This is a genomic window from Nitrincola nitratireducens, assembly GCF_000585235.1.
Lineage (GTDB): Bacteria > Pseudomonadota > Gammaproteobacteria > Pseudomonadales > Balneatricaceae > Nitrincola > Nitrincola alkalisediminis.
Genome location: NZ_AONB01000019.1, coordinates 1 through 57,671, shown reverse-complemented (window position 1 = coordinate 57,671; position 57,671 = coordinate 1). Strand labels below are relative to the sequence as shown.

Here is a 57,671-nt window from a genome sequence, read left to right as displayed (position 1 = left end):
ACCCCTCTATATTCAACCCTGCAGCCTTCATGACTGCCGATAAGAGTATTTCATCTTCAAGTGTTTTAACGTCCCACATCTTATTGCTTAGCAAGACTGATTCGTTAACTTTCAACAGGTTTCGCTTTATCGTTTTCACATCATCCCGCAGCATCAACACATAAAGCCTAGCCATCCCTCTTACCGTGACCTGCTGTGATTCTGATAAACGACTCAATAACACTAAATCCACATGACTGCCTTGATCCACCAAGGCTGGATACGCATCCACCTTAAGTCCATGCCCTTGCTCAATGAGTATTGATTCAGGCAAATCACCAAAGTCCCATGAAGTCAGCTCTTTCTTACCCCAGGCTTGCGCAGGGCGAGCTTCTTGTAAGGCAGCATCCGCTAAATGACTTAACTGTGAATGCAGTTTTTGCCAGCTGCGCCCGACTCCCAATATCTGCGCAGCTTCACCCAAAACACGCAAACGCATCTGATGATGCGCATCTAACTCAACCTCTTTAAACACCTTGGGATCAAGACGAACGCCTGTCATACGCAGCAAACGGTGTGCTAATTGCTCATGCAAATCACCCACACCAAATTCGCAAGCATCGCAAAAGGCTTGAACATAGTCCGGAACCGGAACAAAATTTTTACGCAGTGCCTTAGGTAAACCTTTGAGTAACGCCGTTACTTTCTCGGCTAACATCCCTGGCACTAGCCACTCTAAACGCTCTAAAGGTAAGGTTTTGAGCAATCCAAGAGGTACATCTAACGTCACACCATCATCATCTGAAGAGGGGTCAAAGTGATACGTCAAGGCCAAAGGCATTGCGTTAACAAACAGCTTATCCGGGTATTCTGCATACGTGATATGATCGGCTGAGCGCTGCAATATGTCGTCTTCAGTCATAAAGAGCGCTTTCGGATCTACTTTTTCAACCTGACGACGCCAATACTCAAAGCCCTTACCACTGACGACATGTTCACCTTTAAGCCGTGCGAAACGCGCTTTGTAGAACTCAGTTAATCGCTCCTCATCCACCAACAAATCTCGACGCCGCGACTTGGCTTCAAGTGTTTCGACACTGGCCAATAACGCACGATTGTGATGAAAAAGGGTGCCTGTGTCCGATACTCGCCCTCAACCAATGCTTGGCGGATGAAAATGTCGTGACTAACGCTAGGATCAATGGAGCCATAGTGCACACGCCGCTTTGGAACAATAATCAGTCCGTAAAGTGTCACTTGTTCAATTGCAACGACTTGAGCGCGCTTCTGCTCCCAGTGGGGCTCCATCCAAGAACGCTTTACAAGGTGCGCTGCAGGCTCCTCAATCCACTCAGGTTCAATTTTAGCGACGTAATGCGCAAAGAGTTTACTGGTTTCCAGTAATTCGGCACACATAATCCATTTAGGGCTCTTTTTAAAAATACCCGATCCAGGAAAGATGTAGAAACGGCGATTACGGGCACCTAAATACTCACCCTTCTCTTGCTTAAACCCTATGTGACTGAGAAGCCCGGTCAACAAAGCTTTATGAATCGATGCATAGTCGGCATCGTCCTTATTCTCAACAAAGCCCAACTCTTTAGCACTCAGATGTAGCTGGCGATGCAAGTCTCGCCACTCCCGCATCCGCACCCACGAAATAAAATGCGTTTGGCACCATTTTTTTAATTGCTGACTGCTCAACTCAATGCGCTGCAACTCATAAGCTTTCCAAAGATTAAGCAGTGTAATAAAGTCTGAATCGTCATCTAGATAAGCTTGATGCTTTTCATCTGCGGCTTGGCGCTTATCATGTGGACGCTCGCGTGGGTCTTGCACACTCAGCGCACTGGCAATCACCAAAACTTCCGTAAGCGATCCTAAGTGATTCGCCGCTACTAACATACGCGCAATTCTTGGATCGACCGGTAAACGCGCTAAATCACGCCCTAAAGCGGTTAACTGCCGCTTTGAGGTAACGGCCCCTAACTCTTCTAATAACTTAAAGCCATCATTAATAAACCGACTGTCTGGCGGATCGACAAAGGGAAAGCGAGCAATATCGCCCAACCCCAATTGAAGCATATTAAGAATAACCGCGGCTAAATTCGTACGCTGTATTTCAGCATCGGTAAACGCCGGGCGCTGTAAAAAGTCATCTTCCGAATAGAGGCGAATACAGGTTCCTGGTGCTACACGCCCACAGCGCCCTGCTCGTTGATTTGCACTCGCTTGGGACACGGCCTCAATGGGCAAGCGCTGCACTTTAGAGCGATAACTGTACCGAGAGATACGTGCTAATCCTGGATCAATAACGTAGCGTATTCCAGGGACCGTCAAAGAGGTTTCGGCAACGTTCGTCGCCAAGACGATTCTGCGCCCTGCTTTTCTATCCTCGCCAAATACCCGATTTTGCTCAGCTAAAGATAAGCGTGCATAAAGCGGGATGACCTCTGTATCTCGCAGTTGTGCTTTACGCAAGGTTTCAGCTGTCTCCCGAATATCACGCTCACCCGGCAAAAAGACCAGTATGTCTCCAGGACCGGCTTCTCTCGTTTGACGATCGATGAGTGTTAACTCATCCACCGCTTGCAAAATACCGACCTGTAGATCTTGCGCCTTATCATCTTCCACCTCCAGCTCATGCAAAGGACGATAAAGAAGTGTGACAGGATAGGTACGCCCCGACACCTCAATAATGGGGGCTTTTGAAAAATGATCAGAAAAGCGCTGAAGATCAATCGTTGCTGACGTTATTATCAGCTTAAGGTCAGGTCTTTTGGGCAGAAGCTGCTTGAGATACCCCAGCAAGAAGTCAATGTTTAAGCTGCGCTCATGCGCCTCGTCAATGATCAGAACTGAATAACGGCGCAACAACCTATCACGTTGTGTTTCTGCCAACAGAATACCGTCTGTCATTAACTTAATATGAGACTGCTCTGATACCTGATCGTGAAAACGGACTTGATAACCGACGGCTTGCCCTAATTCAGTTTTGAGCTCTTGCGCGATTCTCGCAGCCACGGTGCGAGCGGCCAAACGACGCGGCTGTGTATGCCCGATCATACCCTTATCAGACAAGCCCAACTCTAAACAAATCTTTGGCAGCTGCGTGGTTTTGCCCGACCCCGTTTCGCCCGCCACAATAATGACTTGATGGCGCTGAAGGGCCTCAGCAATTTCTTGCCTACGCGCACTAACTGGCAATTCCGGATAGTCAATGGAGGTATTCCAAGGTTGTCGATGGGTCACTGTGTTATTCAAGCCGCTCTGCCTTTCAAACATTCAAATCGGGCATTATACGAAATTTATGGCTAGAATGACGATACAATCGGATTAACAGGAGAATCAATGTGAGTTCTTGGAGCGCAAACGAAAGCCTAAGTCTTTATAACGTCAAACGCTGGGGAGCCGGTTATTTCGGTATTGCAGATCAGGGTGATGTTACCGTGCGAGACCCCTCGACAGGTGCTGAAGTTAGCTTTGCCCATATCCGCGAGCTCACTCGTGAAAAAGGGTTAGAACTGCCCATTTTGATACGTTTTCCACATATATTGAAAGATCGCGTTGCACAACTGGTGAAAAGTTTTGCAAGAGCAATTGAATATGAAGACTACCAAGGCCAATTTACCTGCGTTTACCCCATTAAAGTGAATCAACAACGAGAAGTGGTCGAAGGCATCATAGCAGGGCAACGACAAGCCCTTAACGGCTACACTGGGCTTGAAGCAGGCAGCAAACCTGAGCTACTTGCCGTTCTCGCACTTGCTGAACCCGGATACTCAACGATTGTGTGCAACGGCTATAAAGACGAAGACTATATTCGCCTTGCATTAATGGGTGAAAAGCTTGGACATAAAGTCTATATCGTCCTCGAAAAAGCAAGCGAACTAAACGATGTGCTCGCCATCGCTAAAGAGCTGGATGTGTCACCAAGAATAGGGGTGCGTGCACGCTTAGCGACAGTCGGGAAAGGTAATTGGCAAGACAGCGGTGGTTTAAAATCAAAATTCGGCCTATCCGCCAGCGAAATTTTAAAAACAATTGATATCTTAAAAGACAATCAGCAAACCCAAGCCTTTCAATTATTGCATTTTCATTTAGGTAGCCAGATCGCCAATATTCAAGATATCCAAGTCGGGCTAAGAGAAGCGGCTTGCTTCTATGCTCAATTGCGCTTGATGGGCCTTCCCGTTGAAGTAGCTGACGTGGGTGGTGGCCTAGGCATCGATTATGAGGGAACGGCTTCACGCAGTATTTGCTCGATGAACTACACGCTGGACGAATATGCCAAACGCGTCGTTCAAGCCTTTAAAGAAGTCTCAATAGAGCATGACTTGCCACAACCGGATATTTTTAGCGAATCGGGCCGGGCCGTGACGGCACATCATGCGGTATTAGTAACCAATGTCATCGGCATCGAATGCCAAGAAGTGGGCTCAATTGAAACACCCAGCGCGGCTTGCCACCCTTTGCTGACACGCATCAACCAAAACTATCTTGATGCGATTGATCGCGAACGGAGTTTAAGTGAAATCTATCACGACCTGATTTCCTATAACCAAGATTTAAACCAAGCTTTTACGCATGGAGATCTAAGCCTGCAAGACCGGGCTAAGGGTGAGCAGATCTTGAAGGCCACTGCTCTTTACCTGATGAAAACTCTTAACCCTTCACGTCGCCCTCATCGCGAGATTCTGGATGAGCTCAATGAGCAAATGGCGGATAAACTGTTTGCCAACTTTTCTCTCTTTCAGTCGCTTCCTGATGTATGGGGCATTGGCCAGGTTTTCCCGATATTACCGCTTAGAGATTTAGATAAAGCGCCATCTCGACGCGGCGTCATCCGAGATATCACCTGTGATTCCGATGGTCGTATTGATCATTATGTCGATGGAGAGGGGCTGGAAACAACCCTGCCATATCCACCCATGGAAGTGGCCAACGCACTACTTGGTTTTTTCCTTGTTGGCGCCTATCAGGAAATTCTGGGAGACCTTCACAATCTCTTTGGGGATACGGATGCAGCAAACATCATTTTTGATGAAGACGGCAATGCCCGCGTCAGCGTGAGTCAACGGGGGGACACGCTTGCTAAAGTTCTGCAATACGTAAACTTTGACCCACAACGTCTATTGTCAGCCTTAAGCCAACAAGTGACAGAAGCACAGCTTGGACAAGACACCAAAACTGAGTTTCTTCAATGGCTACAGCGCAGCCTCGAAGATACAACTTATTTAGATCAGCCTAAAATTTAGACCCTGTATGTCACGAACAAACAAAGCGGTTACGATACGCCCTGTCTGTTCGTGACAACTCGATTACACTTTAAATCGTTTCAGACGCTCATCAATCTCCGACGCAGACTCCGCGACCTCAGATCCTAAACTTTGAACTTTGCTAGCGGTATCCGTTAAGTGAGCAGCCGCATCACCTATCTGGGTAATGTTTTTAGTGATTTCTTCATTTACCATGCTCTGTTCTTCTGCAGCCGTGGCCACCTGAGTCGAGTTGTCAGAGATTGCGTGAATACGCTCAGCCGCTGCCTCAAGCGCCTGCAGACTGCGTTGACTCTCAGCAACGGTGGTTTGGATTGATCCTAAACACCCTTTCATTTGGTCAACACTTAAGTTGACATCGTACTTTAAGGAGCCTATCAGCGTTTCGATTTCCTCAGTGGCCGTTTGCGTTCTACCTGCAAGACTACGCACTTCATCCGCCACTACAGCGAAGCCCCGCCCCTGTTCCCCCGCACGAGCAGCCTCAATTGCCGCATTCAATGCCAACAAATTTGTTTGCTCAGCAATACCACGAATCGTGGAGACGATGGTTGTGATTTCGTCACTTCGCTTTTCGACTGCCGTCACAGCTCCCGCCGCCTGCTCAATTGAATGAGATACACGCTCAATATCTGCAACCGTTTTAGATAAGTTTTCACGAGAGTTATTCACATCCTGATTGGCAGAGTTTGAATCCTGTGCTGTTGCCGCGGCTAAATGTGCAACCTGTGTGGCGGTTGCGGCCATTTCATTGGCGGCAGCAGCCACGGAGTCCAACTGACGATTTTGATCACTTGTCGCCTGGCGTGTAGCCGTGGCTGTATCCGCTAAAGAACCTGCACTCCCTTTTAGATCCGCCGATAACCGAATCAACTCTTGTATCAAGACGCGGATTTTGGCCGTAAATTGATTAAAACCGTCCGCCACATTGGCCAATTCGGCATGAGATGCCGCTTCCAAGCGCCGTGTTAAGTCCCCTTCGGCTCCCGCCAACTCTCGCATGCGCAAACCTAACTCAGTCAGCGGACGTGTGATACTTTTCACAAAAAACATGACAATCATCAACGTGACCAACAGTACGATCAGCGCCGTCACAATCAAGTTAGCACGCACACTGGCCTCATTGCTTTCGAGTTGGTCTCTTAACTTAGAGACTTGCTCAAAAGCAACGGCTTCAGGAATATCAATAACAAGTGACCAATTGGCATTTGCAATTTGAATCTGAGTTTTAGTCAGAATACTCCCCTGATTCATCCCTCTGCCTTCTATACGATCCAGCAACTCAGAATGAACACGACTCAGAGGTAATCCTAAGGATTCAGGGAACTGGCTTGAGGCGATGATTCGCTGGTCATTACTCAATAAAATAACGGAAGCGGCTCCCTTATAAAGAGATTGAGCTAATTGTTGGATTTTTTCTTGGAGTACAGGTAGGTTTATATCCACACCTGTAACGCCTACCGCTTTACCTGATTTCAAAACGGGGTAAGTTAACGATGTCATTAGAATCGAGCGCCCCGCTTCTATTTCATACAGATATGGCTCTGTAATACAGGCTCGGGCTGTTTCGAGCGGGCATAAATACCACTCGGCAGCGCGATTACCATACTCATCTAACGTAGTATCGTATTTAATGTCATAATCAACAGGATAGGATACCAAAGCTCCCTCTTCTCTGACCCAGTAAATATCTAAGGTTCCTGTCGAGTTTGCAGAAGATGCATACAGGCTGTCTAACCCATCGTAGCCATTTTGCTCAAACTGAGCATAAGCCGAACTCACCGCTTTATTTGCTTGTAAAGCTGCCTGAACCACTACCGAAGCTTGCTCACGGGTGAGGCGTATCTCGTCTGCTGTTGCTGTATTAAAAACAGATGCGAGTGCTTCAGGTGTGCTCATTCCTTGATTTAATAGCTGACTGATATCATCACTTAATAACTGCGAGGCAAGTCTAACTTCCTCATGCACACTTCGTGTTACGATATTCTCAGTCAAGCTTAAGGTTTGTACAGCGGACTGATTCAGTTGATACAGTGCAAGTCCGATCACGAAGACAAGTGAGATCAGGATCAAAAGACCCGCACCCACTAACAATTTGACCTTTAAGGATAACATTCTCATTAATTAAATAACCTTTATCGGTATAGATATCGTAAATGTGCTACCTTGCTGCCGTTGACTTATGACGTCAATTTTACCCGCCAGTATTCCTACGACGGAGTTGTGTACGATGCTTAAACCTAAGCCTGTCCCGCCCCCTCCCATATTCGTTGTAAAGAAAGGATCGAAGATCCGTTTGAGGTGATTATCACTGATTCCTTTTCCATTGTCATTCACTAATATATCCACCATCCTTGGATACTTTTTCGATTTTTCAACGCGAATTTTGATAACTCCAGGCGTTTCATCAAAGGCATGCACCAACGCATTCTGCACAAGGTTAATCAGAACCTGTCCCAAAGGGCCAGGATAAGAAGTCATTACAACTTTATCGATGACATCTATCTCGACACGATGAAGAGAACGCTTAAGCGTCGGATTCAACATCAGCATAACTTCATCCAACACCTCTGTAATACAAAACGTTCGCTTATTCAACGAAGTTTGATCAACCGCAACTTGCTTAAAGCCCGTGATTAAAGACGAAGCTTTTTCTAAATTTCGTAGAATAATTAAACTGGCTTCGTCAGCATTGCCAATAAACTGAGTTAAACTAGAACGCTTTAGACCTTGCTCCATCTCTTGATTAAATGTTTTTACGTCCGACTTCAAGGTTGAGGCTGCCATCACAGCATTACCAATCGGTGTGTTTAATTCGTGGGCAACACCAGCCACGAGCCCTCCTAAAGATGCCAATTTTTCAGACTGAATTAACTCTTCTTGCGTTCTTTTCAAGGCAATGAGCGTTTCATTGAGTTGCTGTGTGATATTTTCTCGACTTCGCACGAACGAAACGCCAATTAACAGCGACACCACCATAATGACTACAGCAGCTATCGCTAATTTAATCTGTGTATTCAGATGGTTAACATGTATTCGATCAGTGAGCTCAACCACACTCCCATACACTTTCTCGGATGGCACTTTGATCACGAGTGTCCAATGCACGTTTGCAAACAATAAAGGCATTCTTAGGAGGATAAACCCATTAGCACTCTGTTCTTCTAAATCCAATACAAGCCCTTCCTCACCCAAATCAATAAATTCACCTAATTGTCCATCGAAATGGTTAGATGCAATTATCCGATCATTTTGAGTCAAAAGTGTTACTTGAGCATCACCATCAAAAATAGTACGAGACAGCTGAAGCACTTTTTGCTGAAGCGTTGATACATTAATATCCGCACCCGCAATACCAATAAATTGCTCATCTTTAATCACTGGAAAGGTTAATGAAACCATTAAAACGGGAGCACCCGGAAATGTTTCCCAATAATAAGGATCAGTAATACAGAATTGCTTCGTTTCGAGAGGACACAGGTACCATTCGGCTTTTCGTATACCAAACCTATCTAGGGTTGAGTCATATTTGATACTAGGATCGGGGGTTGGAACAAACACAATAGAATGATTGTCTCTTACCCAATAGAGTTCAAATGTTCCCTCTCGAGAGCTTGTCTGAGGATCAAGTCGATGAAAACTATCCAATCCATCAAACGCATTAGGTTCAAAATGCGCATAGATAGATTCAACGTTTGGATGCGCGGCAAGAACGGATTTTAACATATCACGCGCATCACGACGCTGCATGGGAAACTCCCAACCACTCGCAGACGCGAGTATCGAGGAAACAACGAATGGCGGCTCAAAACCATATTGCAGGAGTGATTTTATTTCCTCACTCAAGGCTTGAGCTGTGGCTTGCAGCTGCTCATTCACATGCCCGCCAATAGAATATTCTGCCATTTTAATGACTTTGTTCGCATTTTTTTGTGACTGATCCAACGCAAAAAAAATCAGCAGTCCAAGCGATGATATAATAAACACGGCAACCCAAACCAAGACTCTGAATTTAATCATTTGTCCAGTTGAGGAATGCATCATGTTTTCTCCAACCAGGTAAGCAAATCATCAATGGTTAAAGGCTTTGAAAACCAATACCCTTGACCCTGATGACACCCTTGCGCCTTAAGAGCATTCAGCTGCGCCTCGGTTTCGATCCCTTCAGCAATAACTGTGAGGTGAAATTTACGTCCAAGTGACACGATCATATCGGCAATATTGGATCCTGTGTTGCTAGGATTCATACAGCTAACAAAGGATTTATCAATTTTAAGTTGATCCGCACTTAACTTGTCTAGATATGATAAAGACGAAAATCCCGTACCAAAGTCATCAATCGAAATCATTACACCGAGTTTTTTCAGACGGGACAGCTTTTCTTCGACCTCGACTGACCCCAACACACCAACTGACTCAGTAATTTCAATATCTAGACAGTTACCCGACACGCCTGCCAACGCTAACGCATTCGAGATCACCCTCTCAAAATCAGGATCATTAAACTGCAAGGTTGAAACATTAACAGCCATTCGCACAGATGGCTTGATAGACCGTATTCTATGTAAATCTTCCAGTGCTTTATGTAAAACCCACTCGCCTAACGCTAATATCAAACCTGATTGCTCTGCCAATGGAATGAATACCTCGGGTGAAATCGGCTCATTCCGCTTATTTCGCCAACGACACAATGCCTCCACACCCACTATTTGCAGTGTATTTAGATCTATCTGAGGTTGGTACATAAGTGTAAAGTTTTGATGATCAAGAGAGTCCTTCAACTCCGATAACATCATCGAACGATCTCGTAACTCATCTACCATTCTTGTATTAAAGTAAACCAGCTGGTTAACCCCTTTTTGCTTTGCCCGCTTTAATGCAATCGTCGCATTTGCCACCAATTCGTTGGCAGTCGAGCCTGTGTCCGGAAAAGACACTCCTGCGCAAAATGTAAGTAAACGCCATACATCTCTAATATTAACCGGCTTATAAAGATCAACCACTAAATCTTGGATACAGGCATTTGAATCAACAACCAATGCAAACTGATCCGCCCAAAGCCTTGCAGCCATCAAAACATTTGGATGGCGCTGATATCGTTCGGCCAAAGCGCACAACAACTTGTCACCGTAATGTATACCAAAGGTATCATTCAACATTGAAAACTGATCCAAATCGATCAGTAATAATGCCCCCGTTTCAGGAATACCCTTGTTCAAATATTCAATTAAACCATTTCGATTAAGCAACCCAGTTAAGGTATCTTCATACGCGATGCGTTTTAGCTGTTCGAGTAAACTCAAGTTTTTCGCACATAAGCTGATATTATGAGTAAACATTTTAACCATGCGTAACTCATCTTCGCCAACGGACGTCGGTGTATCTAAATACACAACATAGCGCGCAAAAGACTCAGGTTCAAAATAAAAACAGGACACACCTTCAGATACGATATTTTCTCTTTGCTCAAAACACTTGAGCACCTTTTGCCAAATCAAACTACGTTCAAACTCAGCGGTGTGCTCCATCCATTGGGCATAACGTCCAGCACTTGCAATGACCTTAACAGGCAAATGGCTTTCTGAGGACACGTCTGAAGTGTAAGCACCAAAGCAAACAAGTCCATCAGGATCTACCCCAATGAAACCTGCGAGTTGGGTAATAACGCCCTCAGCAAACTCATGCAACCCTTCTTTAAGCATCAGGTTATTTGTGGATTGAATAATTCGTGCGAGTCCTTGACGGTTGTGATCTAAGCGAACTAATTGATTATAACTGCGAAGCGCGGTAATGAGGGCTGTATAGAGTTTTTCGCGGGTCAATTCACTTTTTGTTTTATAATCATTGATGTCATATTTAGAGATAGTTTCGAGTTCAGGTGCATAACCTGGTTGACCTGTTCTTAAAATAATCCGAACATTTTGCAAATCTAAAACGTCTCGAATTTGACGAACAAGAAGTAAACCCGCTTCTTCAGACTCCATCACAACATCTAACAAAATCACAGCAATATCGCGTTCGTTTGACAGGCATTCAAATGCTTGTTTAGATGTATAAGCATGCAAAAAAACTAGAGTAGCACCGTCAAAGACTTGTCCACGTAAGGCCAGCTCCGTGGCAAAGTGAACGTCTTCGTCATCATCAACAATTAATATTTTTCGTACCCAGTAGCGTGAGTTTGTTCCAACCATTGATGCTGCAGGCTCATCCTCGTCCGCAAATTCAATCAAATCATCATCGACCACACACCACCTCGGCAATTTTTTTGATTTTCAATACGAATTTAGCACTAAAATGGATGCACTTACTATCTCAATCATTCGGCATTCACAATAAACCGAAAAAAATCGAATCCGTCGTGCACTCTGACAGTTCGCAGAGTAAAATCATCTCTATTTACTTTTAACCGAATAATGAATGAAGAGCGTTATGACTCAAGCACAGACATTTCCTGACCATGCCTTAGGCCCTAGAGAAGAGCTCTTTAAATATGACACCCACTACACCCTACTTGGAACGGCTCATGTCTCGAAGGCCAGTGCAGATGAAGTCAGGCACTTGATTCAGTCTGGCGAATTTGACGCCGTTGCGATTGAGCTGTGCCCAGGTCGTCTAACCTCAATGAAAGACCCAGATGCTTTAGCCAAAATGGATCTTTTTCAAGTTATCAAAGCAGGTAAAGCAGGCATGGTCGCGGCCAATCTTGCAATGGGTGCCTTTCAACAACGCGTTGCTGAAGAATCCGGTATTGCACCTGGCGAAGAGATGAAAGCCGCTATTGAAGAAGCTGAAAAACAACAGATTCCTATATTGGTCATTGATCGAGATATTGGAATCACATTAAAGCGGGTATACCGTAGCGTGCCATGGTGGCAACGAATGAACCTAATCTCGGGTCTAATTGCCAGCTTAGTCACAAAAGAAAAAGTCAGTGCTGATGAAATTGAGCGCTTAAAGCAAGGTGACGTATTAGAGTCAACCTTTAATGAGTTTGCTGAGCAGTCTGAACACCTCTACCAAGCGCTCATTGCTGAACGTGATCATTATATGGCTCTAAGACTCGCTCAAGAAAACGGAGACAGTCGCTTCAAGCGCGTTTTGGTGGTAATCGGTGCCGGTCATCTTAAAGGAATGAGCGATAACCTGCGCGGCCACCTCCCGGAAAATCCATCTGAACAGCTGACACTACTCGAACAAGTTCCACCCGGAAGCCAATGGACCCGGTTCATACCTTGGATCATTATGGTTCTAGTGTTAGCAGGATTTGCGATTGGCTTTAGCCGAAACACTGATCTTGGCCTACAAATGGTACTTGACTGGGTTGTCATCAATGGCGGATTGGCCGCATTAGGCGCTCTGATTGCCAAAGCTCACCCTGTCACTATTATCGGAACCTTCTTTGCAGCCCCTTTCACGTCACTCAACCCAACCATCGGTGCTGGGATGGTCGCAGCTGGCATAGAGATTGCGATGCGCAAACCCACCGTCGGTGATTTTTCGAAGTTACGCCAAGATGTCACCGAAATGAAAGGCTGGTGGCACAACCGTGTCTCTAGAACCCTATTGGTGTTTATGCTGGCCACTTTAGGCTCCGCAATGGGAACCTATATTGGCGGATTCCGAATTTTTGGTCAGTTAACAGGAGGCTAAACGACCATGACAATCAAGGCAACGGGGCTCGCTCGTTTCTACTATGCAACCTGCTATTCCTTAAAGGGACTTATTGGGGCGTATCGAAGTGAGCCTGCTTTCCGTTACGAAACGTGGATCGTCTGCGGACTCACGCCCTTTGCCTTTATATTGGCTCAGACCACAGTCGAACTGATCCTTTTGATCGCCAGCTTATTACTGATTCTCATTTTTGAATTGATCAACACGGCCATCGAAGCCGTCGTTGATCGAGCAGGTAAAGAACATCATGAACTCGCGGGACTTGCAAAGGATACGGGGTCGGCTGCCGTATTCCTATGTCTCTTTTTAGCCACATTTGTCTGGGGTGCGCTCCTATGGCAAAACTTGATCAGCACCCTCTTATTAAACAACAGCATCTAAAACAGTATTAGCCCATTCACAACTGCTAAAATAATAGTGATTAAGCTGCTTAACAGTTTTTTGATTGACGCCGTTTAACTGTGCCGTTTCATACGCAATGGTTAATTTAAGAATTTTACCCAACCGTCCTTGTCGATACAAAATCGCAACTTTCACCTCTTCACTTAGCGCTAGGTGCTCACATAGAGACTCAAGTGATTCATCGAGCAACTGATCCATCATGACAATATGCCGACCATAAATGCAGTACTGGCGCTCTCTTTTAGCGCAGATGTGGCAATTTTTTCGCACATAGATGCTCGAATAAGTGCTTTTGGCAAGATCAGAGTATTGCAAGGATGATTATCGGCCAGCATCAATGTTGTGACTAGGTTTCGGATTTGCTTAAACCCCAACATTAACAAGGCCTGACGAATACTGCTAATTTCCATTTGACGCCGATAAAACGCAGAATTAGACAAACGCAATATTCGGAGGCATAACTGGGCATCTTGAGCAATCAAATGCTCCAGCGCATCAAAATCTGGCTCGGACTGTTGCAATGCCGACAGAAGCCTAAGTTGCGCTGCACGATTATTAGCCCGTGTCCGCACGGTGGCCGCCTTGACTTCAGGCTTGGCATAGAAATACCCCTGAAACAGAGTGAAACCCAACTCAACGCATTGCATAAAGGTTGAAAGATCTTCGACTTTTTCAGCCAACAGTACCAAACCGCGTCGTTTGTATTCTTCTAACTGGCGTGCGCTAGGGACGGATGATAGAACATCCAGCTTAATAATATGAGCAATATCGAGAAGGGGAAGTGTCTGATCCGTCAGAACAAAATCGTCTAAAGCGATAGTGAAACCTTGGTCTCGAAGCTTTGCCAAAGCATCGATGATATCCTGATCGCCTTCAACATCTTCTAAAACTTCGATCACAACCTGCTGATTGCACGGCGGCAACAACTCCGCTTTTAATAACCAGTCACGCGGTGCATTAAAGAAGACAAGGCGTTTTCCAACCAATGCTTCAATACCTGTCTCGTAAAAGGCTGCATTGCAAACTCGAGCAGTCGCCATTACGGGATCATCAATAAATGCGGATGTCGCTTCTGAGCTTGCGCGATAGAGCAGTTCATCGGCAACGTGCTTCATTGATGAGTCACAGATAGGTTGAAGCGCTACACAGTACTCACTCACTGCTGATCCACCATAGGTCTTATTACCTTCCTTGAAAATCGTTTTGTCGTAGAAACTAGATTGCCTTTAATCTATAACATTTAAACCGAATGCCCGCTTAACGAAAAGCGAATAGTCTGTGTGTCGGTTACCCACCCGTCATGTTCATGAATCGCACTATTTGCACATCACCATCGGTCGTGAAATGATGTTTTTCTGGCTTCAAATCCATGGCTGAGATAATAGCATCGATCAAGGGTTGATTGTCACTAGGGTTATCCCTAAGAATAGGCCGTAAATCCAATGAATGCTCATTCCCCAAGCATAATAGCAGGCGCCCTTCAACCGTCACTCTAACTCGATTGCAATCCCCACAAAAGTTATGACTATGCGGTGAAATAAAACCGATACGGCTGCTTGAATCTGGCATAGCAAAATACCGCGAAGGCCCACCCGTATGCACAGACAGTGCGTTCAGCGGGTAAACAGACTCTATCAGGGTGCGCACTTCATCACTTGAACAATAGGTCTCATCCCGACCATGGTCGGAAATATGACCTAAGGGCATCTCTTCAATAAAACTGATGTCAATGTGCTTGTCTCGGGCAAAGTTAACCAAATCCAACACTTCATCGTCATTACGGCCTCGCATAATGACAGCATTCAGTTTGATCCGCTCAAAACCCGCCTCCAATGCGGCGTCTATGCCAGCTAAAACCTTGTTCAGGTCACCAATACGCGTAATGCGTCGAAATTTTTCAGGTTGAAGGGAGTCAAGACTGACATTTAGACGGTGAAGCCCTGCATCTTTTAAAGGCTTTGCAAAACGATCAAGTTGGCTAGCGTTGGTGGTCATCGTAAAATCAGATAAGCCCAAGGTGCCGATATAATCCACCAATTCGACAATGCCACGACGAACCAAAGGTTCACCTCCCGTCAAACGGATTTTTTCGACCCCTAAGGATGCAAATGCAGACGCCACACGACCAATTTCTTCCAGCGTCAGCACTTGATCTCGCGGCAGAAACGTCATTTTTTCGCTCATGCAATACACACAACGAAAATCACAGCGATCCGTCACGGACAAACGCACATAACTCACACGGCGACCAAACTTATCAATTAAAGCGGTGGGGACAGTCAGGCTATTCATTGGCATTCTCCCACCGTCTCACGGCATCACTATCTGAATGACGAGCAGCAACCCAATAGTCACCTGAACGACTGTGCTCCTTCTTCCAAAAGGGGGCCTGCGTTTTCAAGTAATCCATCACGAAATTACACGCATCAAACGCCGCTTGACGATGCGCCGACGCAACCGCCACTAAAACGATTGGATCTCCGGGGGTCAAACGACCGATTCGATGAATAATGGTGATTGCCTCTAGTGGCCAACGCTCTTGAGCGGACTTAGCGATCTCCTGTAATGACTGCTCTGTCATACCCGGATAGTGCTCTAGAGTTAACGCAACCACGTCGGGGCGTTCATTAAAGTCTCGAACATAGCCTATAAAATTGACAACAGCACCAATATCGCTTCTAGCATGAGTGATGGCGTCTATTTCCTGTCCAGCATTAAAAACCTCTGGCTGTACACGGATACGAATCATCTCAACCTCCCGTGACTGGTGGGAAAAATGCAACCTCATCCCCAGGATGAACCTGCGCGTTACGGTCAACCATGGTTTGATTCACAGCGACTAACAAGGACTCATTTGCGAAGGCTTGAGCCAAACAGGCATCTTGCGCAACCAACCCTTGAATGACATCACTCACTGTTGCATCGATAGGAAGTTCATGACAATTCAGAACACATTCATCACGTTGCACCTGTTCTCTTAAATGGGCAAAGAAACGAACACGAATATTTTGATCAGATGCTTTTTCCAAGGCACTAGAGATTGGCAACACATCAACAGGTATCGTTGACTCTTCTGCCCCCAAACTCCAATCACCCGACTTACCCCCACGCTTTTCTAACACCTGTATCTCACCAATGACCATGTGTTTATCAACCGCTTTACACATATCATATAAGGTCAGAGCCGCCACTGACACAGAGGTCAAGGCTTCCATTTCGACCCCTGTTTGACCTGCCAACTTGCAGGTTGCATACACTCGCATACCCGGAAGCTCAGGATCGGCTTCAAACTCAACACTGACTTTTGAAAGCATCAAGGGGTGGCAAAGGGGGATTAAATCCGACGTACGTTTAGCCGCTTGAATACCTGCAATACGCGCTGTCGCAAGCACATCGCCTTTAGCATGGCGCTCCGTCATGATCATTTCGAGTGTTTCTGGGCGCATTTTAATTGAAGCGCAGGCCGTCGCACTGCGAGCTGTAAGCGCCTTGCCGGACACATCAACCATGTGCGCTTGACCTTTGGAATCGATATGCGTCAATTTAGTCATCTAATTTCCTTCAATAAAATGCGTGGACTGCCAACCGGGAGCCAAGTGCTAAAAGGGTAGACTGTCACGAGTTCGCCTTGGTTCACTTGCGCTTGGGTGTCATGAAGACGTATGAGGCAATTCCCTTGATGCATAGAGGTGAGAATACCCGAACCTTGACGTCCAGTCGTCACAACCTGAGCCTGCCCTTGACGATCAAAACTGAGCACTCCTCGATGAAAATCACTGCGCCCCAAGCGACTTTTCATCGACTCACCCGCTTTCGCTGATAACGTCAGCCCTTGCCAATCCTGCTCTCCCTGTAAACGCCGAATTAAAGGTTGTATAACCAGCATCAAGGTAACTAAGCTTGCTACTGGATTTCCGGGCAAGCCTGCAAACAAACAGCCTGCTGGAGATGTCTCTGACAGCAAACGTCCAAACGCTAAAGGTCGGCCAGGCCGAATTGCCAACTGCCAAAAGCCAATTTCACCTAAGGCCGACACGGCTTGTTTGACATAATCCGCTTCCCCAACCGAAACGCCACCACTGGTCAACACCAAGGTTGCCGAGTGTTGAGCCGCTGCCAATGCATCGGTCAATAAGGGTAAGTCATCCGGCAAAATCCCCATATCCAATACATCACAGCCCAAAGATCGCAGACTGCTTAGCAATGTAAAACGATTGGTATCGTAAATGCCCCCAGGCGAGAGGATCTGCCCAGGTGCATGCACCTCGTCACCCGTGGAAAAAACGGCCACCTTGACGGGTTTGTAAACAGTGATCTGAGCGAAGCCCAAGGATGCCAAGAGACCGATCTGCACTGAAGACAAACGTTGTCCTGCGCGTAACAAACAACGCCCCTCTTGAATATCCTCACCGGCTTGCCGAACATTGCTGCCTGACGTCGGCTGCTTTGCTAACGGAATAATCAATGTTTCTCCGTTGAGTTGGCAAACCTCCTTCATCACAACGGTATCGGCACCGTCTGGCATCGGCGCCCCTGTCGTGATTTTAAAGGCATGCCCTGACTGCAAGACTGAGCTGGGAGCTTGCCCTGCAAGCACAGTACCCTGAACAATCCAATGCTCCCTTTGACCAAGATCACTGCCCTTCACCGCATACCCATCCATCGCCGAATTCCGATGAGGCGGAACATTCATTGGCGACACAACATCCAACGCCAAAACGCGCTGATGGGCTGATGACAGATCAATGACTTCAATTGCGGGGGGCTGTTGAACACTCAACAATATACGCTCAACTGCCTCCTCAAGGCGCAAAAAAGGATCAGCTCCCGGTTCAATAAAATCAAAGCAGGAAAGTGGTTGATCAGTCATAACCCCTCACTTGCGATGCAGGGCTCACATGAGAAAGCTGACTCATATCGAGAACAAACTGTTCAATTTGAGTAATCGAATTAATATCCAATACGGGTAGAGGGCAGTCTTGACTCAATTCGGCGAATGAATCAGTGGCAACGGCAATGATTGTCGGGTCATTAGGATACAGCAGTGGCTTACCCACGCTGGCTCGATAAAGCTCAATTTTGGGATAGGTTTCTGCTTTAAACCCCTCTACTAAAATTAAGTCTAGCTCATTTACGTGCAGTTGACCGACGAGGGTCCGTAAATCGGGGAGTTCGGGCTGTGCAGATTCAATCATTAAGGCACTGCGCTTGGCCGATGCAATCAGCATCTGACTGGCACCCGCATGACGCAATTCGTAACTGTCTTTACCCGGAATATCAACATCAAAATCATGATGTGCGTGTTTAATACAACCAACCCGTAACCCACGTTGTTTTAGTCTTGGCAGCAGCTGGGTGAGCAGCGTGGTTTTACCCGTTCCACTCCAAGCCGCAAAACCCAGTAAGGGTAGAGAAAACTCGCTCATATCGATGACAGGTCCTATCGTTATTATTCCAATACAGCAGCAAAGAGCATTCCACACCAAAGGTGAAAAAAATAACCATCAATCTAGAATTAATACAAATTAAACGTTATTCATTTGATCTAACGAGTTAAAATTACGCAAACTGTCAGAATCCACGACTACTTTAGCCATACCCACACTGGCATACCAACGATCAGGCTTTCGCTCTCCCTCTTCAAGTGCTTGCAACAAATTTGGTAAAAGTTGGCGATGCAACAATACAACCATCGGCTGCAAAAACTCACCATCAGCGGCAACCACAATCTTAGCATTCGACTCACAAGCCGCCTGATAAAAATGCTCAACGAGGTCTAACGCAAGAAAAGGACCATCACAGGGAACAAACATCACCCAATCATGCTGTGCAGCCTGAAGACCTGTCGCAATCCCCAGCATCGGCCCCTGAAACCCGCCTTCAATATCTGGCACAACCTGCAGACCTAATGCTCGATACGCATCAATCGAACGATTGGCATTTATAATCAACTCATCAACCTGAGGCTGAAAGCGCGATACAACTCGCTCAATCATGGGCACGCCTTGATAAGGCACCCAGCCTTTATCGACCCCACCCATGCGCTGCCCCTGCCCTCCGGCAAGTATCACTCCGCTGATACTGACCTTCGTGCGTGGAGTATTGTTACGATGATTGACCATGTAAACGCCCTTCTTTTAATACCCAAGATTCATGACACATACTCAATAAAGATCCAGACTGGTGCGCCGTTAGAAGCACCCCTGCGCCCTCATCCAGAATGTGCTTAACCAAATCACCAAAGCGCAAAACAGCCTCCGTATCTAAACTGGCTGTCGGCTCATCTAGCAACCAAAAGGTGGGACGCATAGCCAAGCTCTTGCCATTGCTAGAGCTTGCCGTTGCCCCCCCGATAAGGTTCTCGCTGACTGACCCGCCAACTCAGTCAACCCAGCCCACGACATGGCCTCATCAAGACGCGATACACTCTCTTTTTTGCTCAGTCGTTGACTGTTTAACACTAAACGCAAATTTTCTCGAACGGTCACATCGAATAAATAGGGATGCTGATGCAGATAACAGACACGTCCATCACCCACCTTTAGTGCATTTAAGCCCACACTCACTTTGCCACTGTCTGGCTTTAACAAACCAGATAAGACTTTCATCAGTGTGGTTTTACCACTGCCATTTGCTCCCTGCAAATGAATGAATCGAGATGCAGGTAACACCAAGCGATCGACTTGCCAGAGCGTTTTTCCACCATAACGAATGCTGATATTCTCTGCCGATAAACGGGTCATTGTGATACACCTTGAATACTGCGACCGCGACTCATGCCAACCAATAGATTTAACAACAATGCTAAAACCAAAAGAACAATTCCTAAAGCAATACCTTGAACATATTCGCCTTTCGTCGTTTCTAGGGCAATGGAAGTCGTAATGGTTCGTGTATAACCTGCGATATTCCCGCCCACCATCATTGCGCATCCCACTTCTGCGATAATCCGTCCAAAAGCGGCGACCAAAGCTGCCAGAACCGCAAACTTAACCTCCCGCGTAATCAACCACAGCGTTTTTAATCGCGAACAACCAAGGGTACGGGCTGTCTCCCAAGCGTGTCGAGACACCCCTTGATACGCCGCATGAAGCATGGTTACCAATAAGGGAAAACAAATCAGAATCTGGCCAAGAATCATGGCAGGCTGCGTAAAAAGCAAGCGTAGATCGCCAAAGGGCCCATTACGCGATAACAACAAAACCAAAATCAAACCAATCACAACGGTTGGAACAGACAAGAGTGTATTGTTCAAGGTCACAATCATCCAATGCCCCGGAAATCGCCAAAAACTCAAAGCAAAACCCAAAAGCAATGCAACAGGCAACGCCAAAAACAACGCCGTTAGCGACACTTTAAAGGAGACAAGAATAATCCCCCAGAGGGCGGCATCGCCAGACAAAAGCAAGGCCAGTGCGTCAAAGGTAGCCTGAGAAATGGATTCCACGCAATTTTCTCCAACATGTAAGGCATGAAAAAAATGACTGACGTTAATCTAGCAAGTGCTTAAGATCAATAAAAACGCCCCAATTAGGGGCGTCAATCAAACAAATGTAAGAAGGTAAAGCGTACTTATTCAGAATCTGCCGACGCAAAAAACAAAGCCTCACCCTCGATTTGAAACGCATTGATCAAACGTTGACCCTCGGTGGAGACCAACCAATCGGAAAGTTGCCGAGCCAGATCAACCTTCACATGAGGATGTCTCTCTGGATTAACTAAAATAACCTGGTAAGGATTGAATAAACGCTCATCGCCTTCGTAAACAAGCGCTAAATCTAACTTACTTTTCATCGCTAACCAAGTACCACGATCCGTTAAAGCATAAGCTTGTAACTCATCCGCAATCGATAACACTCGCCCCATACCTTGCCCAACGGCGCGGTAGCCAGCAAATGGCAATGTGATATTTGCGGCGTGCCAAATTTCATTCTCTTTAATGTGTGTACCCGAATCATCACCCCGTGAAATAAACATGGCATCACGCGCAACCATTTGCGTAAAGGCGTCAACAGCACTGTTAACCTCTTTCAATCCTGAAGGATCATTTAACGGGCCGACAATCACAAAATCATTGTACATGAGTGCTTTCGGTTCAATGCCATACCCAGCAGCCACAAATGCAGCTTCTGCTTCAGGTGCATGCGTCATCACTAAGTCAACATCGCCATCCTGACCCAAGCGTAAAGCCGCACCGGTACCCACCGATATCACATGCACCTGCACACCTGTTTTGGCTTCGAACTCAGGCAGTAAAAAGTCGAGCAGGCCTGAGTTATAGGTACTCGTAGTAGTCGCTAATCGAAGCTGGGCATCTGCAAAGGACAGCCCCGAGTTTACGAAAAGGCTGATCAGCAGAAGTCCGAATATCAAACGTTTTATCATATTGAGTCCTTTTTATTCTGTGGCTTATAAGAAAAGTTACAACTCACAGTTTGCAATCTAAAGACCAGTATTTTTAAAGAAAGCGTCCAAACTCACACAGTTCGCGGCCTAAATAAAAAACCTAAGCAGAAAACCAAAGCACATTCTATAAGCGTATCTTCTTAAATTGAGACAAAATTACACATATAGAATGGGATATGAGACAATTCGTAGCAGCCTGTTTAAAAAACTCTGAGTAACGCGATGACTTCTTCCACTCTTGATTACAACTTGTGCCGTTCAGCTTCTGTATTGGTCGTTGATGATGAATCAGGCATGCGCAGCTTTTTACAAAAAGCTCTTCAAAAACACTTTGGCTTAGTTGAGGTTGCGGGAAGCATCGATCTAGCTGAAGAAATTCGACGCCGCTGCCACTTTGATTTATTGATTGTCGACGTAAAACTGCCGGGGCGCTCTGGGATTGAGTGGCATGAAGCCCTTGATGATCCCAATCGGCACTCAGACGTTATTTTCATGACCGCCTACGCAGAATTGGACACAGCTATTCAGGCACTACGTGTGGGGGCGGCTGACTTTATTCTCAAGCCCTTTCGACTTGAACAAATGATGAACGCCGTCATGCGCGTACTCAAACGTAGACAACTCGCCCGAGAGAACTTTTTATTACGGCGAGAAGTCACGCGTTACCTTGAATCGGAAACCCCCATGCTCGGCAACAGCAACTCGATCAAACGCCTTGAGGCAGTGATTCGACGCGTTGCTCCAACTCCCTCTGCCGTATTGATAGAAGGTGAGTCGGGCACAGGAAAGGAACTCGTCGCACGCGCGTTGCACCAACATTCGGGACGTGAGGGTCCGTTTGTACCGGTCAACTGCGGTGCTATCTCACCCGAACTCCTTGAAGCAGAGCTGTTTGGCCATACTAAAGGCGCCTTTACCGGTGCTGACCGCGCGCGTGAAGGTCTGTTTACCTATGCCGCTGGGGGCACTCTATTCCTAGACGAAATTGGTGAACTGCCTTTAAGCATGCAAGCCAAACTCCTGCGAGCACTTGAGCAAAAAACCATTCGTCCAGTTGGAAGTGAACGAGAGATCCCTACTCAGGTTCGTATTTTGGCAGCAACCAACCGAAAGTTGAGTGAAGAAGTCAAAGCCCATCATTTTCGTGAAGATTTATTCTTTCGCTTAAACGTACTGACCCTAACCCTTCCCCCTTTGCGTGACCGTGTTGAAGACCTTCCGCAACTTGCTCACTATTTCTCACGTAAGCTTTCATCTGATTTAGGCCTACCGGCTGTTCCCTTTACGCATGATGACCTCAAAGCCATGCAGTCCCATAGCTGGCCCGGCAACATCCGAGAACTCAAGAACTTTATCGAACGGTGTATCCTTTTAGGTCATCTCCCCCTAGACGAACTCATTGATGATGAAGATGACCAAAACCTAGGCGCTGGCTATCCAAGTTGCTGGCCCTTAGAAGAAGTTGAAAAACGACATATTTTAAGAGTACTGAGTGCTTGTGAAGGCAACAAATCAGCCGCGGCGCGCCAACTCGGAGTTGCGCGCAAAACACTGGATCGCAAACTGGTCAGCTGGATGGAAACGGATATTAGCGCCCCGATGCTCATGGACATTGATGAACCATGATGCCATTACCTTGGCGACGCTCCGTTCGGGGGCGTTTACTCCTTCTAATTTTAACCCCCATATTACTGACGTTAGCCGCACTGATAGCCTTAACAGCCTACTGGACAACGACATATACAAACAGACAGCTTTATATGAAAGTGGCTTCAGATCTTGCCGTGGCACGTAGCACGTTGCAGTTAATGCAAGATCGACAACTGGAGAACCTAGAACTCTTAGGCCACACTTGGTCACTCCCCCCCTATTTGCTACACCATGATAGAGGTGCACTCAACGCGCTCCTTCAAGACATGAAGTCACGCTATCGCGTCGACTTTCTACGTATTTTAAGTCCTGATGAATTACTAGACCTGGCCAGTACGCCATCCGGCACTCAAACCAACGTCAATCGGCTACTAGGAGGGAACAGTATTAAAGGTTTATCCGTTCTGACGCCGTCCGAAATGAACGAGATTGACCCTGATTTACCGCAAAAAGCCCTTACTCAAATCATTCAAACGCCAAGAGCCAAACCGACGGATCGAACCTTTGAAGACCGAGGCATGTTTGTTAGAACACTGCACCCCATTTTAGATGCCAATGGCCAACTTCTCTATGTTCTGGATGCTGGGTTGATGTTAAACAACAATCTAGAATTTGTGGATCAGATTCGGGATCTAGTCTATGGACAAGATGCTCTGCCCGAGAGAGGTATTGGTACCGTCACTCTATTCTTAGGGGATACGCGGATCACCACCAATGTGCCTGTTGATCTGAACTACGACCTTTCGGATACAGGGTTTATCCGAGCCATTGGCACACGTATTTCATCTGAAGTACACAATCGTGTATTCGTAGAAGAGCGCATCTGGCTCGACCGTGCTTTTGTCGTGAGCGACTGGTTTATCAGTGCATATGAGCCCTTATATGGTTTAAATAATGAGCTGATTGGTGTGCTCTATGCTGGCTTTTCTGAAAGCCCATTCTTCGAAATGTACCTACGCACTTTAGGTGAAATGGGGTTAACACTGACCTTTGTACTGTTGATCTCTGCCATTTTAGTCTGGCGCAGCGCCAACCACTTGTTCCATCCGATTCAACGCATTCATACGTCGGTGATGGCGGTTCGATCTGGCTCAAACCAAACACGTATCGGTCAGTTACGCAATGAAGATGAGTTTTCAGATCTCGCCCATCAATTTGACTCGATGCTGGATGAGCTGGATGCTCGCCAAGAAACAATTCGACAAGCAGCTGAACGGCTAGAGCAAAAAGTAAAAGAACGCACCCTGAGCTTGCAACTTAAAACCGAGGCACTTGAGGAGTCTCTTGAACTCTTAAAGGCAACACGAGCTGAGCTTTTTACCAAGGAAAAGCTGGCCGTACTAGGTGAGTTAACGGCAGGCATCGCTCATGAAATTAACAATCCAGCCGCTGTAATTTTAGGACACATGGATTTATTACAGAGTGAACTGGGCCCTTCTGCCAGCTTAGTTCAAGAGGAGATTGATACGGTTATTGAGCAGGTCTATCGTATTCGAGCCATTATTAACAATCTTTTACAATACTCACGCCCCGGACAAGTGATCGACCAATTGCATACCCTAGCCGTCAACGACGTGGTCAAAGATACACTGGCACTGGTTCGCCATGCCTTGGATAAAAAATGCATTCAGGTGCAACAAAACTACGAGTATTTAGGGGAAATTGAAGGCAATCGCCAACAGCTTCAACAGGTGCTAATCAACCTGCTGTTGAACGCAGCCAATGCGATGCCAGCGGCTGGGAACATATGGGTATCCACTCATGCTTGGACAACGCATGACGGCGCACCCGGCGTTGAAATCCGCATCCGTGATGAAGGAGTTGGTATCTCTGAAGATGTACAGGCACGTATTTTTGAACCTTTTTTTACCACAAGAGAAAACGGAAATGGATTGGGATTATCCATCAGTCGCTCTCTTGCGCGTCGCTACGGAGGGGACATTACAGTATCCTCAACACTCGATACCGGCAGCCAATTTAGTATTTTTTTACGTGAAAAGGCGGTTATCAATCAAGAGGATGAGGAAACCATGCGTCAGTTACTGTCTGGGTTCGGAGTCGTATAAAAGACAAAGCTCACCTCACTCCCCTCCACGACCTGAGTTGCGGGAGGGATAATGGCCATCGCATTGCCCCATACCGCCGAACTCAGCACGCCTGAGTTCTGATTCGGGTAGGCCGACAAACACCACTGACCTTCTTGCCAAGTGGCTTTAACCCTCACATATTCTTGACGTATCTGAGTGGTTACCGAAAACTGAGCGCGTCCCACCAGCCTTAAGGATGAGGATGATGCACTCTCACCCGCTAAACGCTTGAGCAGAGGAAGCACAAACACATGCGCCCCAACAAAGGTAGACACCGGATTACCAGGCAACCCAATAAAGGGGGTGTCTTTAACGTGGCCAAATGCGAGGGGCTTGCCTGGCTTCATGCTAAGCGCCATACGCTTAACTGCCCTAAGGCTTCAACCGCTGGTTTTACGTGATCTTCTTCTCCGACAGACACTCCTCCAGTCGAAATCACAAGGTCGGCACTGTCCGCTGCATCCTCCAAAGCCGTTAGGGTTTCTTCAAAACGGTCACGGACTTGGATAAAACGCACCACCTCCACCCCCTGTGATTGCAAAAAACCCTGCAGCAAAAAGCGATTCGAATTGTAAATCTGCCCAGCCTTTAAAGGCTCACCCGGCTGCACCAGCTCATCTCCCGTTGACAGCAAAACGACACGGATCGGCAGAAAGACTGAAACCTGCGCAATCCCCACACTGGCTAACAATCCTAAATGACGGTAGTCCAAGCGTGTGCCTGCTTTAATAATGCATTGCCCCGCTTGGATATCCTGTCCTTTGGGGCGAATATTCTGCCCTATGCGGATATCACTTGGCACGCAAACATCATCAAATGCGGTTAAGACAATCTCTTCTTGCATGACCACGGTATCGGCCCCTAAGGGAATTTCGGCGCCTGTAAAAATATGCGCACAGGTACCGGGCCTTAATGGCTGAGATGCCTGCCCCGCCGCTACACGCTGAGAAATCGGCAGTGGTGCCTTTGCATCCGCAAAGCGCAATGCATAGCCATCCATTGCACTGTTGTCTGCTGGCGGGACATAACAAGAGGCGATTTGGTCTTCAGCCAACACTCGACCCGCCGCCGCCATTAAATCGACAACTTCAATACGTTGTAGGGGGGCGACTGCAGACAACATATGTTGAATTGCATCATCAACAGCAATTAGCGTACTGGCCATTATTCTCTCTGTCTGTTTTCAAGTGTTGATTAAGTATGTAACTGCTTACCTTGAAGTAAGATCCCAACAAAGTTACAAGGCTTGTGGCGACTGTCCAATTGCTCAAGCAAAATACGATTCCACGCGGTTTTACACGCACCTGTCGAGCCAGGTAAACAAAAGATAGCAGTACGATTGGCCAACCCTGCCAAACACCTTGACTGCACCGTCGATGAGCCAATCTCATGCCAAGACACCTGACGAAACAACTCACCAAAGCCTTCTATCTCTGTATCAAATAACGGGCGCAGCGCTTCAGGGGTTGAATCCCGTCCCGAAAAACCAGTCCCCCCCGTTGTCAGCACCACCTGAACCTCTCGGTCCGCAATCCAGCGACTGACCACGGCTCTCATTTGATACACATCATCAGGAATTAACTCACGGTCAACCAAGCGATGTCCAGCCGCTTCCAGTAATGAAACTAGAGTATCACCAGAACGATCTTCAGCCAGTGTTCGTGTATCCGACAGGGTCAGCACGGCGATATTAAGGGGAATAGATTCACTCATTCTTTTGCCCCTTTCTTGGCCGCCTCACGCTCTGCGAAAGCGGCTAACTGTTCTGGCGTTGCGGGTGCTTGATACAGGTCTTTCCACTCACTGTAAGGCATCCCGTACACATGCTCACGCGCATCTTCATAGCCTAATTCAATACCCTTGGCTTCGGCAGCCGAGACTAACCACTTGGCCAGACAATTACGACAAAAATCTGCCAAAATCATAAGATCAATGTTTTGCACATCTTTATTGGCGTCTAAGTGCTGAAGTAACGTGCGAAATGCAGCGGCCTCTAGCTCAGTCTGAGTGGTTTGATCCAATGTTTTCATTGTCGTTATCCTGTACAGAGTTTTTTAAATGACAAGTTGATCCCGCAGGCTCACACTTCATACCTTTACAGCAAGGTGTTGATATTCTGGAAATAAAAACACATAGCGCTACATGAGTCTAGAAAGATTTTCAGTCTTTCCAAACTAGGATGATACTCCACCTCGCTCATAAAAAAACGGCCTGATAGGGGTGAGGTCCATCAGGCCGTTTAAACAGATCACATACCTTAAGAGGGCTTAAGATTTGTTTTGCTTTTGCTTAACTTCTTCATACCAAAGATCATGGTGCTGTTTGGCCCATGACTCATCGACATAACCTGTCTTCATTCCTTCGAATGCCCCCTCGGTCCCCAACGTACCTATGTATATATGACCAAAGGCCGCCGCCATTAACACAAGGGAAGACACCGCATGAATGATTAAGAATAATTGCATGGTTTCGCGCGTTTGGCCGAAGTTAGGAAAGTCTAACACCAACCCAGAAGCGACAACGGTCAACCCTACAAAGACAATCATCCAAAACCACACTTTTTCACCCCCGTTGAGATAGCCAGCAGAGGGGTGGCCTTTACCGACAATTCCACCGCCTTTAATGAACCATTTCAGGTCAACAAGGTTAAAAAAGTTGTGTTTAATCCATTTCACTATCATGACCAAAACGCCTAAAGAAAAGAGCGGCCCTAAATAGTTATGTATGTTTTTCGCAGCGATCATCCATGCCGACCACAGACTGGTCGGTAAAATCGGCATCAGGAACCATTTTGCGTACAAAATTGAAAGCCCCGTTAATGCCAAAATGATAAACAGCGTAGCAACATACCAATGGATGGCTCTATCCCAGCGCGTCCAACGCTCTATCGTCTTCCCCGTTCTTGGATGTGTGAGCTTTACACGACCAACCAACAGGTAAAAGAAAGTGATCGCCGTTAAGCTTCCACCCAGTGCCAACAAGCCACCCGGTGAAATCCACTCATTGCGAATTTCTTTCCAACGCTCTCCCTCTGTCATAATGAGTGTGTCTGCACCCACGCTTCGAGACGTTGTTCGGCCACTCACGCCTCCGGCCGCATCCCGCCAAAAGTCAGGAGTTGTTCCAGGCATGGACTGCAACGCCTCGCGACGAGCATCAGCTCCTTGACTTTGCGCAACAACTGGCAGGCTGAACAGACAGCCCACCAGCAGCATCACCAGCCAGAATCTTACACTCGTTCTAGACCGTGATTTTTCCATAGCTATACACTCTGCGTCGCGTCATAGGCTAAGTCAGCCGCATTTTTAGCCAACTGCTCAGATTGATCTGCTTCATGATCCGCAGCTCCCCATGCACTGTTGCGATGACCACGGTAAACCACACGCTCACGGAATATATCAGCAACTTGCTGAGCATCACCTGCCAAAAGCGCCTTGGTAGAGCACATTTCCGCACAAAGCGGTAATTTCCCTTCACGAAGACGGTTGGCTCCGTACTTCTGCTGTTCAAGCACTGGATCAGACTCTGGACCACCTGCACAGAAAGTACATTTGTCCATTTTTCCACGTGCACCAAATGCACCCTGTTGCGGAAATTGTGGTGCGCCAAAGGGGCACGCGTACAAACAATATCCGCAGCCAATGCATGCATCTTTATTATGCAGAATCAAACCGTCCTCTGTCGGATAAAAACAATCCGTCGGACAAACGGCCATACAGGGTGCATCCGTACAGTGCATACAGGCCACTGAAATCGACACCTCTTTACCAATCTCACCATCATCTAAGGTCACAACACGACGGCGCTGAATCCCCCATTCGGTTTCATTGGCATTTTTACAGGCTGTAACGCAGCCGTTACATTCGATACAGCGCTCTGAGTCACATAAAAACTTCATACGAGCCATGGATATTCTCCTTACGGGCTTTTAATCACAAATAAAAGCCCTGCTTTATTTTTTGTGGGTTCAGGCCGCTTTCTCGATACGGCATACGGTACATTTCGTTTCTTGCATCAGGGTCACGGGATCATAACCGTAAGTCGTCACCGTGTTTACAGCCTCCCCTAGCACGTACGGGTCACTGCCTGCCGGATAGCGCTTGCGTAAGTCCTCACCTTGGAACTCACCACCAAAGTGGAACGGCATAAAGGCAACGTCACGATCAACACGATTGGTGACCATGGCTTTGACGCGCACACGTCCACCTTCTGGACCATACACCCACACATCATCACCATCAGCAATACGCAGGGTATTGGCATTAAATGGATTGATCTCAACAAACATATCCTGCTGCAGCTCGGCCAACCAAGGGTTGGAGCGGGTTTCGTCACCACCACCTTCGTACTCAACCAATCGTCCAGATGTCAGAATAATGGGGAACTCGGCACTGGTGTCACGATCCTGAATGGTCTTATAGAGTGTTGGCATGCGATAGAGGGATTCAAAATCATCCCAAGTCGGATACTTAGCAACCAAATCACGACGCGTGGTGTAGAGAGGCTCGCGGTGCTTAGGAATCGCATCTGGGAAGGTCCACACCACGGTTCTGGCCTTACCGTTACCGAATGGCGCACAACCGTGTTTGATAGCAACTCGCTGAATACCGCCCGACAGATCAGTTTTCCAATCTTTACCTTCAGCTGCGGCTTTTTCAGCATCGGTCAAATCATCCCACCAGCCAAGCTGTTGCAGCATTGCGGCTGTAAACTCCGGGTGACCATCACCAATCTCATTACCCACAGGTGCCGAGCCTTCCGCCAATAGGGTTTGGCCATTGCGTTCTACACCAAAGTTGGCACGGAAACCTAAACCACCATCTTTAACCGGCAAACTGGTGTCATAAAGCACATGCGTACCTGGATGCTTCATCTCTGGTGTTCCCCAGCAGGGCCAAGGCAAACCATAGAAGTCCCCGTGAGCCTCGGTACCGACCGCACGCAATGAGGTAAAATCAAACGCATGCCAGTTTTCTTGATGGTACTTCAAACGCTCTGGGCTTTGGCCTGTGTAACCAATGGTCCACATACCACGGTTGTACTCACGGACAATATCCTCAATCAGAGGCTCATTGCCATTAATGGCGATGTTCTTAAAGACCTGATCCGCAATACCCACTTTTTTCGCCAGTAGATACATAATTTCATGATCGGGCTTAGATTCAAAATGCGGCTCAATTACTTTGCTGCGCCATTGAATCGAACGGTTAGAAGCCGTCACAGAACCATAGGTTTCAAACTGAGTGCAGGCAGGCAATAAATAAACGCCATCGGTACGGTCATTCATAACCGCTGCCACGGTTGGATAAGGATCAACAATGACCATCATATCCAGTTTTTTCATGGCCTCACGCATTTCAGGACCGCGTGTCTGTGAGTTGACGGCATGACCCCAATAGAACATGGCACGAATGTTATCGTTTTGCGCCATCTTCTCTTTGTCTTCAAGGACACCATCCACCCAACGTGACACCGTAATACCGTTGGTGTTCATGGGCTTACCGCCACGATACTCTGTCTGATCGAAACGGTTTTGAATCCACTCGAAGTCCACTCCCCAAACACCCGCCCAGTGCTTCCAAGCACCGTCGGCAAGGCCGTAATAACCGGGCAATGAATCAGACAGAACACCAAAGTCAGTGGCACCCTGAACATTGTCGTGACCGCGGAAGATGTTCGCTCCACCACCGGACTTACCAATGTTACCCAAGGCCAATTCAAGGATGCAGTAAGCGCGAGTATTGTTATTCCCCGTCGTATGCTGAGTTCCCCCCATGCACCAAACGACACAACCCGGGCGGTTATCAGATAGCAGCTTAGCGGTTTGATACATGGTTCGCTCGTCGACACCCGTGATGTCCTGCACAACATCCGGTGGGAACTGCTGAATTTCTTCGCGGATCTCATCCATGCCATAGACGCGCTGAGCTAAATATTGCTTATCTTCCCAGCCGTTTGCAAAGATATGCCACAAGAGTCCCCACACATACGCTACGTCTGACCCCGGACGAATACGAACATACTGGTTCGCTTTTGCAGCAGTGCGTGTAAAGCGGGGATCCGCCACAACCACTTTGCAATTATTGCGCTCTTTGGCAATCAACACATGCTGCATCGAAACGGGGTGAGCTTCAGCGGCATTCGAGCCGATGAACAGCATAGAACGACTGTTTTGCATGTCGTTGTAGCTGTTGGTCATCGCGCCATAGCCCCAAGTATTGGCCACACCTGCAACGGTTGTCGAGTGACAAATACGGGCTTGGTGCTCAACGTTATTGGTTCCCCACAACGACACCATTTTGCGGAACAAGTAGGCTTGTTCGTTGTTGAACTTGGCAGAACCTAACCAAAAGACGGAGTCAGGACCGGACTCGGCACGAATTTGTTCAATTTTGTCGCCCACTTCATTGATGGCTTGCTCCCAGCTCAGCTTTTTCCACTGACCGTTTTCAAGCTTCATCGGATACTTCAAGCGACGAGTTGAGTGACCATGATAACGAAGAGCAGCCCCTTTCGCACAATGAGCGCCCTTGTTAATGGGGTTATCAAAGGCCGCCTCTTGATAAGTCCACACACCATTTTGTACGTGGGCATAGACACCACAGCCCACGGAGCAATGCGAACAGATGGTTCGTTTAATCTCAACTGGGGCACTGGATTTAGGCGTTGCGGCCTGCGTAGGACGGATCATGGTTTTACCCAGCAGTCCGGTTGCAGCGATACCACCAGCGGCTAGGCTCGTGCCCTTTAAAAATCCACGACGACTCACACCTAGGCGATTCGCGCTCTGTGAATCCAGTGACGAGTCACTGGTTTTTTTATGTAGACGCATTTTCATTCCCTCAATTTTCGAGTGTATGACCGTCGTGATCAGCGACAGCTAGCATAATAGGCACGGATATGGTCCGTTTCATGGTAGCCCTGAGTATCCGCAGCGGGGGCCATGTCAGGTACATCCGTTGAAGCAACGGCCTGGCCTGCAGTCACGGCAACACCCGCAGCAGAAACGACAGCCATTCCTTTCAGGAATTGACGGCGTCCAACACTTGCTTTCTCATTAACAGGTTGTTTCTTGTTATGCATGGTATATCTCCTCATCCCCGTAGGTGCACGCTTTGGGCGGCATCGGGACGTTTCTGTAGGTACACTTTTTCGGTGTTTACAAAGGCCTGCCCTAGCATCGCTACGGCATGATAAAACACAGCACTGGGTGCTTTAGCCATATCAACAAATAGCTGATCTGCCCAAGCACTAATATGTCGTTGAAAAAAAACAGCTTGACGCTCACGTGATGCACCCTGTTGAATCAACAGTCCCATCACTTCGAGCAAGGCTGAAATATGATCCTCTGGCTCCTTAACGGACGATTCCCGCTCAAAGCCAAGCAGGTTTAAATCATTGCGCAACTCAATCAAGGGGGCTTCCATCAAAGAGCCTGTCAAATACCAGGATGCAAAGGGCGTCAGCTCACCTTGCGAGATTCCGATAAAGAGCGTGACGTATTCATTTTCCAATTGATCGACCTGAGCACGCTCTGCTGCAAGCTTTAGCAATTGCCACGCTTGAGACATACGATTATGGGTGGACGCATCCACTTCAACCGATTTCAAAAAGTCCAAGAGTTCTGACGAGGGATGCGCTCGACACAGTGCCGCCAAGAGTGCATAGACATCGGCCCTGAGTGCATCGTCTTCTGTCATTTGCTGTTGCATCAAAATAGTGTCCACACATCAATCCTCAGAGTCTTAGTTGGGCTTCTGGATCCGCTGCCAATTCACGGTAACTGTCACGAACACGGCAGTCTTCGCACATATGTAGACGCTTTGCAGCGTCGCCCTGAAAATAAGGATGCGCTTCTAACTTTTGAGATATCTTTTTAATGGTGCTCTGAGTTGCGAAGGCTTTACCGCAACTGATGCAATGAAAAGGCTCTTCTTCTTTCATGACCCGAGGCTCACCTCGAATGCCTGCAGCGGGAGCAAAACGGGCTTCCAACTGAATGGCTTGTTCTGGACAAGCTCGCTCACAGAGTCCGCACTGAACACAATCACCTTCTAAAAAAGATAAACGTGGTGATTGATCTTTTCCGCTGTGCAAAGCCGAGGTCGGACAAATCGCAACACAGCTCATGCACAAGGTGCAGGCATCCACATCGACCTGCACTTGACCATATGGGCTTCCCATTGGCAGCGTAACAATGGCATCGTCTGCATCACCTTGCTCGTATAAGCGATCAAGCGCTTCATTCAACGTTTTGCGCTTACCTTGGTAAGGATAACTCGGCCCCTCAGGCATCCCTCGCCATGGCGCAACAGCGTCTTCTAACTCAGCAAGATCGGTATCTAGGAAGGCTACATCAACCAAGGACAATCGCTGCGCAGGATGGCCTAAGGCCGTCAATAAACGCCCGGTCAGTTTGATTTCATCTTTTAACAGGCGCTGCAAGCTCGGCGGTGTTTCTTCATCCACGGCAATCGCCACATAGGTCGCACCCTGTACCAACAAAGCTAACCAAAGCTCTGCACCAATACCTGCAGCTTCCTCTAGCGCAACAGGCAGAACATGCGTTGGTAGTGCCTCTAGGTCGATATCGGTATGCTCTGCATGAATCAAGATGGCAGGATGCTCTCCCCCTGCCTGACGATAGCTATCCAAATAATGCCGTAAACGGTCAAGCTGTGATTGCGGACGTGGCGCTGCAAAGGTTAACGCACCTGTCGGACATGCAGTGGTACAACTGCCCGCTCCATGACATAAATGCACATCGACACTGATTTGAAAGTCATGCGTATCTGTGCGGTTATGGCTGGTGATTGCATCGGCAGGACACACGTCCAAGCAACGAGTGCACCCCAGCTTACCTCGATCAGAATGGGCGCAGATATCATGATTGACTTGGACATATTCCGGTTTTTCAAATTCGCCAACTAAGGACGAAATCTCTTCAATGGCCTGAACAAGATGATCAGAATCGGCTGCAATGTGAAAATAACCAGGCGGCGACATTTCAGCGGCTAGGGTGGGCTCTGGATTTAAATCCAGCACCATGTCAAATGTATCTTTGCCCGTGTACAGCTTGGCCGGATTAACGATGTCACCCTGTGGGCTTTTAAGCTGAAGATGGTAGGAACCTAACCAACCCGTTAAAGACTCAAGCGGTAGGTATATTGGGGTAAGTTCAGGCACGGCCGCTAAGGCTTTTTCCAAATGCTCATCTGATTGGCTGCTTACTTGCCCCATCGCCAGTAAGGTGATGCTTTTCAAACCTGATAACTGAGCCGCTGCCAAGCGAATAAGGTCTTCTGGACCTAAGATTAAAAGATGTCCTTGGCTGGTATAGGTGATTAAGTTGTCTTGTAAGGTTAGCACAGGCGGCAAGGCATTGATCGCCTGCTGGCGCGCTCTCGCGTTGTCTTGCGAACTTGCCGTAAAGACCTTCATTGGAATTAAGCTGTTTGGTTTCATTGACACTCTCTCAGGCTCGCCTATATCGTTATTTTCAATAGCAATGGCGGTCGAGTTATTTAGTTATAGTGTTAAGATAGCAATTAAGAAGCCAAGATTTACGACCATAAAAGCACAAAATACTGACACGAAAGCCAGGCTTTATAGATCGAGAATCCACAACTGCATCATTTTGTCTCGCCTTGTTCATTTTTACTGTGCAAGACTGGCTCATCAAAGGCATCGACTTTCTGATCATCCACTCCCTCTTTTTCAAAAGAAACATCTTCAGAATCAACCACTTTATTATCCGAAAGTAGAACATCCCTCGCCTTTTCCATGGCTCATCCATGCGTTCTTGCGCCCAACCTCGGACGACCTCTCCAGGTTTCAAAATTAATTTAGTTGGATTTGAATAGTCCAAAGCGTAATCATCCAAAGGATCTCGTACATTGAACTCAGGCTGATGAAAAAACTGACGTAATGCCTTTTTCTTAAGTTCTGCTGAAACTCCACTCGAGAAAAACATCGACATATCGCTTTTGGATGTGATCGTAGATAAATCTGGCATATCAATATCCGTGAGTACAACCTCCTCACTCGGCAGCTCCTCAGACGAATGCGGAGAGCTTTCAGATTCCTCCACGTCTGTGATAACGACTGACGTATCGGATTCAATTGATGCATCCTCTATCGCAACAGAAGAGTCTAGCTCTGAAGCAGGAGATGAAGAGTCATCCAGCTCACGTCGTTTTAATCGAGACCAACGCGATAAAAAACCATCCGTCATGAGGAGGCTCCTTCTGATGAACTGGCTGTTCTTAAGCGCCGTTTATTGGCTTTTGGATCCTCAACCTCTCCGTGTTCAGCCATAAAGGCTTCCAACCACGCATGTATCGCTTCAGGTAATGGAATGCTTAACACTGGCTGGTTTGCATCCATATAATCGGCGGCAACATCTTGAGCACAGGTAAGCTTTCGAGGAAGAGACAGGTCAGATGACACCTCTTCACAAACAACAAAGAGCTTTGGCGTTTCCGCGCTTAAATTGAAACGATACGCAATGCGCTCATCACGAAAGAGCTGTAACCAAATCATGTGAGCATCGCTGCGCTGAGGATCTTTCGCATAAACTTCGGCTACAGACCACGTAATACACGGCCAACCTCTCGACAGTTTTTCATGTTTTTCCAACCGAACCCACAAAGGCCATGTATCTAATGTTGGATAACGAACAGACGGCTTCATGTCTTTCCCCTTTTTTAACGAAGTATAGATCACAGGCAAAGACTGTGCCGTGATGTCTAACAAGGATCAAATCAGGGCTACAGACAGTTTCCCTTCAAAAAAATAGGGTCAATAAATCACATTCCTTGTTTTACAATGGGACATTTTGACGCAACTTAAGCCCATTGGCTGCATAACAAGAAACCATACCCACCTAGCAAGGCCAACCCCTCGCCACCACTGGTATGATAGTTGCTTCACAACCTGCACCACGGGATTCAAATTAAGGAATACTCATGACCCTTGCGCACCGCCCCTTATTGACTCAAGCACGCGCACCGCTCACAACCCAAATCAGGGTGATGGATGAACAGGGCGAATGGAGAGATCAAGCCCTCGCCTGCGAACGCCCACTGACCCTCTACCTGAACAAGCGTGAAATTGTCACGCTCATGACCTTGGGCGAAAACCCGGAAGCCTTGGTGTTAGGCTACCTTCGCAATCAAAACCTTGTTGAACGCTTAGAAGATGTTATCGCGGTTCAAGTGGATTGGGACGTTTCTGCAGCGGTTGTTGTCACAACCCACACCCCCGATGATATTGATGAAACCCTCTCTAAACGAACCGTAACAACGGGTTGTGGCCAAGGCACTGTGTTTGGTAATCAAATGGCTCGCCTTGAGCAAATAACCCTATCGCCTTGGCCGATCAAACAATCTCAGATTTATCATTTATTGGATGTGCTCAACCAACATAATGAAACCTACAAGAATGCCGGAGCGGTTCACGGTTGCGGCGTTTGCTCAATCGAGGGGGACGTTCTCGCATTTTGTGAGGATATAGGGCGCCATAATGCGGTTGACACCCTCGCAGGTCATTTATGGCTGAATGCCATAGATGCATCTGACAAGCTGTTTTACACCACCGGACGACTCACCTCTGAAATGGTGATTAAAACCGCGCAAATGGGCATGAGTGTCCTCCTCTCTCGTTCAGGCGCAACAGAGATGGGACTCGAAATTGCACAGCAACTCGGAATTCTGATGTTAGCTAGGGCAAAAGGTCGGCATTTTCTCGTCTTTAGTGGCCAAGACCGCCTACTTCTTGATGACAAACCTACCGCCCAAGCTCGGTCAGAGAAAAAGGGGAAACGTGATGACTGAGCAGCACCCTTACCTGACGGTAAAAGAAGTCGCCCTTTATTTACACCTGAATGAGAAGAAAGTATACCAACTGGCAAGTGATGGCCATTTACCAGCGACCAAAGTGACGGGTAAATGGCTGTTTCCAAGAAAACTGGTAGATCAGTGGCTGCTAGAGTCTAGCCACCACGGCATTTTAAGTGACCGCTTACTCATCTCCGGCAGTGATGACCCCCTTCTTCAGGCAGGACTCCTGCGCATTATGCAGGCCCAGAAATACAAAGCACTCTACAGCTATATGCCTACGGGTACGCAAGCGGGCCTTAGCTTATTGTCACAAGGCTTAGTGGATGCCTGTGCGGTGCACTGGGGCAAAGCAGATGAAAGCCATCTAAGGCATCCCGCGCTTATTCGTCAATACACAGGATCAAGGCACTGGGTGTTAGTGCATTTATACAAGCGCCAACAAGGCTGATGCTCCGTGCAAATGACACTGAAACACTTCTAAGCGAACCCACACATTTACTGGAAAAACGCTGGGTCACCCGTCAAGAGGGGGCCGGATCCCAACGCTTTTTAAAAGACTGGCTAACACAACAGCGCTTAAACCCTGAGCATCTCAATATCAGCTCTCGAGCATTAACTGAACGTGAAGTCGCATCGGCGATTGCACGCAACCAGGCGGACATAGGGCCGGGCACCGAATCTGCCGCCATCGAAGCGGGCTTAACATTTATTCCGGTCTACCAAGAATCCTTTGAACTGGTTATTCCTCGACCGGTCTATTTTCGGAGCTTACTGCAAGCATTGTTTGAGTGGCTACAGAGTTCTGAAGGAAATCAGTGTGCACAGGGACTCAAAGGCTACGATTTACAACAGTGCGGTAAACTCATCTGGAATGGTGAAGTTTCCGAGTAATGAAACTGTGACAAATGTATTAAATTTGATGAATAAAAGTTAAAAATATTTATTTGTGCATTGCAACAAAAAGGCTTGACAGGTTCAGGCACCTCTCTATAATGGACTTCATTGTGCAGTGCAACATTGTTCTGCATAGACCTTCAATCTAGGAGAGACATTATGACTAACACTGTTGATTTTCAAAAGCCTGTAGAAGCTGTTAAAAGCCTGATCGCTCTGCAAACTGAAACCTTAACCAAAACGGTTGAGCTTCAGAAAAAAGCAGGTGAAGATCTGGTTGCGTTCTTCAAAGCCGAAGCTGAAAAAGCAAAAACGTTAAAAACTCCAGAAGACTTGATCAAGTTCAACACTGAAGCCAACACATCTTTGTTCAACCTGCTCAAATCTCAAGGCGAAGCTTCACTGCACTTGCAACTGAGTCTAGCAAGACTATCGTTGCTCAAGTTCAAAGCTTCGGCAAGTAAGAATTACGTAGATCTCTTGTCTTAGTCAACACACTTTGACAAGAGTCCGTAAAAAAGCCCCCGCTTTACTAAAACGGGGGCTTTTTACATTCAAACGTTGCTAAACGCATCGATTAAAGATGCCCGCCTCGTCCGATCGGAACACTAACGCGAATTAACGAACTTCAATTAACTCAACATCAAAAATAAGCGTGGAGTAAGGTGGGATTCCACCTGGAGAGCCCTGCTCGCCATAAGCCAAGTGGTAAGGCACATATAAGCGCCACTTCGCACCGGGATTCATCAACTGCAACGCTTCTGTCCAACCCTTGATCACACCTGTCACAGGGAACTCAATCGGCTGTCCGCGCTGATAGGAGCTATCAAACACCTGCCCATTAATAAATGTGCCATGGTAATGCGTTTTAACTGTCGACTCTCGTGTCGCCTTTTCTGCTTCTGCATCACCAGCTTCGAGGACTTCATACTGAAGACCTGAATCCAACACAACCACTTCATCACGTGTGCCATTGTCGATCAGGAACTGCTTTCCTTCCTCAACTAGAGCGGCAGTGCGAGCTTCTTCAGCTTCGCGCATACGGCGACTGATCTCAGTGAAGGCTTCTTGTATTTGCTCTGCGGTGATTTTAAGGTCTTGTCCAGTGAAGGCATCTTCTAAGCCTGCAATGACGGCAGCAAGTTCAACGTCTTCAAAACCATTACGAGCCAGTTGGTCACCCATCTGACGGCCAATACCATAACTGGCACGGGCTTCGACTGTTTCCAGTGAAATTGTGGTGGTCATAGTCTACTCTAGACTCTCTATCTAAGATTAATAATTGGATGCAAGAGAGTAGCACAAAGCAAAAGAAGAATATATTCGAGGCATCAGCACAACCCCTAAAGGTTCTGCATTAATACCGTCAAAGTGTATCCAACTGACCACATTCGTAGAGCCATTGCTGATAGACAAAGCCTGCTAACGTTAGGTGCGTATCTTCATCTAGGTCAGAAAATTCAAGCGAGTATCGAGTAATTTTAATGCCCACTTGTTCAGACTCCACCGCTCGACAAATCGACGCGGGCAACAATAAGACATGGTCCACTCCCGCCACTCGGATGCGAGCCGTGACAAACATCTTGTTTTTCAGTGGTAAAGCGCTGCTAATCACCTCAACAGAAGCCCCTTGCAAACTGATATCCGTACAAAGTGCTGGCCATTGTGAATTTGGCGCATCCTCCCCCGCATCAATCATAACTTTTAACGCCACAGGAACACGTGTGTGCTGACGCAAACGTTTGAGCGTCATCTCCTGAGGATACTCGATATGCCACAAGGGATAGGGCTGCTCTTGAATCTTCAACAATCGACTTGAAAAGCTACAAATCCGATTGGCACAAATCATTTTGATTAACAGCGCCGAGCCCTCAGCGATCTTTATCTTTTGCTGGCGAGGTGCACTCAGAATAACGCCTTTCCCTTCGTACAAACCGACAAAGCGTAAATTAAAACGGGCTTTGGGGTGCCGCACCTCCAATCGAACCGGATCACCAGGAACAGGCTTAAGCGAAGCAAGTGATGACACAACAGGCTGCACAGCGAATGGCGCTGATGATGAAGCGTCGATTAAAGATAATTCCGTTGAAGACATGTGTGCTCGTTATTCTAATACCACTCTAAAGCCTAGAGATTCTAAATAGGTTGCCTGCACTGGAGAGGAGACAACCAGCGTCAGGGTCGAAAATTCGCGACGAACCGGGTACAGCTTGCGCAACTGATCAAATGCAATAGCCTGCTCTGCAGCCTCTAAAAAAAGCGTTTGACGCAGTGCACGATCATCCCGATAGGGATCGTACAGCAGTCGCACAGGTAATAACATATCCGCCTGTGCTTCAAGCGCTAACGTACGGGCATCCGCAACAGGCAAATAGTGCTCTAGCGGCAAAGGCGGTGAAAAGCCGAGGGCATTTGCCACTGCCTGTCTGAGCATCCAGGTACCGCGAATTTTCCCATCGAGGCTGTAACCCGCAATATGCGGCGTGGCTATTCTAACATACGCAGCTAACTCAGGGAGCACGAGAGGTTCATGCTCCCAAACATCAAGAACAAGGGTCAAGTCGTTTGCGGCTTGCATTCTTCTCAATAAGGCTTGCTGATCGATGACAGGCCCTCTTCCTGCATTGAGCAAAATACTGCCCGCACGAATACGCTGGAGTGTTTTCTCATTAAGCAGATGCCATGTCGGATCCTCACCCGTTTGCGTCAAAGGCGTATGGCAACAGATGATATCGCAGCTCGCTAACAACGCATCCAGCGATACAAACGCCTCTTCCTCTTCTCTTCTTTGTCGAGGCGGATCTGAGAGTAAAGGTGATAGACCCAATGCACGAAGTCGACGCGCCAGACGCCCGGCCCACTTGACCAACGCCAATAATGCCAATGGTTTTTTCATGCAATGAGAAGGATTGCTCTGCCGCCAAGTGCAGCAAACAACTTAACACATACTCAACAACGGCATCCGCATTACAGCCCGGTGCACTGCTAAAGCCAATACCCAAGGCTTTTAAAGCGGCTTCATCAATATGATCAGTGCCAATCGTAGCGGTTCCAACAAACTTCACCGGCGTATTGGCCAGCAGTTCAGATGTTACTTGGGTAATTGATCGAACCAACAACACATCGGCCTCTACAAGATCGGCATGGGAGATGTGCCTACCCGGATAGGTTTTAATCTCACCCATATCCGCGAAAAGTGCATCTAATGCCGGTATATTCTCATCCGCCACAATTCTTAGCGTGTTAGGTGTCAATGCCTTCTCCAGATCTCTATAATACGGGCCGCATAAATTGCGAGACGACTTATTATAGAAGGTTATAGTGTCGGGGTCTCGCATATACAACCACCCTGTTAATGACTAGAAGAGAAACTGTGCTTTTACGCTGGCAAAACGATAATCAATATTTCACTATTCGCGTCTACCGTGACCTAATGGGTGATCTCATTCTCACGCAAAGTTGGGGCGACTGCTCCAGTGATGATAGTGAGTTTACGCATACGCTGCTGTCTTCATTTGAAGAGGCTGAAACTATTGTCGCTAAATGGCGTCTTATTTTGCTTAGGCGTGGTTTTTACGAACACCCTTCCGACAGCGAATGACTGCGACAATTCGTCACATCGCATAATCCTTTTAATTCAACTAGACTCTTTCCTATGCATGACCAAGACTCATCTAAACCCCGACAGATAACGCCCGTTTTATTTGTTTTTGCACTGGTGGTTATATTGGGGGGCTTAATATTTGGAGTGCCGTATTATCAAAACAGCCAACAAGAGCTTCGGGACAAGAGCACCGTTTTTTTAAACCCTTTGCCCTGTGACTTAAGCACGGGAGACTGTGTTGCCTTACGTGGAGATATCAGCATGCGCCTCAGCATAACGCCTCAGCCGCTTGCCTCTCTTCAGGCACTCACAGCTAGATTGACCCTAGAAGGCATCCAAGCAGAGGAAGCCCTACTGGAGCTAGAGGGTGTCGATATGTATATGGGGCTAAACCAAACTCGGCTCGATGCCATACCCTCTTCAAGGCATTGGCAGGGTGAAACGGAGTTGGCTGTTTGCACAACGGGCAGTATGCGCTGGCGTGCACGTGTCACATTTTTGGCCGATGGACAAATTTACACAAGTCATTTTGAATTTGATGCGCAATAGAGAACACCCAAAGCCTTGTCTTTAGACAACGCACGTTTGTTGGTTTAATTTCAGGACGTTCTATGAAAACAATTCGAGTTTTGCTTCTTTTGAGCCTAGTCACTTTATCCGGTGTTTTGTGGTATCTGTATCAACAACCTAAGCCCATTGAGCAACGAATTTCCTTTGGATCCGTGGGGGGCGACTTTACCCTGCAGTCAGCTGAAGGGCCTGTTTCTTTATCCGACTTTAAAGGAAAAGGAGTGGTGATTTACATCGGCTATACCTATTGCCCCGATGTTTGCCCCATGGCTCTCGCAATCTTAGGCCAAGCACTCAGAAACATGCCCGAAGAAGACCGAGAACAAATACAAGGTATTTTTATCAGTGTTGATCCCGAGCGTGACACGCTGGAGCATCTTGCAAATTACGCCAGTTTCTTTTCGCCACAACTCATAGGTGTCACAGGTTCTAAAGAAGACGTCGACAGTGTTGTACGCCAGTACGGTGCGTTTTACCGCAAGGTAGAGATGAAAGACTCAGCGATGGAATATGCCGTCGATCACTCCTCTCGTCTCTATTTAGTGAATCCAGACGGTCAACTTGAAGCAACGGTCACACACAATGTCGACCCTAACACACTGGTTCAAAACCTTAATAAACTGATTGGGAAATCTTAGGATCATTGATATGAAGAAACTACTCATTGCCTGTAGCCTGTTCACCTCTGCAAGCCTGTTCGCCTGTGAGGATTTACACATTGTTGATCCATACGCCCGAGCTATGCCACCGGGTCAACCCAATAGCGCCGCGTTTATGACGCTATCTAATCATGGCAAGACAGACGTTGCCATCGTATCCGCACAGTCAAGTGTGTCTGAGGTGACAGAGCTGCACACCCACACTGAAGTCGATGGCGTCATGCAAATGCGTCAAATTGCACAAATTGACATCCCTGCTGAAACAGATGTTCATCTAGAGCCGGGCGGCTTGCACGTCATGCTTATTGGTCTTAAAACAACCCTAACCGAAGGCGAAGAGATTGACCTTACCCTCAACCTCTCAGACGGAACCGAAAAACAATTAAGTATCCCAGTTCGACAAGTGATGCCAATGCGCTCAGCTGAGCATGGACATGGTCATAGCCACTCGCACAAACACAGTCATTGAGTGAATAGAATCTACAGCTGCAATGACATGCATCATGTGGCTGTAGATCAACTCTCACCGATTCAGGCTAACGTAAATCCGCTAAACGAAAACGTTCACGACACAGGTCGCGAGGCGTGTCATAAAACGCAGCCAATGCGTTACGAAAAATTTCCGTACGCATGGGTAACCCCTCCTCGCAGTAATGACACACTTGCTGATAAACCGAATGCTTAAACTCAGTATTATCCTTGAATTCTCCATTAAGGTTATCAGTACTCACCTGAAATCGATAACCCGCTGCGTCAGATAAAATCCACTCTGTTGCTTGGGGTTTAATTTCAACCTGCTCGAATAGAGCTTGCTGTGCTGCCGTTCGACCATCCGGCTCATACCAATAACCAAAATCCTCTAATAAACGGCGTTGCGGCCCAGCGATTAACCAATGAGAAATTTCATGCAATGCACTGCTAAAGAAACCATGCGCGAAGACTATTTCATGCAAATCCTGCCCTGGTTGGGCAGGTCTATACAGAGGCTCGATATCCCCTCTGACTAAACGCGTTTGATAGGTATCTTCAAAACAGTCTTTAAAGATCTGAATCAGATCGTCAACTCTGTGCTCCATCGTTAATTCAGTGCCTGCCAAGTGTTATCATTCAGCCACCAAGTACGACCATCTCGCTTATCAATTCGCACAGCTACAAACCCTTTTACATCTTGATCCGCTCGCTGCACCTGAACTTCAAAAATCGAGTTACGAAGCGTGCCACTTTCACCAATATCAATCCAAGCACCACGGTCAGCCAACCAAGCCTTTCCTGACTCGGCATGGTAGCGAATCAAAATCCAACCATTGCGGGTATACGCCGTTGAAATACGGTAAGCGCCCACAGCCGACCCCATATCTGGAGATTGCATGCTCAAAGCAGACAGTAGCTGCGCAACAGCCGAATCAATTTCTCGAACGGCTTGCTCGATATACTGCGCATTATCACTTTCAGCCTGCCCTGCCACAGAAGGGCCTAACGCACGGCTCTCCGTCAAAAGCTGCAAACGTGACATATTCAGCTGACCCTGCTCCAACGTCTGTTGGCTTAAAGAACGAATTTGAATCACTTGCTCTTGTAGCAACGTCAGTCGACCTGAAATTTGATCCAATTGCTGTTGCAACGTACCCGACATATCCCCTTGCCGGACTTCTATGGGTCCACCATTTCCAAGGCTAGCCGCTATCTCAGCACGCCCCTCAGAGCTATGAGGATCAACAACGTCAGCGCCACCCTCACCTGGACGCGTATTGGCTTCGTTACAACCCACCAGCAGATAAGACATGAACGACACGATAAGCAATTTTTTTAACATGATACTAAGACCTGATTCGGTTTGAATAACGTATTTTCTCGCACTGAGAGACTAAATGCATATATCATTTGAGTATAAAAAATATTTATTTTATTCTTTTAAGAAGCAATCAACCTGTGCTAATTTTACACTTGCTGAATAACTAACAATTAAGGCTGGACATACCATGATTTCAGGCTACCTGTCTTGCACTCGAGGCTCACTCATTGGGCTGCTCTCCGGTGCAACTTTACTCTTAGCAATCAATGCTCAGGCATCAGACCTTCCAGAGAGACAAGTCTCATTAATGTCGAGTTCCTGTGCCAATTGCCACGGTACAGATGGCCAGTTAGCGGGTGCCATCCCGGCAATAGCAGGCCGCCCCGCCAGTGTACTCGAAGCCCAACTTTTAGCTTTTAAACAGGATTTGCAACCGAATACAACGGTGATGAACCGAATCGCTAAAGGTTACACGGATGAAGAACTGAAATCACTGGCGAACTACTTTGCCAACGTTAAAAGAAAGTAAGGGTAACTGACTATGAGCAACAAGAATACGAGTTTTTCTACGTCGCGCCGTCGCCTGTTAAAAGGGCTGGGCATGGTTGGTTTACTTCCTGCTATTCCCACCATCGCGGCCAGCACCTCTGGTCACGCAGGGCATGTCATTGTCGTTGGTGGTGGATTTGGGGGTGCAACGGCTGCAAAATACATTAAGCGTGGGAACCCAAAGATAGACGTCACGTTGATCGAGCCCAACTCCACCTTTTATACCTGCCCATTTTCAAATTTGGTCTTGGCTGGTGAGCGCAGTCTTGACTCAATTGGTCACAACTACGATGAGCTCAAAAATGTCTTTGGTGTGAAGGTCATTCACGCATTTGCTGAAGACATTGACGGTGTCGCACACAAAGTAACACTCTCCACTGGAGAGGTTTTAAGTTATGACCGCTTACTCTTATCACCGGGCATTGATATGCGCTGGAACGCGATAGAAGGCTATGATCAAGCGGCATCTGAAAAAGCGCCTCACGCATGGAAAGCGGGCAATCAAACTCTTCTGCTTCGCAAGCAGTTAGAAGAAATGGAAGACGGCGGCACTTTTGTCATGTCAGTTCCTGCCGACCCCTTTCGCTGCCCACCGGGGCCTTACGAGCGCGCAAGCTTGGTGGCTCACTATTTGAAACACCATAAACCACGCTCAAAAATACTCATTTTGGACTCGAAAGATAGCTTCTCAAAACAAGGGTTGTTTACAAACGCTTGGAAAGAGATTTACGGTGACATGATTGAGTGGGTAGGCGTTTCTGGCGATGGTCGTGTCGTCCGTGTTGATGCCGATAAGCGTGAAGTTGAAACTGAATTTGGCACCCTACACTCAGCCTCAGCCTTGAACATTATTCCGCCACAAAAAGCAGGCTTTATTGCTGACCGTGCAGGTGTTACAAATGAGAGCGGTTGGGTTCCGGTAAATCCCAATACCTTCGAATCACAGCAAGTCGCTGATATTTACGTGGTGGGTGATGCAACCATAGCAGCCCCTATGCCAAAATCGGGATTCGCTGCGAATACTCAAGGCAAGGTTGCTGCAGCGGCAATCGTTGCTTCTTTGGCAGGCATTACGGCACCGGATCCATATTGGGCCAACACCTGCTACAGCCTTGTAAATCCTGATTATGGCATCTCTGTTGCGGGGGTTTATAAGGTTGAAGACAATCAAATCATTACGGTACCCGGCTCTGGCGGATTGAGTGCTGCAGATGCGAGCTCAGAAATACGTCAAGCCGAAGCGGCTTATGCCGTTGGCTGGTATGAAGCCATTACTCAAGACACTTGGGGGACTAAATACTAACCTTATGGACGCCTTCTTTAGTGACCATGAACAAGCCGTCCTAATCCTTGGGGCACTGTTAGGCATTGCCTACGGTGCCGTTGGGCAGTGGAGCCGCTTCTGCTTATACCGTGGTATAGAGCAACGCTTTACAAAGACAGATACAGGGAAGCTTCATAGCTTTGCCTTAGCCATGGCTTGTGCACTGCTGTTAAGCCAAGTATTGGTCGAACTCACTGGGATTCAGTTTAGCCAAACACATTATTTCCAAAGCAATCCTTCAATACCGCTTCTTATCCTTGGTGGAGTGATGTTCGGGATTGGCATGCAATTAGCCAATGCGTGCGGTGCGCGTTCATTGGTGCTGTTAGGCAGTGGCAATCTGCGTTCTCTGCTTGTTCTCTTATGCATAGGGTTAAGTGCGTACATGGTGATGTCAGGTGTATTTGCTAACCTTCGCATAGGGTTAGAAAACCTTACTCGCATTTCGCTTCCAAGCGCTTCAGTGCCCGATGCACTTGCCAGAACGGGCCTTTCCTCTTCAGTGTCTCGCTGGAGTGCAACGCTTATTATCGCTGCTGGATTACTGATGTACGCATCACGATCAGAGACTTTACGTGCAACACCCAGTAACTGGCTGGGTGCCGTGATCATTGGCATTTTGATTAGCGCGGGTTGGTGGATCACAGGCGTTGTCGGTGCAGATGACTTTGATCCTATCAGGCTTAGCTCATTAACCTTCGTTGCCCCCATTGGCGAATCTTTACAGTATTTAATGCTCGCATCGGGAATGAATTTAAGCTTTGCAAGCGTTGTTGTGCTCGGCGTCATTCTAGGCAGTTTTGGGCGAGCGTTACTCAGTCGAGAATTCCAATGGCAAGCCTATGACAGCGTCGGCCAAATGCAAAAAGGCATTGTGGGTGGGGTTCTAATGGGAACAGGAGGCGTTCTATCCTTAGGGTGCACACTAGGGCAAGGTCTCAGTGGTTTTTCAACACTTGCATTCACCAGCCTAATCGCTTTACCCTCGATCATTTTCGGAGCGTACATATCCTTACGCGTCTTTAAATCATACTAAAGGAGAATTCATGAGTGTAAGACGTCTCTTGGCCGCATTCGCACTTGTTAGCTGCTTACCCGCAACTGCACAAACGGCCAGCGATTGGCAACGCCTTGCCCCTCTGGCGCAAACCGTTAAGGCTGAAGAGGTATTATCCAAGGGTATTGATCTAACGCTACCCTTAGTGGCTGAGAATGGTGCCGCGGTTCCTTTACGTGTGAATTTCGATACTTCGCAACTCGCCGAAAGTGAATTTATTCGCTCTATTCGTGTTTTTTCAAGCGGTAACCCGAACTCCGAAGTGATTGATTTTCACTTTGAAGCTCCCTTCAGCCGAGTTGAGCTATCGACACGCATTCGCTTAAGTGAATCGCAAACAGTATTTGTCTTAGCGGAAAGTAACCAAGGACGTCAGTGGTTGAATCAACGCGACGTAAGAGTCACTGTAAGTGGTTGCTTAATGACAGGAGATGACTCGGTAGAGGCTGCCGCTATGAGCACTCCTCGAATTGCATTGCCGAGAAACACTCGACCTGGTGAAGCGGCAGAAGTCAGAACGCTTATTAATCATCCGATGGAAACTGGCTTTCGAGAAACGGCTGCGGGTGACGTCATTCCTCAGCAACTCGTTGAGTCACTGACCATTGAACACAATAACCAACCCATCCTGCTTGTTAAATTCCATACAGGCACATCAGCAAATCCCTTTGTCAGTGTTTTCTTAGATGAAACTGACAATCTTCTCTTCAGATGGGAAGACCAGCGAGGTGAGCGCGTGGAGGAAAAACCTTAACGAACTATCGGGACCTGTGACTTCGTGCCTTAACACTGAGTCACAGGCCATCTCGAATGTGAGTTTTACAAATTACTCAGCGTCTTTTTCTTCAGTCAGTTCACGCACCGACTCAACAATTGCTGACGCTTTTTCTGCAACAGCTTCTTCTGCCTGTTCAGCCAGCTCAGCTGCGGCTTCAGCGTTTTCGGTAGCGACTGCTTGTAAAGCATCAATCGCGCTTTGCGCGTCGGCTTTTAACTCCTCAACCGCTTCCTCTACTTGTGCTTGCCCTGCTTCAACGGCTTCACTAACGGCTTCTGAAACCTCTTCGACACGAGTTTCAATCGATTCAATGGTTTCTTCAATCAACACCTCAGCCTCTGAAGCAGACTCTTCAACGGCGTCTACCGCTTCAACCACTTCTGAGGCCGTTTCCTCAACTGCTTCAGGAGCTGCCTCTTCAACCACCTCTGGAGCCGTCTCTTGCTCAGCCTGAGACGTAGCGGGTGGAGGCGTAACGGGTGCCGCAGGCTCTTCTTTCTTATCACAGGCGGCCAAGCCTAATGAGGCCGCTAATACAAACGCTAAAGTCATGGGGGATTTCATACAGTACGGACTCCATTTTGTACAACATTATAAATACGCTGCAAGCTTATCATACCGCAACGCAACATGAAAAAAAGAATTATTATCGATTAATATCAACACAGGCTTAAGCACCTGATTGAGATCAACATATTTTTACGCGTTTGGCAATTCTACATGAGAATCAGGAAAGTTTAGCTATTTACACTTGAGCCATTGTCATAGATGATCTGATCTATAACTCACGCTGACTTTGAGTGGTATTTCTATGAGCAACCCGAAGCATACGATTTTTTGGATGACGACTTTCTTAGCCATCGTCGGTGCCGTTTGTGCCTTAATTTTTGCTCCATTGCAAACCGTTTTCATGGCAAACTGGGTGTTTAACCTTCTCATTTTCGTAGTGCTATTGGTGGGTATTGTCATCACCTATCGCCAAGTATTCATGCTGTTCCCCGAGATTCGTTGGGTGGCTCAGTTTAGAACCGGACGAACAGGCCTTTCTATTTTACGGGAACCCAGATTGCTCAAGCCCTTAGCGAGACAGCTCGGTGAAGACTCCAAACGAGATCGTTTTTCGCTATCAAGCATGTCATTGCGAACCGTCTTAGATGGTATTCGCACACGCCTTGACGAACAACGCGAAATTACTCGCTATTTTATAGGTCTATTGGTGTTCTTAGGCTTACTCGGCACCTTTTGGGGCTTGCTGGGTACCATTTCCTCTGTCGGACACGTCATCATGAGCCTGGATATGCAGCAACGAGACTTCGCCGAGGTCTTTACAGCTCTGCAAAGTGGTTTGTTAAAACCCCTTGAAGGTATGGGAACTGCCTTTAGTTCATCCTTGCTAGGCTTAGGAGGATCCTTGGTTTTAGGCTTTCTTGATATTCAAGCGGGCCATGCTCAAAACCGTTTTTACGACGGCTTAGAGGAGTGGTTAACAGGCGTCACCAATCTGGTTGAAAAAGCACGTTTTCACGGTGACCCTAATGATCCCGATGCAATTCCTGATGACAAAGCACACTTAGATGTTCTTCTGGAGATAGACCGATTAAGGCAAGAAAATCTCAAGCTTGCGACTGAGCTAGCACGCAAACAGTCATAATAGGCCAAGGAGACTTTACTATGCTGAGTTCGGGACGTCGCAGTCGAAGTAGCATCAATATTTGGCCGGGGTATGTCGATGCCTTGTCGGCCTTACTCATGCTCGTCATTTTCATGCTCATGATCTACATGGTCACACAGCTTTACTTATCTCAAACACTCTCTAACCGAGACACAGAGCTTGCCAGTCTAAACGATCATTTAAGCGAAATTACGCGACTGCTCGGTGTTGAAGAGGAACGCACGCTTCGATTATCCGCAGAGCTTGAGGCCCTCCAATCCGAATATGAACGTAGCCTATCACGCGAAGCCACTTTAGAATCGGTTTTAGAAAGCTTAGTGACTGAGCTGAATAATGCTGAAACACAACTCACCGTCAGTCAAGCCGAAATTCTAGATTTACAGGCATCACTCGAAGCAGAAAGACTGCAGAAAGAAGCTCTTGAGCGTTTGCAGCAAGACGCATTATCAGCCTTACAAACATCGAGCGACACTATCGCTGCTCATCAAGCGCACATCAGTGTATTAGAAACCCGCTTAAGCGCTGCGCAACAAGAAGCCGAAGACTTACAACAACAGCTGATCACTCAGCAACATCAGCTTGTTGAACTCAAAAGCACTTTAGAGGATGAGCAGTCTGCTCTGGCACAAGTACGTGCTGAACTTCTCCTAAGCCAAACCGAGATGCAAAACCAAACCCTTGCCTTAGCAAGCACGCAACATCAGATCCAAACACTGACTCAACGGCTGACGTCAACAGATGATAACTTAAGGGACGAGCGTCGCTTAACCGCAAATCAAGAGGCATCTATTCGACGCTTAACCCACCGAATTGCCCTATTACAGCAGCAACTGCAACAAATCAGCAATGCCTTGCGCTTGCAGCTTTCATTAAATGAAGAGAAAGACACCGAGATTGCGGGGCTTGGGACACAAATTAATCGGCTTCTGGCTGAGCGAGTCAATGAGCTAGAGCGCTATCAGTCCGTATTCTTTGGTCGATTACGCGAGGCACTGGCAAGCCATGCAAATATCCGCATTGTCGGAGATCGTTTCTTGCTGCCATCCGAATTATTCTTCGAATCAGGTTCTGCTCAAATTGGTGCGGCAGGGCAAGTAGAGCTCAACACGCTCGCCTCACTTTTGCTGGACGTTGCAGAAGATATTCCATCGGATATTGACTGGATTGTTCGAATCGATGGGCATACGGACCGAGTTCCTATCAACACCCCACTTTTCCCCAGCAATTGGGAGCTTTCAACGGCACGCGCCGTTTCAGTCGTGCGATATCTAATCGACCAAGGTATTCCTCCTCATCGCCTAGCAGCAACAGGATTTGGTGAGTTTTACCCTGTCGATACCGGACAATCTGCACAGGCATTTCAGCGCAATCGACGTATCGAAATAAAACTCACTGACCGGTAGGTAATTGCTTAGTTCTGCATTCGTTGCTATTGAACTGGTGGCCATTCTTATGGAAACCTCCCAGCGTTGAAAGCCGAGAGGTGTGTCGATGGCAAGTAAGCGTTTTTTTGTGAATACATCAATATGACCTACCGTTTAACAGGGCTGATACTCATAGAGGAGCAAGGCTCATTCTATTAACTACCCGTTTCACACCTCACTTTGCGAAGCACCTGAGGTGATTTGACCACCGCCTGAGGTGCGACAGCCAACATACGCGATAGGTTTACCGTCATCCAAAGCATGGGCGGCACCCTGAACGATCACGCAACCACATGAAACTCTGTCTCCTACACGCGCCACAGGACTGCCTTCAACAATTGAATTACCACCACTAACGATAGTCCCTCTTCCGTGGCCTTTTCTAGGACAAATATGTGAATCCCCAACACGCGCAATGGCTGGCATTTTTCATTCCTCTTATTAATCATCGTCTCACCCCTGCAATCACAACTCTGTGACGCGCTTACGTCGTCCATGACTCGCTCAACTGCCGCCGTCCTGGCGGCAGACGGTCACAGTGCAGTAATTACAGGGCCTCGGGTAAACTCCGCAGTTGCTTCTAGGCCAAGATCAAGGCTATTCAATCCTACGTATCAACAATCCTTGATCACCCTTGACCGACCTCTTCAGACAGATTACATAATATCGGCTGAAATTCCTCTAAAGCACAATCGCAGCAACCATCAAAACACCCTCTTCATTCATATAAAATACAAAGCGAGAAAACGTCGTGTGCGTTGCTCCCGGGCGTTCCCACTGTATTGGGTCGGGCAACAGACGAACGACACGACCATCGGCCATAAACTGTAAATGGTCTAACTCAAGCGGCGTTTCTAATTGATCAAAATGCAAGGGTTGAAGTATGCGACCATCTTCGAGTACTTTAACAAACGCTTGCCGTGAGTTGGCACTGCGAATAAAGTCATCTGCCGAATTGCCCATGTTCAAGGAAATGGCCGCGTTTTTCCAACCCGGTTCCATGATCCTGCGCATACCACCAAAGTCGCCATTCTCTATCAGCTTGTGAATATAACGATAGGCGTCGCGAACTTCTCTGCGCAGCTTGGGTGTGTCTTCCAATACAACCGCTTCGTCCAACCAATGGAAGCGTGGGAAACGGTCAGATATTCTGAATTCGGCGATTAAGTGTTGGCTAGGAATCGGTGATTCAAGGCCATGATTCACCCAGACATGATTACTTTTTAACTTTAACTCACCCGTGGTCTGCATATGCGGTTGACGATAAACAGGATCAGTATCAAATATCGTTTTTTCGTTACTGACAATTTGCCCTGCTTCCATATCATAGCGTGCATCCACTAGTGTAATCCGCTCTCTTTCCCGGGTTTTTAAATGAACGGACTCAATGGAAATGTGAATAAAGAAATTTTCATGCGGCTCTACGATCAAATTTCCTTCATCATCTCTACCTTTTAGCGGACTAAAATTATAGGTGACTGTATTAACACCAGACTGCATTAGATGATTAATCGGAAGATTAAAATTTTCTGGACGTATACGATGTTCTTTTTTTGTCGTTATTCCATTAATAAATACATCGTATACTGCACCTCTAGAGTGCACAATGACATAATAATTTCGATCAATCACATAATCCGATGCACGTGCCATCTGAGTTCCTTTTACATTCCATATCATTAACGTCACTGCAAGCAGCAGCACGCCACCCACAACCCAAGCCATAGGTTTTGTTTTCACTCACTACCTCCTCAAAAAAATTGAAACTCTGTCCATTCCGGCTATTGCCATTAATCGGATTGACTGACGGCGCCAGTATTTGATGAACTCCTAAACTATTCGGATTTTTTAAATCATGGTAATCCTTTGTGATCTCACGCAGGAGGTTATCTAATGCAACTTGGTTATCCACTTCATAAGGATGCAGCCTTACTCTGTTTTCTAAACGTTCCAGCTCTTCTCGCTGCGCAATTGGTTTGGGCAAGTCGTAGGTCCTTAACACATACTTCGCTTCTTCTACACTTAGCCTAGGGGGCTGCGAGGACCCACTGGCTCTTCGTTCCAGATCCTCGGCTTCTAAACGGGCGGCTGTACGATCCGACTCTGCATTGTTGGCGTCTACCTCATCAAAAATCGTTTGTGTGGTTTTGACAATATCAACCTGTGCTGTATCCTCCAGATCAACACCATCCCCCGCTTTCACGGCGGTGTCTCTTTGGAACACCTCCGCATAGACATTCACCTCGGCCACGAGTCCTTCAAAATAACTTCTGGACTCCCATTTGCTGGTATCATCTGAGTTTTGACGCACTTCGGTGCACCAAGCGGTGTGGAGGGAGCCGTTGGCTCCGACTTTCGCACTAACGCCCCACACTTTGCCTTCTACGTGAAAACGCAGTTCGGCTTTGCCCATCACTTTTAACTGGCCCGATAGCGTTGATTTCTGCCAGAGCCCTTTCACACTCGTGTCATCTCCGTTCGCATGAAGCGTGAAGCTTGCGTTAGGGTGTATTTTTAGATTCACGTTACTGTCTGCGGCCAAGATGATGTTGGCCTGCAAATCACCATTTACACGTTCGCCATTGGCGATGGCTGTTCGCGTTTTCCTGATTGTGCTCGCGGCTGCGGGCATAAACATTTGTGCCGCGGTATCCAGAACATCGATCGTCCCCGTCACACCTGCTTTTAAAGTGGCATTGACCTCGCCAAAGTTCAGTAGCAAATCGGGAGTTCTCGACTTTGCTTGTAACTCTATACCAATGAATCCCAGCCGCACGGAGGTGCTAAGCGTCACACGGTTTCCGTGGGTAACGTTTGAGCCTGTGGTGTTTGATGACGTCCCTTTCCTTTGGGTGTCTGACACTTGATCCACTAATTGTTTTAGCAATCCAAACACACCGGGGGCTTTCTGCTCATTAGATGAGTGGCCGCCGGATGAGTCAGCAGATGAATAGACCGACTCCTTCGCTTCGCCCTTGTATTCTTGTTTAAGATTGCCGTAGATATAGGTGAGTGCGGATTTTGCACCGTACTCAATTTTCAGTGGCGCTGTTGTACTGAGACTGAACAGAAGGCTAACTTCTGCGGAGCCCTCAAGCTTGATTTGAGGAAGCGGAATGACTTCAAAGGTTTTTGTTGAGGGTGGATGATTGACGCACATACGAGGCGTGATACGAGTGGTATCCGAGCCTGATAACTGGCGGTGAAAGGTCACAATCGTATCCAGAATCATCAGTGCCGTCAGCACATCCTTGGGTATCCAGTTTACAAATGCCAAATAAGCTTTACCTGGCATCGCGACTTTGGATTCAAAGCTGTAGTCCGTTTTGGTTTCAGTCCCCTCTTGGTTTTGAACCGAAAGGCTGACTCGCTGAGGATCGGGTTGCTTACAGTCTTGACCACACAGAAACTTTCGATAGCTAACCTTGACGTTGGCAAATAACGCGCCTACATCACTTGCATCGCTGCCTTCCACTTGATCGGCAATCACCAATAGACGCGAGCTAGGGTTTGGATTGACATCCGTTTCTGCAAAGGGCCATTGGATGTATCGCGACGAATCCTTCGCATCTTGAATTTTACCATTAAACTCGCAGCACTGATTGGCAGACTCACAGGGCACGCACGCTGTATCAAGTGGCATGTCATGAAGGTACAGTCGTGGTCCTCGCACAGGAGCTTGAGGTGTTGTTTTTTGCTCATTCATTGTCTACGTCCTGCTTCTCTTAAATGGGAACGTCCATCTATTGCAAGGGGGGCGGCTGTTTTTATCGATTGCAACCAAGCGTACAGGTGCTGCAACCCTTGTGACTGGGGATCGTTGAGTAACACTGCCGCATCAGGACTATTTTCTGGAAAGTTATGACCTAACCAGAGGAAACAATCAGCCAGTACGGTCATTTCATTCTGTGTTGTAAAGCGATACTTGGATGCATTTTGATAGGCGAGTTGAGCGGCATCCACGTAGTTATAAGCCGGAAATTGCTCATCATAGGCTTGGAAAAGTGCAACAGCTAAATTTAAGACACTCCGTTGATTAAGCAAATGAATGAACATTTGGTATTCTTTAGGATTTACTTTAAAGCTCTGGTTAGAATTATGCTGCGCCAAGTCAGGTACATTTTCTAGTGCGAGTTTAATAAACCGAGTGGGTGAAGATGCTCTCTTGCCTAACTCTTCAGTCGCTATACTTGACGATGCAGGTAGCTGCATTTGAAACGTGAGGGGGACATAAAAGGACTCAATTCCGCTGTAAAACTGTGAGAGCTTTTGGATATTAAGAGCGCTCACCATATCCAGCAGTACTCTTGGATCGTAAAAACGAAAGTAAACTGGCGCATTCGGATTGACTGGCGTCCAAAGCATAGTGAAGTGGCGAAAATGATCACGCAGTTGACGCATCTCCTGTTCGCTGTGGAAAAAAATGACCGCATGGGTATTGGGATCTCTCTGCAACAACAGGCTCTGTATTTCTGAGTCAGATTCAACACAAATCAACCAAGGCGCACTGCGTTGCGAGTCTGGATCAGCCGTACTGTAAAGACAGATATGATGTGGCGCATAATCTGCCAAGATAGATTGAATTTCAGGCCAATTCGCACCATCAACCAATGCCCATAAACGAGAGGTTTTGATTGACTGGATCACTGGCCAAGTGGTTTCGGATATTGAAATACACGGTTTGTTATTCACATCCTGTTGAAAGGCGTCCATTGATATTCTGTCCTTAGTCATTGCTTAAGTCGTTTTGGGGCAATGTGATACAAAGGGAGATCCTGCCCCCGCGGCGACTTCCAATATTTCAGGTATCGACGGTATAGCCGCTGTACCTGGGGATGCTGAGCCCACATTAATACTGGGTGCTATGTTGATACCTCCAGATGTGATCACAATCGAAGCACCACCTGACACCAAGGTAATTTTGCTGGCATCAAGTACGATTTCCCCCGATACTTTATACGTCATATCGCCGCCGACTTTACTGTGCTGGCTGCCTCCGAGCGTGACTCCCTGATTGCCGTCTATTTTTTCGGTTAGGTTGCCGATGATGGTGGTATGTTGATTTTGATCAACTTTTTCAATGCGATCCTGTGCAACAGCTAAATAGGAGTTATTTCCAATCGTCGCCGTGTCATCGTATTCAACACGTTTGTGGTGTGAGTTTTGTACTTGAACTTCCATGTTCTTTTGAGCATGAATATAGATAAATTCATTACCAGCCTCATCCTCAAACGAAAACTCATTAAACCCTTTACCCTTATGGCTTTTACTGCGAATAGTGGAGCGGGTTTTATTGGCAGGCAGGCTGTTCGGCGGCATCTGCTCAGCATTGTACACTCGCCCGGTAATAATCGGACGATCCGGGTTACCGTCGTAAAAGTCGACGATGACTTCTTGGCCTATGCGCGGGATGTAGATCGAGCCCCAGTTTTTACCGGCCCATTGGTGACTGACACGCACCCAACAAGAGCTGTTTTCGTTGTTTTGACCGTAGCGGTCCCAAGGAAACTGGATTTTGACACGGCCGTATTCGTCGGTGTAAATCTCTTCGCCTTCAGGGCCGACCACCTTGGCATGTTGTGGGCCGAGCATTTTTGGCCAGCCGGTTTTAAGCGGTGGGCGGTAGACACGCGAAGCAGGCATGCAGACAAATTCGTTTTCGTAACCTCGGCTTTCTTCATCACGGCTGGTGTAGCTGTAGTCTTCAGCTCGGTGCTGAACGCTGACCAACAAGTAGGTGTCGAGTTCTTGGGCGGCGTCATCATGGCGCACTAATTCAAACTGATGGCCACTGCGAAAACTGCGGCAGTGGCTTTTGCCAAAGACTTGATCATGCAGGGCTTCGTTGTGCTCGGTGCGCAGGCGAATCAGTGGTTCACCCAAGAGTTTGCTCTTGTAACGGCCCGGATAAGTAAATTGCTCGAAACGCTCAACGCCCGGCACGTCCATCATGGCTTTGTCAAAGGTTTCCATGCGATCCGAAGGCTTGGTGAAGTCATAGTCACGCTGGGCAAGACGCCCTGTGCGAAACTCG

57 protein-coding genes and 2 pseudogenes (1 of these 59 running past the window's edge) are annotated in these 57,671 nt (G+C 47.3%); 19 read left to right on the top strand and 40 right to left on the bottom strand.

Features of this window, described 5'->3' with window-relative positions:
• A pseudogene (gene hrpA, locus D791_RS19765) lies at positions 1-3,264 on the bottom strand (ATP-dependent RNA helicase HrpA); it reaches 530 nt to the left of the window's first position.
• A gap of 68 nt (positions 3,265-3,332) precedes the next feature.
• Between hrpA and speA the strand changes: the two are divergent.
• Positions 3,333-5,237, top strand: a complete 1,905-nt coding sequence (gene speA, locus D791_RS14625) for a biosynthetic arginine decarboxylase (RefSeq protein WP_036513151.1) — start codon at positions 3,333-3,335, stop codon at positions 5,235-5,237.
• 63 nt (positions 5,238-5,300) lie between these two features.
• Here speA and D791_RS14620 read toward each other — a convergent pair whose 3' ends face one another.
• Genes D791_RS14620 through D791_RS14610 form a run of 3 tightly spaced genes read right to left on the bottom strand, consistent with a single transcriptional unit; the run spans position 5,301 to position 11,503 of the window.
• Positions 5,301-7,379 (bottom strand): methyl-accepting chemotaxis protein, encoded by a 2,079-nt coding sequence (locus tag D791_RS14620; protein WP_036513149.1) that lies wholly within the window; start codon positions 7,377-7,379, stop codon positions 5,301-5,303.
• Positions 7,380-7,382: 3 nt separating this feature from the next.
• Entirely contained in the window at positions 7,383-9,302 is a 1,920-nt protein-coding gene (locus D791_RS19185; protein WP_051514572.1) for a sensor histidine kinase, read from the bottom strand.
• Positions 9,299-11,503 carry a bifunctional diguanylate cyclase/phosphodiesterase gene (locus D791_RS14610; RefSeq protein ID WP_051514571.1) on the bottom strand — a complete coding sequence of 735 codons (2,205 nt, stop codon included), beginning with the start codon at positions 11,501-11,503 and terminating at the stop codon, positions 9,299-9,301. Before D791_RS14610 ends, D791_RS19185 begins: the two co-directional genes overlap by 4 nt.
• A 184-nt stretch (positions 11,504-11,687) precedes the next feature.
• On the opposite strand from D791_RS14610, the gene D791_RS14605 reads away from it, so the two are divergent.
• Together D791_RS14605 and D791_RS14600 are read left to right on the top strand one after the other, a co-directional pair.
• On the top strand, positions 11,688-12,908 hold the full coding sequence (locus D791_RS14605) for a TraB/GumN family protein (RefSeq protein ID WP_036513145.1): 1,221 nt from the start codon (positions 11,688-11,690) through the stop codon (positions 12,906-12,908).
• Between the two features lie 6 nt (positions 12,909-12,914).
• Positions 12,915-13,310: a diacylglycerol kinase gene (locus D791_RS14600; RefSeq protein ID WP_036513143.1), complete on the top strand. Its 396-nt coding sequence runs from the start codon at positions 12,915-12,917 to the stop codon at positions 13,308-13,310.
• Here the strand turns inward: D791_RS14600 and D791_RS20445 are convergent.
• From D791_RS20445 to D791_RS14550, 12 genes are all read right to left on the bottom strand, one after another.
• Positions 13,293-13,532: a hypothetical protein gene (locus D791_RS20445; protein ID WP_202806884.1), complete on the bottom strand. Its 240-nt coding sequence runs from the start codon at positions 13,530-13,532 to the stop codon at positions 13,293-13,295. The two genes, D791_RS14600 and D791_RS20445, sit on opposite strands and share 18 nt — an antisense overlap.
• Positions 13,529-14,491 (bottom strand): EAL and HDOD domain-containing protein, encoded by a 963-nt coding sequence (locus tag D791_RS14595; RefSeq protein WP_202806883.1) that lies wholly within the window; start codon positions 14,489-14,491, stop codon positions 13,529-13,531. Before D791_RS14595 ends, D791_RS20445 begins: the two co-directional genes overlap by 4 nt.
• 127 nt (positions 14,492-14,618) lie before the next feature.
• Positions 14,619-15,623, bottom strand: coding sequence for a GTP 3',8-cyclase MoaA (moaA, locus tag D791_RS14590; protein ID WP_036513141.1), 1,005 nt, complete (start codon positions 15,621-15,623; stop codon positions 14,619-14,621).
• On the bottom strand, positions 15,616-16,080 hold the full coding sequence (gene moaE / locus D791_RS14585; RefSeq protein ID WP_036513139.1) for a molybdopterin synthase catalytic subunit MoaE: 465 nt from the start codon (positions 16,078-16,080) through the stop codon (positions 15,616-15,618). The genes moaA and moaE overlap by 8 nt, the downstream gene beginning before the upstream one ends.
• A 1-nt stretch (position 16,081) precedes the next feature.
• A complete protein-coding gene (gene moaC / locus D791_RS14580; RefSeq protein WP_036513137.1) occupies positions 16,082-16,882 on the bottom strand; it encodes a cyclic pyranopterin monophosphate synthase MoaC in 801 nt (266 codons plus the stop codon).
• A complete protein-coding gene (moeA, locus tag D791_RS14575) occupies positions 16,879-18,201 on the bottom strand; it encodes a molybdopterin molybdotransferase MoeA (RefSeq protein ID WP_051514569.1) in 1,323 nt (440 codons plus the stop codon). The genes moaC and moeA overlap by 4 nt, the downstream gene beginning before the upstream one ends.
• Positions 18,194-18,757, bottom strand: coding sequence for a molybdopterin-guanine dinucleotide biosynthesis protein B (gene mobB, locus D791_RS14570; RefSeq protein ID WP_036513135.1), 564 nt, complete (start codon positions 18,755-18,757; stop codon positions 18,194-18,196). Before mobB ends, moeA begins: the two co-directional genes overlap by 8 nt.
• Before the next feature lie 99 nt (positions 18,758-18,856).
• Complete coding sequence (gene mobA, locus D791_RS14565; protein ID WP_036513133.1) at positions 18,857-19,453, bottom strand: molybdenum cofactor guanylyltransferase MobA; 597 nt, start codon at positions 19,451-19,453, stop codon at positions 18,857-18,859.
• On the bottom strand, positions 19,437-19,640 hold the full coding sequence (locus D791_RS19180) for an ATP-binding cassette domain-containing protein (protein ID WP_051514568.1): 204 nt from the start codon (positions 19,638-19,640) through the stop codon (positions 19,437-19,439). Before D791_RS19180 ends, mobA begins: the two co-directional genes overlap by 17 nt.
• Complete coding sequence (locus D791_RS14560) at positions 19,616-20,074, bottom strand: ATP-binding cassette domain-containing protein (protein ID WP_051514567.1); 459 nt, start codon at positions 20,072-20,074, stop codon at positions 19,616-19,618. Before D791_RS14560 ends, D791_RS19180 begins: the two co-directional genes overlap by 25 nt.
• Positions 20,071-20,778: an ABC transporter permease gene (locus D791_RS14555; RefSeq protein WP_036513131.1), complete on the bottom strand. Its 708-nt coding sequence runs from the start codon at positions 20,776-20,778 to the stop codon at positions 20,071-20,073. Before D791_RS14555 ends, D791_RS14560 begins: the two co-directional genes overlap by 4 nt.
• A gap of 125 nt (positions 20,779-20,903) precedes the next feature.
• Positions 20,904-21,716 (bottom strand): ABC transporter substrate-binding protein, encoded by an 813-nt coding sequence (locus D791_RS14550; protein ID WP_036513129.1) that lies wholly within the window; start codon positions 21,714-21,716, stop codon positions 20,904-20,906.
• 243 nt (positions 21,717-21,959) lie between these two features.
• Here D791_RS14550 and D791_RS14545 point away from each other — a divergent pair, with 243 nt between their 5' ends.
• Both D791_RS14545 and D791_RS14540 read left to right on the top strand, forming a co-directional pair.
• On the top strand, positions 21,960-23,363 hold the full coding sequence (locus tag D791_RS14545; RefSeq protein ID WP_036513127.1) for a sigma-54-dependent transcriptional regulator: 1,404 nt from the start codon (positions 21,960-21,962) through the stop codon (positions 23,361-23,363).
• Positions 23,360-25,453 carry a sensor histidine kinase gene (locus D791_RS14540; protein WP_081763890.1) on the top strand — a complete coding sequence of 698 codons (2,094 nt, stop codon included), beginning with the start codon at positions 23,360-23,362 and terminating at the stop codon, positions 25,451-25,453. Before D791_RS14545 ends, D791_RS14540 begins: the two co-directional genes overlap by 4 nt.
• Here D791_RS14540 and D791_RS21105 read toward each other — a convergent pair.
• From D791_RS21105 to D791_RS14485, 12 genes are all read right to left on the bottom strand, one after another.
• A complete protein-coding gene (locus tag D791_RS21105; protein WP_237748663.1) occupies positions 25,423-25,821 on the bottom strand; it encodes a MoeA family protein in 399 nt (132 codons plus the stop codon). The two genes, D791_RS14540 and D791_RS21105, sit on opposite strands and share 31 nt — an antisense overlap.
• Positions 25,818-26,639, bottom strand: a complete 822-nt coding sequence (locus D791_RS14535) for a molybdopterin molybdotransferase MoeA (protein WP_237748662.1) — start codon at positions 26,637-26,639, stop codon at positions 25,818-25,820. The genes D791_RS21105 and D791_RS14535 overlap by 4 nt, the downstream gene beginning before the upstream one ends.
• 29 nt (positions 26,640-26,668) lie before the next feature.
• Entirely contained in the window at positions 26,669-27,187 is a 519-nt protein-coding gene (gene moaB, locus D791_RS14530; protein WP_036513125.1) for a molybdenum cofactor biosynthesis protein B, read from the bottom strand.
• Entirely contained in the window at positions 27,184-27,504 is a 321-nt protein-coding gene (locus D791_RS14525; protein WP_036513123.1) for a DUF1244 domain-containing protein, read from the bottom strand. The genes moaB and D791_RS14525 overlap by 4 nt, the downstream gene beginning before the upstream one ends.
• A gap of 237 nt (positions 27,505-27,741) precedes the next feature.
• Complete coding sequence (locus D791_RS14520) at positions 27,742-28,734, bottom strand: formate dehydrogenase subunit gamma (protein ID WP_051514565.1); 993 nt, start codon at positions 28,732-28,734, stop codon at positions 27,742-27,744.
• Between the two features lie 2 nt (positions 28,735-28,736).
• Complete coding sequence (fdh3B, locus tag D791_RS14515) at positions 28,737-29,381, bottom strand: formate dehydrogenase FDH3 subunit beta (RefSeq protein ID WP_036513120.1); 645 nt, start codon at positions 29,379-29,381, stop codon at positions 28,737-28,739.
• 60 nt (positions 29,382-29,441) lie between these two features.
• Entirely contained in the window at positions 29,442-32,306 is a 2,865-nt protein-coding gene (locus D791_RS14510) for a formate dehydrogenase subunit alpha (RefSeq protein ID WP_036513118.1), read from the bottom strand.
• A 38-nt stretch (positions 32,307-32,344) separates the two neighbouring features.
• Positions 32,345-32,557 (bottom strand): twin-arginine translocation signal domain-containing protein, encoded by a 213-nt coding sequence (locus D791_RS14505; RefSeq protein WP_036513116.1) that lies wholly within the window; start codon positions 32,555-32,557, stop codon positions 32,345-32,347.
• A gap of 11 nt (positions 32,558-32,568) precedes the next feature.
• On the bottom strand, positions 32,569-33,201 hold the full coding sequence (locus D791_RS14500; protein ID WP_051514564.1) for a TorD/DmsD family molecular chaperone: 633 nt from the start codon (positions 33,199-33,201) through the stop codon (positions 32,569-32,571).
• Positions 33,202-33,211: 10 nt separating this feature from the next.
• On the bottom strand, positions 33,212-34,939 hold the full coding sequence (locus tag D791_RS14495; RefSeq protein WP_051514563.1) for a 4Fe-4S dicluster domain-containing protein: 1,728 nt from the start codon (positions 34,937-34,939) through the stop codon (positions 33,212-33,214).
• A gap of 55 nt (positions 34,940-34,994) precedes the next feature.
• Complete coding sequence (locus D791_RS14490; RefSeq protein ID WP_036513114.1) at positions 34,995-35,708, bottom strand: DUF3306 domain-containing protein; 714 nt, start codon at positions 35,706-35,708, stop codon at positions 34,995-34,997.
• On the bottom strand, positions 35,705-36,166 hold the full coding sequence (locus tag D791_RS14485) for a DUF3305 domain-containing protein (RefSeq protein WP_051514562.1): 462 nt from the start codon (positions 36,164-36,166) through the stop codon (positions 35,705-35,707). The genes D791_RS14490 and D791_RS14485 overlap by 4 nt, the downstream gene beginning before the upstream one ends.
• A gap of 275 nt (positions 36,167-36,441) precedes the next feature.
• Between D791_RS14485 and D791_RS14480 the strand changes: the two genes are divergently transcribed.
• The 4 genes from D791_RS14480 to D791_RS14470 all read left to right on the top strand — a co-directional run bounded on the left by D791_RS14480 (position 36,442) and on the right by D791_RS14470 (position 38,697).
• Positions 36,442-37,308, top strand: a complete 867-nt coding sequence (locus D791_RS14480) for a formate dehydrogenase accessory sulfurtransferase FdhD (protein WP_036513112.1) — start codon at positions 36,442-36,444, stop codon at positions 37,306-37,308.
• Positions 37,301-37,762 (top strand): helix-turn-helix domain-containing protein, encoded by a 462-nt coding sequence (locus tag D791_RS21530; protein ID WP_272944852.1) that lies wholly within the window; start codon positions 37,301-37,303, stop codon positions 37,760-37,762. The genes D791_RS14480 and D791_RS21530 overlap by 8 nt, the downstream gene beginning before the upstream one ends.
• The gene (locus D791_RS21525; RefSeq protein ID WP_272944851.1) at positions 37,762-38,205 is read left to right on the top strand and encodes a substrate-binding domain-containing protein; all 444 of its coding nucleotides are present in this window, start codon (positions 37,762-37,764) and stop codon (positions 38,203-38,205) included. Before D791_RS21530 ends, D791_RS21525 begins: the two co-directional genes overlap by 1 nt.
• A gap of 162 nt (positions 38,206-38,367) precedes the next feature.
• Entirely contained in the window at positions 38,368-38,697 is a 330-nt protein-coding gene (locus tag D791_RS14470; RefSeq protein ID WP_237748661.1) for a hypothetical protein, read from the top strand.
• 129 nt (positions 38,698-38,826) lie between these two features.
• Here the strand turns inward: D791_RS14470 and D791_RS14465 are convergent, their stop codons facing one another.
• From D791_RS14465 to D791_RS21100, 4 genes and pseudogenes are all read right to left on the bottom strand, one after another.
• Positions 38,827-39,456 carry a BamJ family beta-barrel-assembly machinery protein gene (locus tag D791_RS14465; RefSeq protein WP_036513111.1) on the bottom strand — a complete coding sequence of 210 codons (630 nt, stop codon included), beginning with the start codon at positions 39,454-39,456 and terminating at the stop codon, positions 38,827-38,829.
• A gap of 118 nt (positions 39,457-39,574) precedes the next feature.
• Positions 39,575-40,303, bottom strand: a complete 729-nt coding sequence (locus D791_RS14460; RefSeq protein WP_051514561.1) for a flagellar brake protein — start codon at positions 40,301-40,303, stop codon at positions 39,575-39,577.
• A gap of 9 nt (positions 40,304-40,312) precedes the next feature.
• A complete protein-coding gene (locus D791_RS14455; RefSeq protein WP_237748660.1) occupies positions 40,313-41,104 on the bottom strand; it encodes a DUF3410 domain-containing protein in 792 nt (263 codons plus the stop codon).
• Positions 41,043-41,393, bottom strand: a pseudogene (locus D791_RS21100) (erythronate-4-phosphate dehydrogenase); the annotation flags it as partial. The gene D791_RS14455 and the pseudogene D791_RS21100, both read right to left, overlap by 62 nt.
• Positions 41,394-41,581: 188 nt before the next feature.
• Between D791_RS21100 and D791_RS14450 the strand changes: the two are divergent.
• From D791_RS14450 to D791_RS14435, 4 genes are all read left to right on the top strand, one after another.
• Positions 41,582-41,809 carry a hypothetical protein gene (locus D791_RS14450; protein WP_036513109.1) on the top strand — a complete coding sequence of 76 codons (228 nt, stop codon included), beginning with the start codon at positions 41,582-41,584 and terminating at the stop codon, positions 41,807-41,809.
• A 264-nt stretch (positions 41,810-42,073) separates the two neighbouring features.
• Entirely contained in the window at positions 42,074-42,361 is a 288-nt protein-coding gene (locus D791_RS20085; RefSeq protein WP_157682395.1) for a hypothetical protein, read from the top strand.
• Positions 42,362-42,423: 62 nt separating this feature from the next.
• Positions 42,424-43,020: an SCO family protein gene (locus tag D791_RS14440; RefSeq protein ID WP_036513105.1), complete on the top strand. Its 597-nt coding sequence runs from the start codon at positions 42,424-42,426 to the stop codon at positions 43,018-43,020.
• A gap of 10 nt (positions 43,021-43,030) precedes the next feature.
• Positions 43,031-43,510 (top strand): copper chaperone PCu(A)C, encoded by a 480-nt coding sequence (locus D791_RS14435; protein WP_051514560.1) that lies wholly within the window; start codon positions 43,031-43,033, stop codon positions 43,508-43,510.
• 67 nt (positions 43,511-43,577) lie between these two features.
• Here D791_RS14435 and D791_RS14430 read toward each other — a convergent pair whose 3' ends face one another.
• Positions 43,578-44,138 (bottom strand): elongation factor P hydroxylase, encoded by a 561-nt coding sequence (locus tag D791_RS14430; protein ID WP_237748659.1) that lies wholly within the window; start codon positions 44,136-44,138, stop codon positions 43,578-43,580.
• Complete coding sequence (locus tag D791_RS14425; protein ID WP_036513101.1) at positions 44,120-44,854, bottom strand: hypothetical protein; 735 nt, start codon at positions 44,852-44,854, stop codon at positions 44,120-44,122. The genes D791_RS14430 and D791_RS14425 overlap by 19 nt, the downstream gene beginning before the upstream one ends.
• A 166-nt stretch (positions 44,855-45,020) precedes the next feature.
• Between D791_RS14425 and D791_RS14420 the strand changes: the two genes are divergently transcribed.
• The 4 genes from D791_RS14420 to D791_RS19175 are packed head-to-tail and all read left to right on the top strand — an operon-like array spanning position 45,021 to position 48,517.
• Complete coding sequence (locus D791_RS14420; protein ID WP_051514559.1) at positions 45,021-45,362, top strand: c-type cytochrome; 342 nt, start codon at positions 45,021-45,023, stop codon at positions 45,360-45,362.
• 12 nt (positions 45,363-45,374) lie between these two features.
• Positions 45,375-46,685: an NAD(P)/FAD-dependent oxidoreductase gene (locus tag D791_RS14415; RefSeq protein ID WP_036513099.1), complete on the top strand. Its 1,311-nt coding sequence runs from the start codon at positions 45,375-45,377 to the stop codon at positions 46,683-46,685.
• The gene (locus D791_RS14410) at positions 46,594-47,742 is read left to right on the top strand and encodes a YeeE/YedE family protein (protein WP_081763889.1); all 1,149 of its coding nucleotides are present in this window, start codon (positions 46,594-46,596) and stop codon (positions 47,740-47,742) included. Before D791_RS14415 ends, D791_RS14410 begins: the two co-directional genes overlap by 92 nt.
• 10 nt (positions 47,743-47,752) lie before the next feature.
• Entirely contained in the window at positions 47,753-48,517 is a 765-nt protein-coding gene (locus D791_RS19175) for a thiosulfate oxidation carrier protein SoxY (protein ID WP_051514558.1), read from the top strand.
• Positions 48,518-48,589: 72 nt separating this feature from the next.
• On the opposite strand, the gene D791_RS19170 is transcribed toward D791_RS19175, so the two are convergent.
• Positions 48,590-49,105, bottom strand: coding sequence for a hypothetical protein (locus D791_RS19170; RefSeq protein ID WP_051514557.1), 516 nt, complete (start codon positions 49,103-49,105; stop codon positions 48,590-48,592).
• A gap of 247 nt (positions 49,106-49,352) precedes the next feature.
• Between D791_RS19170 and D791_RS14390 the strand changes: the two genes are divergently transcribed.
• Together D791_RS14390 and D791_RS20440 are read left to right on the top strand one after the other, a co-directional pair.
• Positions 49,353-50,192: a hypothetical protein gene (locus D791_RS14390; RefSeq protein ID WP_036513095.1), complete on the top strand. Its 840-nt coding sequence runs from the start codon at positions 49,353-49,355 to the stop codon at positions 50,190-50,192.
• Positions 50,193-50,212: 20 nt separating this feature from the next.
• A complete protein-coding gene (locus D791_RS20440; protein WP_036513092.1) occupies positions 50,213-51,616 on the top strand; it encodes a peptidoglycan-binding protein in 1,404 nt (467 codons plus the stop codon).
• Between the two features lie 189 nt (positions 51,617-51,805).
• Here D791_RS20440 and D791_RS14380 read toward each other — a convergent pair whose 3' ends face one another.
• The 5 genes from D791_RS14380 to D791_RS14360 all read right to left on the bottom strand — a co-directional run.
• A complete protein-coding gene (locus D791_RS14380) occupies positions 51,806-52,063 on the bottom strand; it encodes a PAAR domain-containing protein (protein WP_036513090.1) in 258 nt (85 codons plus the stop codon).
• Positions 52,064-52,318: 255 nt separating this feature from the next.
• Entirely contained in the window at positions 52,319-53,377 is a 1,059-nt protein-coding gene (locus D791_RS14375; protein WP_157682393.1) for a hypothetical protein, read from the bottom strand.
• Positions 53,262-55,343 carry a hypothetical protein gene (locus D791_RS14370; protein ID WP_036513086.1) on the bottom strand — a complete coding sequence of 694 codons (2,082 nt, stop codon included), beginning with the start codon at positions 55,341-55,343 and terminating at the stop codon, positions 53,262-53,264. Before D791_RS14370 ends, D791_RS14375 begins: the two co-directional genes overlap by 116 nt.
• A complete protein-coding gene (locus D791_RS19165) occupies positions 55,340-56,350 on the bottom strand; it encodes a DUF4123 domain-containing protein (protein ID WP_051514556.1) in 1,011 nt (336 codons plus the stop codon). The genes D791_RS14370 and D791_RS19165 overlap by 4 nt, the downstream gene beginning before the upstream one ends.
• Before the next feature lie 24 nt (positions 56,351-56,374).
• Positions 56,375-57,671 (bottom strand): type VI secretion system Vgr family protein (locus tag D791_RS14360; protein ID WP_157682391.1); only part of this gene is annotated, 1,297 nt, incomplete at its 5' end.

Coding starts and splice junctions, on each gene's coding strand:
- D791_RS14550 (WP_036513129.1), bottom strand. CDS start 21,716: ATGATAAAACGTTTGATATTCGGACTTCTGCTGATCAGCCTTTTCGTA.
- fdh3B (WP_036513120.1), bottom strand. CDS start 29,381: ATGGCTCGTATGAAGTTTTTATGTGACTCAGAGCGCTGTATCGAATGT.
- moaA (WP_036513141.1), bottom strand. CDS start 15,623: ATGAATAGCCTGACTGTCCCCACCGCTTTAATTGATAAGTTTGGTCGC.
- D791_RS14560 (WP_051514567.1), bottom strand. CDS start 20,074: ATGACCCGTTTATCGGCAGAGAATATCAGCATTCGTTATGGTGGAAAA.
- D791_RS21525 (WP_272944851.1), top strand. CDS start 37,762: ATGCTCCGTGCAAATGACACTGAAACACTTCTAAGCGAACCCACACAT.
- D791_RS20085 (WP_157682395.1), top strand. CDS start 42,074: ATGCGCCTCAGCATAACGCCTCAGCCGCTTGCCTCTCTTCAGGCACTC.
- D791_RS19170 (WP_051514557.1), bottom strand. CDS start 49,105: ATGAAATCCCCCATGACTTTAGCGTTTGTATTAGCGGCCTCATTAGGC.
- D791_RS14425 (WP_036513101.1), bottom strand. CDS start 44,854: ATGTTAAAAAAATTGCTTATCGTGTCGTTCATGTCTTATCTGCTGGTG.
- D791_RS21530 (WP_272944852.1), top strand. CDS start 37,301: ATGACTGAGCAGCACCCTTACCTGACGGTAAAAGAAGTCGCCCTTTAT.
- moaB (WP_036513125.1), bottom strand. CDS start 27,187: ATGAGTGAATCTATTCCCCTTAATATCGCCGTGCTGACCCTGTCGGAT.
- D791_RS20440 (WP_036513092.1), top strand. CDS start 50,213: ATGCTGAGTTCGGGACGTCGCAGTCGAAGTAGCATCAATATTTGGCCG.
- D791_RS14390 (WP_036513095.1), top strand. CDS start 49,353: ATGAGCAACCCGAAGCATACGATTTTTTGGATGACGACTTTCTTAGCC.
- D791_RS19180 (WP_051514568.1), bottom strand. CDS start 19,640: ATGCGTCCCACCTTTTGGTTGCTAGATGAGCCGACAGCCAGTTTAGAT.
- moeA (WP_051514569.1), bottom strand. CDS start 18,201: ATGACTGATCAACCACTTTCCTGCTTTGATTTTATTGAACCGGGAGCT.
- mobB (WP_036513135.1), bottom strand. CDS start 18,757: ATGAGCGAGTTTTCTCTACCCTTACTGGGTTTTGCGGCTTGGAGTGGA.
- D791_RS20445 (WP_202806884.1), bottom strand. CDS start 13,532: ATGATGGATCAGTTGCTCGATGAATCACTTGAGTCTCTATGTGAGCAC.
- D791_RS14460 (WP_051514561.1), bottom strand. CDS start 40,303: ATGTCTTCAACGGAATTATCTTTAATCGACGCTTCATCATCAGCGCCA.
- D791_RS14380 (WP_036513090.1), bottom strand. CDS start 52,063: ATGCCAGCCATTGCGCGTGTTGGGGATTCACATATTTGTCCTAGAAAA.
- D791_RS14410 (WP_081763889.1), top strand. CDS start 46,594: ATGCGAGCTCAGAAATACGTCAAGCCGAAGCGGCTTATGCCGTTGGCT.
- D791_RS14605 (WP_036513145.1), top strand. CDS start 11,688: ATGACTCAAGCACAGACATTTCCTGACCATGCCTTAGGCCCTAGAGAA.
- D791_RS21105 (WP_237748663.1), bottom strand. CDS start 25,821: ATGAAGCCAGGCAAGCCCCTCGCATTTGGCCACGTTAAAGACACCCCC.
- D791_RS14600 (WP_036513143.1), top strand. CDS start 12,915: ATGACAATCAAGGCAACGGGGCTCGCTCGTTTCTACTATGCAACCTGC.
- D791_RS14535 (WP_237748662.1), bottom strand. CDS start 26,639: ATGGCCAGTACGCTAATTGCTGTTGATGATGCAATTCAACATATGTTG.
- D791_RS14480 (WP_036513112.1), top strand. CDS start 36,442: ATGACCCTTGCGCACCGCCCCTTATTGACTCAAGCACGCGCACCGCTC.
- D791_RS14370 (WP_036513086.1), bottom strand. CDS start 55,343: ATGAATGAGCAAAAAACAACACCTCAAGCTCCTGTGCGAGGACCACGA.
- D791_RS14510 (WP_036513118.1), bottom strand. CDS start 32,306: ATGCGTCTACATAAAAAAACCAGTGACTCGTCACTGGATTCACAGAGC.
- D791_RS19165 (WP_051514556.1), bottom strand. CDS start 56,350: ATGGACGCCTTTCAACAGGATGTGAATAACAAACCGTGTATTTCAATA.
- D791_RS14520 (WP_051514565.1), bottom strand. CDS start 28,734: ATGGAAAAATCACGGTCTAGAACGAGTGTAAGATTCTGGCTGGTGATG.
- D791_RS14525 (WP_036513123.1), bottom strand. CDS start 27,504: ATGAAAACATTGGATCAAACCACTCAGACTGAGCTAGAGGCCGCTGCA.
- D791_RS14545 (WP_036513127.1), top strand. CDS start 21,960: ATGACTTCTTCCACTCTTGATTACAACTTGTGCCGTTCAGCTTCTGTA.
- D791_RS14435 (WP_051514560.1), top strand. CDS start 43,031: ATGAAGAAACTACTCATTGCCTGTAGCCTGTTCACCTCTGCAAGCCTG.
- D791_RS14490 (WP_036513114.1), bottom strand. CDS start 35,708: ATGACGGATGGTTTTTTATCGCGTTGGTCTCGATTAAAACGACGTGAG.
- D791_RS14485 (WP_051514562.1), bottom strand. CDS start 36,166: ATGAAGCCGTCTGTTCGTTATCCAACATTAGATACATGGCCTTTGTGG.
- D791_RS14505 (WP_036513116.1), bottom strand. CDS start 32,557: ATGCATAACAAGAAACAACCTGTTAATGAGAAAGCAAGTGTTGGACGC.
- D791_RS14455 (WP_237748660.1), bottom strand. CDS start 41,104: ATGAAAAAACCATTGGCATTATTGGCGTTGGTCAAGTGGGCCGGGCGT.
- moaE (WP_036513139.1), bottom strand. CDS start 16,080: ATGATTCGTATCCGTGTACAGCCAGAGGTTTTTAATGCTGGACAGGAA.
- D791_RS19185 (WP_051514572.1), bottom strand. CDS start 9,302: ATGATGCATTCCTCAACTGGACAAATGATTAAATTCAGAGTCTTGGTT.
- D791_RS19175 (WP_051514558.1), top strand. CDS start 47,753: ATGAGTGTAAGACGTCTCTTGGCCGCATTCGCACTTGTTAGCTGCTTA.
- D791_RS14465 (WP_036513111.1), bottom strand. CDS start 39,456: ATGACCACCACAATTTCACTGGAAACAGTCGAAGCCCGTGCCAGTTAT.
- D791_RS14470 (WP_237748661.1), top strand. CDS start 38,368: ATGACTAACACTGTTGATTTTCAAAAGCCTGTAGAAGCTGTTAAAAGC.
- D791_RS14420 (WP_051514559.1), top strand. CDS start 45,021: ATGATTTCAGGCTACCTGTCTTGCACTCGAGGCTCACTCATTGGGCTG.
- D791_RS14415 (WP_036513099.1), top strand. CDS start 45,375: ATGAGCAACAAGAATACGAGTTTTTCTACGTCGCGCCGTCGCCTGTTA.
- D791_RS14440 (WP_036513105.1), top strand. CDS start 42,424: ATGAAAACAATTCGAGTTTTGCTTCTTTTGAGCCTAGTCACTTTATCC.
- moaC (WP_036513137.1), bottom strand. CDS start 16,882: ATGACTAAATTGACGCATATCGATTCCAAAGGTCAAGCGCACATGGTT.
- D791_RS14495 (WP_051514563.1), bottom strand. CDS start 34,939: ATGAAACCAAACAGCTTAATTCCAATGAAGGTCTTTACGGCAAGTTCG.
- mobA (WP_036513133.1), bottom strand. CDS start 19,453: ATGGTCAATCATCGTAACAATACTCCACGCACGAAGGTCAGTATCAGC.
- D791_RS14620 (WP_036513149.1), bottom strand. CDS start 7,379: ATGAGAATGTTATCCTTAAAGGTCAAATTGTTAGTGGGTGCGGGTCTT.
- D791_RS14540 (WP_081763890.1), top strand. CDS start 23,360: ATGATGCCATTACCTTGGCGACGCTCCGTTCGGGGGCGTTTACTCCTT.